Source organism: Desulfitobacterium sp. PCE1 (assembly GCF_000384015.1).
Lineage (GTDB): Bacteria > Bacillota > Desulfitobacteriia > Desulfitobacteriales > Desulfitobacteriaceae > Desulfitobacterium > Desulfitobacterium dehalogenans.
This window is the reverse complement of the sequence record NZ_KB913023.1, coordinates 3,489,145-3,546,815: the sequence shown is the minus strand read 5'-3', so window position 1 is coordinate 3,546,815 and position 57,671 is coordinate 3,489,145. Positions and strand designations below refer to the sequence as shown.

Annotated in this window: 51 protein-coding genes, 1 pseudogene and 1 riboswitch (1 of these 53 running past the window's edge); of the genes and pseudogenes, 42 read left to right on the top strand and 10 right to left on the bottom strand. The window is 45.0% G+C overall.

All coding sequences use genetic code 11. The features are described 5' to 3' along the window. The 3 genes in view from DESPCE1_RS0117735 to DESPCE1_RS0117725 are tightly spaced (at most 33 nt apart) and all read right to left on the bottom strand, a layout consistent with a single transcriptional unit that may run on beyond the window. On the bottom strand, positions 1-737 hold the 5' portion of the coding sequence (locus DESPCE1_RS0117735) for an ABC transporter substrate-binding protein (protein WP_014795377.1). It extends 376 nt beyond the left edge of the window; the window shows 737 of its 1,113 coding nt (coding positions 1-737); its start codon is at positions 735-737; the stop codon falls past the left edge of the window. 33 nt (positions 738-770) lie between these two features. Then, complete coding sequence (locus DESPCE1_RS0117730; protein WP_019851208.1) at positions 771-1,577, bottom strand: ABC transporter ATP-binding protein; 807 nt, start codon at positions 1,575-1,577, stop codon at positions 771-773. Beyond that, positions 1,574-2,587: an iron ABC transporter permease gene (locus DESPCE1_RS0117725; RefSeq protein WP_019851207.1), complete on the bottom strand. Its 1,014-nt coding sequence runs from the start codon at positions 2,585-2,587 to the stop codon at positions 1,574-1,576. The genes DESPCE1_RS0117730 and DESPCE1_RS0117725 overlap by 4 nt, the downstream gene beginning before the upstream one ends. Positions 2,588-2,882: 295 nt before the next feature. Here DESPCE1_RS0117725 and DESPCE1_RS0117720 point away from each other — a divergent pair, with 295 nt between their 5' ends. From DESPCE1_RS0117720 to ppdK, 11 genes are all read left to right on the top strand, one after another. Continuing rightward, positions 2,883-3,572 (top strand): GTP-binding protein, encoded by a 690-nt coding sequence (locus DESPCE1_RS0117720; protein ID WP_019851206.1) that lies wholly within the window; start codon positions 2,883-2,885, stop codon positions 3,570-3,572. Continuing rightward, positions 3,569-4,597 (top strand): ATP-binding cassette domain-containing protein, encoded by a 1,029-nt coding sequence (locus DESPCE1_RS0117715; protein ID WP_014795373.1) that lies wholly within the window; start codon positions 3,569-3,571, stop codon positions 4,595-4,597. Before DESPCE1_RS0117720 ends, DESPCE1_RS0117715 begins: the two co-directional genes overlap by 4 nt. 35 nt (positions 4,598-4,632) lie before the next feature. Next, positions 4,633-5,388: a DUF364 domain-containing protein gene (locus DESPCE1_RS0117710; RefSeq protein WP_019851205.1), complete on the top strand. Its 756-nt coding sequence runs from the start codon at positions 4,633-4,635 to the stop codon at positions 5,386-5,388. 16 nt (positions 5,389-5,404) lie between these two features. After that, positions 5,405-6,103: a class I SAM-dependent methyltransferase gene (locus DESPCE1_RS0117705; protein ID WP_019851204.1), complete on the top strand. Its 699-nt coding sequence runs from the start codon at positions 5,405-5,407 to the stop codon at positions 6,101-6,103. 5 nt (positions 6,104-6,108) lie between these two features. Further along, complete coding sequence (locus DESPCE1_RS0117700; protein WP_019851203.1) at positions 6,109-6,627, top strand: nucleoside-triphosphatase; 519 nt, start codon at positions 6,109-6,111, stop codon at positions 6,625-6,627. A gap of 110 nt (positions 6,628-6,737) precedes the next feature. Beyond that, a riboswitch (molybdenum cofactor riboswitch) is annotated at positions 6,738-6,869 on the top strand. Then, positions 6,865-7,170 (top strand): DUF2325 domain-containing protein, encoded by a 306-nt coding sequence (locus DESPCE1_RS0117695; protein ID WP_014795369.1) that lies wholly within the window; start codon positions 6,865-6,867, stop codon positions 7,168-7,170. (Overlaps the previous riboswitch by 5 nt.) A gap of 374 nt (positions 7,171-7,544) precedes the next feature. Continuing rightward, the gene (glyQ, locus tag DESPCE1_RS0117690; RefSeq protein ID WP_019851202.1) at positions 7,545-8,435 is read left to right on the top strand and encodes a glycine--tRNA ligase subunit alpha; all 891 of its coding nucleotides are present in this window, start codon (positions 7,545-7,547) and stop codon (positions 8,433-8,435) included. A 1-nt stretch (position 8,436) separates the two neighbouring features. Next, on the top strand, positions 8,437-10,509 hold the full coding sequence (glyS, locus tag DESPCE1_RS0117685) for a glycine--tRNA ligase subunit beta (protein ID WP_019851201.1): 2,073 nt from the start codon (positions 8,437-8,439) through the stop codon (positions 10,507-10,509). Positions 10,510-10,706: 197 nt separating this feature from the next. After that, positions 10,707-11,351, top strand: a complete 645-nt coding sequence (locus DESPCE1_RS0117680; protein ID WP_014795366.1) for a helix-turn-helix transcriptional regulator — start codon at positions 10,707-10,709, stop codon at positions 11,349-11,351. 41 nt (positions 11,352-11,392) lie between these two features. Next, on the top strand, positions 11,393-12,214 hold the full coding sequence (locus tag DESPCE1_RS0117675; protein ID WP_014795365.1) for a pyruvate, water dikinase regulatory protein: 822 nt from the start codon (positions 11,393-11,395) through the stop codon (positions 12,212-12,214). Next, positions 12,207-14,852 carry a pyruvate, phosphate dikinase gene (gene ppdK, locus DESPCE1_RS0117670; protein ID WP_019851200.1) on the top strand — a complete coding sequence of 882 codons (2,646 nt, stop codon included), beginning with the start codon at positions 12,207-12,209 and terminating at the stop codon, positions 14,850-14,852. The genes DESPCE1_RS0117675 and ppdK overlap by 8 nt, the downstream gene beginning before the upstream one ends. A gap of 255 nt (positions 14,853-15,107) precedes the next feature. On the opposite strand, the gene DESPCE1_RS0117665 is transcribed toward ppdK, so the two are convergent. Then, complete coding sequence (locus tag DESPCE1_RS0117665) at positions 15,108-16,025, bottom strand: DUF4180 domain-containing protein (protein WP_019851199.1); 918 nt, start codon at positions 16,023-16,025, stop codon at positions 15,108-15,110. Between the two features lie 577 nt (positions 16,026-16,602). Here DESPCE1_RS0117665 and DESPCE1_RS0117660 point away from each other — a divergent pair. The 15 genes from DESPCE1_RS0117660 to DESPCE1_RS0117590 all read left to right on the top strand — a co-directional run bounded on the left by DESPCE1_RS0117660 (position 16,603) and on the right by DESPCE1_RS0117590 (position 32,160). Continuing rightward, positions 16,603-16,929, top strand: coding sequence for a hypothetical protein (locus tag DESPCE1_RS0117660; RefSeq protein WP_242831278.1), 327 nt, complete (start codon positions 16,603-16,605; stop codon positions 16,927-16,929). A 252-nt stretch (positions 16,930-17,181) separates the two neighbouring features. Continuing rightward, positions 17,182-17,667 carry a cytochrome c nitrite reductase small subunit gene (gene nrfH, locus DESPCE1_RS0117655; RefSeq protein WP_014795361.1) on the top strand — a complete coding sequence of 162 codons (486 nt, stop codon included), beginning with the start codon at positions 17,182-17,184 and terminating at the stop codon, positions 17,665-17,667. Between the two features lie 18 nt (positions 17,668-17,685). After that, a complete protein-coding gene (locus tag DESPCE1_RS0117650) occupies positions 17,686-19,029 on the top strand; it encodes an ammonia-forming cytochrome c nitrite reductase subunit c552 (protein ID WP_019851198.1) in 1,344 nt (447 codons plus the stop codon). A gap of 229 nt (positions 19,030-19,258) precedes the next feature. Next, positions 19,259-19,702: a MerR family transcriptional regulator gene (locus DESPCE1_RS0117645; RefSeq protein ID WP_033422392.1), complete on the top strand. Its 444-nt coding sequence runs from the start codon at positions 19,259-19,261 to the stop codon at positions 19,700-19,702. Between the two features lie 247 nt (positions 19,703-19,949). Next, positions 19,950-22,040 carry a sigma-54-dependent Fis family transcriptional regulator gene (locus DESPCE1_RS0117640; protein WP_019851197.1) on the top strand — a complete coding sequence of 697 codons (2,091 nt, stop codon included), beginning with the start codon at positions 19,950-19,952 and terminating at the stop codon, positions 22,038-22,040. A gap of 276 nt (positions 22,041-22,316) precedes the next feature. Further along, positions 22,317-22,838 carry a DUF6125 family protein gene (locus tag DESPCE1_RS0117635; protein WP_019851196.1) on the top strand — a complete coding sequence of 174 codons (522 nt, stop codon included), beginning with the start codon at positions 22,317-22,319 and terminating at the stop codon, positions 22,836-22,838. Between the two features lie 28 nt (positions 22,839-22,866). Next, on the top strand, positions 22,867-23,385 hold the full coding sequence (locus DESPCE1_RS0117630) for a cob(I)yrinic acid a,c-diamide adenosyltransferase (protein WP_019851195.1): 519 nt from the start codon (positions 22,867-22,869) through the stop codon (positions 23,383-23,385). Next, a complete protein-coding gene (meaB, locus tag DESPCE1_RS0117625; protein ID WP_019851194.1) occupies positions 23,382-24,350 on the top strand; it encodes a methylmalonyl Co-A mutase-associated GTPase MeaB in 969 nt (322 codons plus the stop codon). The genes DESPCE1_RS0117630 and meaB overlap by 4 nt, the downstream gene beginning before the upstream one ends. A gap of 62 nt (positions 24,351-24,412) precedes the next feature. Next, complete coding sequence (locus tag DESPCE1_RS0117620) at positions 24,413-26,050, top strand: methylmalonyl-CoA mutase (RefSeq protein ID WP_019851193.1); 1,638 nt, start codon at positions 24,413-24,415, stop codon at positions 26,048-26,050. A 21-nt stretch (positions 26,051-26,071) separates the two neighbouring features. Continuing rightward, positions 26,072-26,482: a cobalamin B12-binding domain-containing protein gene (locus tag DESPCE1_RS0117615; protein ID WP_014795353.1), complete on the top strand. Its 411-nt coding sequence runs from the start codon at positions 26,072-26,074 to the stop codon at positions 26,480-26,482. Between the two features lie 390 nt (positions 26,483-26,872). Further along, the gene (locus DESPCE1_RS0117610; RefSeq protein ID WP_019851192.1) at positions 26,873-27,715 is read left to right on the top strand and encodes a 3-hydroxybutyryl-CoA dehydrogenase; all 843 of its coding nucleotides are present in this window, start codon (positions 26,873-26,875) and stop codon (positions 27,713-27,715) included. Between the two features lie 45 nt (positions 27,716-27,760). Continuing rightward, positions 27,761-29,122 carry a thiolase family protein gene (locus tag DESPCE1_RS0117605; protein ID WP_019851191.1) on the top strand — a complete coding sequence of 454 codons (1,362 nt, stop codon included), beginning with the start codon at positions 27,761-27,763 and terminating at the stop codon, positions 29,120-29,122. A gap of 70 nt (positions 29,123-29,192) precedes the next feature. Next, the gene (locus tag DESPCE1_RS0117600; RefSeq protein WP_019851190.1) at positions 29,193-30,341 is read left to right on the top strand and encodes an acyl-CoA dehydrogenase; all 1,149 of its coding nucleotides are present in this window, start codon (positions 29,193-29,195) and stop codon (positions 30,339-30,341) included. 36 nt (positions 30,342-30,377) lie between these two features. Next, entirely contained in the window at positions 30,378-31,346 is a 969-nt protein-coding gene (locus DESPCE1_RS0117595; protein ID WP_014795349.1) for an acyl CoA--acetate/3-ketoacid CoA transferase subunit alpha, read from the top strand. 4 nt (positions 31,347-31,350) lie between these two features. Then, on the top strand, positions 31,351-32,160 hold the full coding sequence (locus DESPCE1_RS0117590; RefSeq protein WP_014795348.1) for an acyl CoA--acetate/3-ketoacid CoA transferase subunit beta: 810 nt from the start codon (positions 31,351-31,353) through the stop codon (positions 32,158-32,160). A 108-nt stretch (positions 32,161-32,268) separates the two neighbouring features. Here DESPCE1_RS0117590 and DESPCE1_RS0117585 read toward each other — a convergent pair whose 3' ends face one another. Beyond that, the gene (locus tag DESPCE1_RS0117585) at positions 32,269-32,985 is read right to left on the bottom strand and encodes a Crp/Fnr family transcriptional regulator (protein ID WP_014795347.1); all 717 of its coding nucleotides are present in this window, start codon (positions 32,983-32,985) and stop codon (positions 32,269-32,271) included. Positions 32,986-33,222: 237 nt separating this feature from the next. Here DESPCE1_RS0117585 and DESPCE1_RS0117580 point away from each other — a divergent pair, with 237 nt between their 5' ends. The 3 genes from DESPCE1_RS0117580 (at position 33,223) to DESPCE1_RS0117570 (ending at position 37,604) form a co-directional block, all read left to right on the top strand. Next, positions 33,223-34,008 (top strand): 4Fe-4S dicluster domain-containing protein, encoded by a 786-nt coding sequence (locus DESPCE1_RS0117580; protein WP_019851189.1) that lies wholly within the window; start codon positions 33,223-33,225, stop codon positions 34,006-34,008. Beyond that, on the top strand, positions 34,001-36,226 hold the full coding sequence (locus DESPCE1_RS0117575) for a molybdopterin-dependent oxidoreductase (protein WP_019851188.1): 2,226 nt from the start codon (positions 34,001-34,003) through the stop codon (positions 36,224-36,226). Before DESPCE1_RS0117580 ends, DESPCE1_RS0117575 begins: the two co-directional genes overlap by 8 nt. A 199-nt stretch (positions 36,227-36,425) precedes the next feature. Continuing rightward, positions 36,426-37,604, top strand: coding sequence for a M20 family metallopeptidase (locus DESPCE1_RS0117570; RefSeq protein WP_019851187.1), 1,179 nt, complete (start codon positions 36,426-36,428; stop codon positions 37,602-37,604). Between the two features lie 97 nt (positions 37,605-37,701). Here the strand turns inward: DESPCE1_RS0117570 and DESPCE1_RS0117565 are convergent, their stop codons facing one another. Further along, entirely contained in the window at positions 37,702-38,280 is a 579-nt protein-coding gene (locus DESPCE1_RS0117565; protein ID WP_014795343.1) for a Crp/Fnr family transcriptional regulator, read from the bottom strand. A gap of 269 nt (positions 38,281-38,549) precedes the next feature. On the opposite strand from DESPCE1_RS0117565, the gene DESPCE1_RS0117560 reads away from it, so the two are divergent. The 6 genes and pseudogenes from DESPCE1_RS0117560 to DESPCE1_RS23885 form a co-directional block, all read left to right on the top strand. Next, the gene (locus DESPCE1_RS0117560; RefSeq protein ID WP_019851186.1) at positions 38,550-41,006 is read left to right on the top strand and encodes a molybdopterin-dependent oxidoreductase; all 2,457 of its coding nucleotides are present in this window, start codon (positions 38,550-38,552) and stop codon (positions 41,004-41,006) included. 15 nt (positions 41,007-41,021) lie between these two features. Then, entirely contained in the window at positions 41,022-41,642 is a 621-nt protein-coding gene (locus DESPCE1_RS0117555; protein ID WP_014795341.1) for a 4Fe-4S dicluster domain-containing protein, read from the top strand. A gap of 12 nt (positions 41,643-41,654) precedes the next feature. Continuing rightward, the gene (nrfD, locus tag DESPCE1_RS0117550) at positions 41,655-42,800 is read left to right on the top strand and encodes an NrfD/PsrC family molybdoenzyme membrane anchor subunit (RefSeq protein ID WP_019851185.1); all 1,146 of its coding nucleotides are present in this window, start codon (positions 41,655-41,657) and stop codon (positions 42,798-42,800) included. Positions 42,801-42,980: 180 nt separating this feature from the next. Beyond that, a complete protein-coding gene (locus DESPCE1_RS0117545) occupies positions 42,981-44,165 on the top strand; it encodes a MalY/PatB family protein (RefSeq protein WP_019851184.1) in 1,185 nt (394 codons plus the stop codon). A gap of 221 nt (positions 44,166-44,386) precedes the next feature. Further along, positions 44,387-44,623 (top strand): hypothetical protein, encoded by a 237-nt coding sequence (locus DESPCE1_RS23890; RefSeq protein WP_019851183.1) that lies wholly within the window; start codon positions 44,387-44,389, stop codon positions 44,621-44,623. Between the two features lie 24 nt (positions 44,624-44,647). Continuing rightward, positions 44,648-44,881 (top strand): annotated as a pseudogene (locus DESPCE1_RS23885) (GNAT family N-acetyltransferase); the annotation flags it as partial. A gap of 58 nt (positions 44,882-44,939) precedes the next feature. On the opposite strand, the gene DESPCE1_RS0117535 reads toward DESPCE1_RS23885, so the two are convergent. The 3 genes from DESPCE1_RS0117535 to DESPCE1_RS0117525 all read right to left on the bottom strand — a co-directional run bounded on the left by DESPCE1_RS0117535 (position 44,940) and on the right by DESPCE1_RS0117525 (position 47,554). Continuing rightward, positions 44,940-46,190 carry a methyl-accepting chemotaxis protein gene (locus DESPCE1_RS0117535; RefSeq protein WP_019851181.1) on the bottom strand — a complete coding sequence of 417 codons (1,251 nt, stop codon included), beginning with the start codon at positions 46,188-46,190 and terminating at the stop codon, positions 44,940-44,942. Between the two features lie 24 nt (positions 46,191-46,214). After that, the gene (locus DESPCE1_RS0117530; protein WP_019851180.1) at positions 46,215-46,793 is read right to left on the bottom strand and encodes a TetR/AcrR family transcriptional regulator; all 579 of its coding nucleotides are present in this window, start codon (positions 46,791-46,793) and stop codon (positions 46,215-46,217) included. A gap of 179 nt (positions 46,794-46,972) precedes the next feature. Beyond that, entirely contained in the window at positions 46,973-47,554 is a 582-nt protein-coding gene (locus DESPCE1_RS0117525) for a Crp/Fnr family transcriptional regulator (protein ID WP_014795336.1), read from the bottom strand. Between the two features lie 334 nt (positions 47,555-47,888). On the opposite strand from DESPCE1_RS0117525, the gene DESPCE1_RS0117520 reads away from it, so the two are divergent. From DESPCE1_RS0117520 to DESPCE1_RS0117490, 7 genes are all read left to right on the top strand, one after another. Further along, complete coding sequence (locus DESPCE1_RS0117520) at positions 47,889-50,345, top strand: molybdopterin-dependent oxidoreductase (protein WP_019851179.1); 2,457 nt, start codon at positions 47,889-47,891, stop codon at positions 50,343-50,345. A 15-nt stretch (positions 50,346-50,360) separates the two neighbouring features. After that, a complete protein-coding gene (locus tag DESPCE1_RS0117515) occupies positions 50,361-50,981 on the top strand; it encodes a 4Fe-4S dicluster domain-containing protein (RefSeq protein WP_014795334.1) in 621 nt (206 codons plus the stop codon). A 13-nt stretch (positions 50,982-50,994) separates the two neighbouring features. Then, the gene (gene nrfD / locus DESPCE1_RS0117510; RefSeq protein ID WP_019851178.1) at positions 50,995-52,170 is read left to right on the top strand and encodes an NrfD/PsrC family molybdoenzyme membrane anchor subunit; all 1,176 of its coding nucleotides are present in this window, start codon (positions 50,995-50,997) and stop codon (positions 52,168-52,170) included. Positions 52,171-52,507: 337 nt separating this feature from the next. Then, entirely contained in the window at positions 52,508-53,200 is a 693-nt protein-coding gene (locus DESPCE1_RS0117505; RefSeq protein WP_019851177.1) for a molecular chaperone, read from the top strand. Between the two features lie 41 nt (positions 53,201-53,241). Beyond that, the gene (locus DESPCE1_RS0117500) at positions 53,242-54,396 is read left to right on the top strand and encodes a 4Fe-4S dicluster domain-containing protein (RefSeq protein ID WP_019851176.1); all 1,155 of its coding nucleotides are present in this window, start codon (positions 53,242-53,244) and stop codon (positions 54,394-54,396) included. 4 nt (positions 54,397-54,400) lie between these two features. Beyond that, positions 54,401-55,747: a 4Fe-4S binding protein gene (locus DESPCE1_RS0117495; protein ID WP_019851175.1), complete on the top strand. Its 1,347-nt coding sequence runs from the start codon at positions 54,401-54,403 to the stop codon at positions 55,745-55,747. Between the two features lie 114 nt (positions 55,748-55,861). After that, positions 55,862-56,851 carry a deoxyguanosinetriphosphate triphosphohydrolase gene (locus DESPCE1_RS0117490; protein ID WP_019851174.1) on the top strand — a complete coding sequence of 330 codons (990 nt, stop codon included), beginning with the start codon at positions 55,862-55,864 and terminating at the stop codon, positions 56,849-56,851. A gap of 155 nt (positions 56,852-57,006) precedes the next feature. Here the strand turns inward: DESPCE1_RS0117490 and DESPCE1_RS0117485 are convergent, their stop codons facing one another. Continuing rightward, positions 57,007-57,597: a GerMN domain-containing protein gene (locus DESPCE1_RS0117485; RefSeq protein WP_014795328.1), complete on the bottom strand. Its 591-nt coding sequence runs from the start codon at positions 57,595-57,597 to the stop codon at positions 57,007-57,009. Positions 57,598-57,671: the final 74 nt, after the last annotated feature.

Sequence of the window (57,671 nt, the reverse complement as noted above, 5' to 3'; positions counted from 1 at the left end):
GCTACATTATTGCTTACTTGATCGAGGATTTCAGCGTGAAAAGAGCCCTTTGCCAGGACATTCAGGCCATTTTCGCCGACACAATAGACCAAATCGGCCTTTTCTTCTTCCCCAACCTTGGCCATAATATCCTGAGTTTCCTTAAACACTTCTTCACAATACTGGGCAAGAATTTCAGCCTCTGCCTCTTTATTGAGCAGCTTGCCTAAAGTCCTGTAGGCCTCGGGCATCGTTTCTGTTGTGGCTTCGATATGGACCGTGGGAATCCCCACTTGGTTCATTATATTGTCCATATCTTCGACAATGCTTGACTTGGATTCGCCGATGTCGATAATGATCTGAGGATCGGCCTTAGCGATTTCTTCAAGGTTAAGGTCGCCTTTGCCATAAAACTGCCCCAGTACAGGAAGGTTGAAATATTTTGGGTCCAGATATTGCTTGGCCGAAGGATCCCACTTGCCGGCTAAGCCTACAAACTGGTCGGCGGCTAAAGGAAAGAGCACGATTTGAGCCAGGGTGCCTGAGGCCGCAACTCGGGTAATGTTGGCAGGAATTTCGACAGTCCGTCCGGCAGAATCAGTAAAGCTGATCAATTCACCTTTGGGAAGTTCTGCCGGATTTGAGGTTGCAGGAACAGATGGGTTGTTGTTAGGGGTGTTTGCGTTCGTGCCGCAAGCGGTGGTAAACGTTAATAGAAGTGAAATGGCCAAGAGCATTGAGATGAGTTTTTTTCTCATAATGTGAAGTAATGCCTCCTTTTTTTAAATAGTTTAAGAGCAGTGCTCACGGAGATGATCCGTTTTAACGATGCCCTTAGGAATACAGACCCTTACCTGATCTTCATAGAAACTTTGAATCTCTACATCCACCCCGTAAAGGGTTTTGATCAGGTTTTCCGAATATATTTTATTAGGTTGTCCATAGGCGAGAACTTTGCCTTCCTTCATAGCTAATACCTTGTCGGAAAAGAGAAAGGTCTGATCGGGATTGTGGGTCGATTGAACAACAGTGTATCCGTCCTTTGCCAGAGCCTTTATCTGGTTTTGAACCCGGATTTGATTACCAAAATCCAAGTTTGCAGTCGGTTCGTCAAGAATAAGTATTTTAGCTTCCTGGACCAATGCACGGGCAATGAGCACAAGCTGTCTTTCCCCGCCGCTTATCTGGGTATAGCCTCTATGTTTAAGATGGGTGATTTCTAGCCTATCCAGAGCTGCCTCAGCAAGCTGAATTTGTCTTTTTCCAGGTTTGGAAAGGGTGGATATCTGTATGGTAGTTCCCATAAGCACCATGTCAAACACGCTGTAATTAAATGAGGGGTAATGAGATTGAGGGATATAGGCTACATATCTTGCCATTTCCTTTATCCCCATTTTTTTTATATCCAGGTTATTCAGAGAAACCTGCCCCTTGTACCCATGAAGCAAACCGAGTATGCAGCGAAAAAGCGTGCTTTTCCCTACTCCATTTGGGCCTAAAATTGATAACAGCTCATTGTCCTCTGCTGAGAAACTAATATCATTGAGGATGAGCTGTTCATCATAGCCAAAACTAAGGTTGGATACTTCGATACTCAATAGCTCTCCCCCTTTCGGGTGATAAGGTAGATGAAGAAGGGAGCTCCGATAAAAGCGGTAAGAATCCCCAGAGGAATTTCTGTGGTGAGAAGGTTTCGGGAAAAGTTGTCGACGATAAGGAGAAAGATTGCTCCCAAAAGCATAGAGGCAGGCATTAATATAGTATAGTTATTCCCCACAAGTTTTCTGGTAAGATGGGGAATGACCAAACCTACCCAACCGATCATACCGCTTACAGAAACGCTGGCCGCCGTAACAAAAGTAGCACAGATGATGACAAGCAAGCGAATTTGTTTGGCATTGACTCCTATTGTCTTAGCCTCATCATCACCAAGGGTAAGAATGTTTAACCGCCAGCGGAGGAGAAGCAAAGGAGTTAATCCGATGGCCATAGGAATAATAGCAAAAGTAATATCACTCAATTTCGCCCCGGATAAGCTGCCCATAAGCCAATATGTAATTGCCGGAAGTTGATCATTGGGGTCGGCGACTAACTTAATAAAAGATGTACCTGCCGAAAAAAGCGAGCTCACCATAATTCCTGCCAAGATCAGGCCAAGTATGTTTTTTCCTTTGGCGCGCTTACTGATAAAATAAACTATGGCCACCGTAAGGAGGCTGAAAGAAAATGCACTCAGGGCGATTAGGGTGCTGCTTGTATGATTAAGAATAGCTAGGGCAGCACCAAAGGCTGCTCCTGCTGAGGCTCCCAGAATATCCGGAGAGGCCATAGGGTTTTGGAAAACGCCCTGATAGGCAGCGCCGGCAGCAGATAGACAGCACCCCACTAAACAAGCCAAAAGAATCCGGGGTAAACGAATGTTTATTAATACAATCTCCAGACGGTCGGCCCAAAATTGTTCGATAGGAAAGACCTTGGAAAATAGAATCCCAAACAATTCCTTTGGCGGAATGGGGTAACGGCCAAGCTGAAAAGAGATAAGTATAGTAATCAGAAGAATCATACCAAGACCCATGACGATAGAGATGCCTTGTCCTGCTTGCTTCATTTCTTTACCGCCTTTAAATATGCTAAGATTTAGTGTTTAATAATTTGATTTAAATATTGGGGGTTTTCGGCGTTTAGTAAAATTATACAAGTATAAATAATTTAAGTCAATGAATATAAATGGACTTAAACCTGTACAAACAAATTGAAAAAGGTAGAAATTGAATTTAGTTAGTTGTAAAATATAAGCAAGATTCATTTATATATATTTCTCTTTGGTGATATCTAGTTGTGTTTGGTCGTGTTGGTTACAACCTTTTTATTACGGTTATGCCCATGATTGAGGAGGTAATTCTGTGAAACTAATTAATGTGGCAGGGCCCCCGTCTTCGGGAAAGACTTCGGTCATCTTAAGGCTGGTTGAGTCTATGAAAGAAAAAGGGAGAATCGGAGTCGTAAAATTTGACTGTTTAACTTCTTTTGATAACTTGAGCTATGAAGAAGCAGGGATCCCCGTGCAGATCGGTTTTTCGGGAAAAATCTGTCCGGATCATTTCTTTGTCAGCAATATTGAAGATGCTGTTCAATGGGGGATGCAATCGGGTTTCGAGATGCTTATAACGGAAAGTGCAGGGTTATGCAACCGTTGTTCACCATATATAAAGGGTATCCTATCCGTTTGTGTTATCGATAATCTTTCGGGTATCAATACCCCTCGCAAAATAGGGCCTATGCTGAAGTACGCAGATATTGTGGTGGTAACCAAAGGAGATATTGTCTCTCAGGCAGAGCGGGAGGTTTTTGCTTTCAATATTACTCAGGTTAATCCCACGGCGCAGATTGTATTTGTTAATGGAATCACTGGACAAGGGGCGTTTATACTTTCCAAGCATCTGCAACAGGCACGGGACATTGGAACTACACGGGATATGAAATTACGGTTCACGACACCAGCGGCAGTCTGTTCCTATTGCACAGGTGAGACAAGGATCGGGGAATCCTATCAGATGGGAATGATGAAGAAAATGGAGTTTGGAAAACGATGAAAAGTAATGATTTTGTTCAACTGGTCCACAGCAAAAGCCTGGGGGATGTGCTGATGGAGTACCCTATTGGGGCTGACTTTCTGGTCAATCTGCGTTTGGACGGTATTGCCAAAGAACTCCCCTTGCTTGAAGCATTACAGGAGGCAGATGAGGAAATTCTTGTGGAATTCGGGTTGGAATCTTTTGAAGTCGTGCAAAGCTTTTGCCAATTTCTCGAGACCTTTTCACTGAGGGGAAGTGCCCGGGAGGCCATTTCATCATTGACAATTCACGGAGGATACAACAAATTAAAAGAACCTGAAGCAATTAGTCTCACCATTTATCCCGGAGAAATTATCAGTATTGTGGGTCCCACCGGATCGGGAAAAAGCAGGCTGCTCAATGATATTGAATGCCTGGCTCAAGGGGATACCCCTACAGGCAGAATAATTCGGATCAATGGGTCTGAGCTGGATGATTCTCAACGCTTTGAGATGGAGGGGAAACTGGTGGCCCAGCTGTCTCAGAACATGAACTTCGTTATGGATTTAACGGTCCGTGAGTTTTTAGTAATGCATGCGAAGAGCAGGATGACACCCCATGCGGAGGATGTGATTCGGAGATGCTTTCAGTGTGCTAATGATCTGGCGGGGGAGAAGTTTTCAGAGGAAACAAAGGTAACTCAACTCAGTGGGGGTCAGTCAAGGGCGCTGATGATTGCTGATACTGCTTTTATCAGCGAGTCTCCCATTGTACTGATTGACGAAATTGAAAACGCAGGAATCGATAGGAAGCAGGCAATTACCCTTTTGGCTAACCGGGAAAAAGTTATTTTAGTATCCACCCATGATCCCCTCTTAGCCTTGAGTGCGGATAAACGCATTGTCATTAAAGACGGTGGAATCGCTAAAATCATCGATACCACGGAGGAAGAAAGGGAGAGTCTCAAAACCATAGAGAAACTGGATAATGTTTTGGGCGAATTAAGAAACCGCTTGCGTTCAGGAGATTATATTGCTGAGTTGCCGGCTTGGACTGTTAACTGAGAAAAGATGAGACCATTGTGAAAGGAAGGCAGACTATGTGGGAAATCTATGATGCCATGATTAACGGGATTCCGGAGGACTACCTGGTCGATGAGCTGATATGCGGAACGACCCATTCCATGATTCGCAGCGGGGATGGTGGGGGGCTCGGTCCCAATCGTCTCTATGAAACGAGAATGCCTATGCTTACGCAAAACTTATTAGGCCTTCCTCTGCGAGAGATAGCTGCTTGTGTTAAGTCATGGAATTATATTGAAGCTTCTATTGGTTTGGCGGCGATCAACGCTTATTACAATAATCCTCAAGTGGCCAGAGAAAATGGTGTAGTATTCTCGGACGCCAAAAGAGTTGAGGATCGCATGAATGACCCATTTATTATGTCTCAGAATGAAGTGAAGGGCAAAAAGGTAGGAGTGGTGGGGCATTTCCCCCATCTGGAAAGCCTTCTGGAGCCGATCTGCGATCTTTCTATTTTGGAGTGGAGTCCGGAGGAAGGGGATTATCCCATGCCGGCAAGTGAATTTATTCTTCCGGAGTGTGACTATGTCTATATTACTTGTGCTTCTGTAGTGGATAAGACGTTGCCGAGGCTTCTTGAATTGTCAAAAAACGCAAAACGAACCACTTTGGTAGGGCCGGGGACCCCTCTGGCACCGAAACTCTTTGAGTATGGGCTTCAAGAACTTTCGGGATTTATGATTAAAGATAATACCCGGGCTTTTAGAATCGTAGCCGGGGCTGAAAAAGTGAAGATATATACTACGGGACAGAAGGTGACGATAAAAAAATAAGCAGGGAGGGGCATGGATGAATTTCGAATGGAATGAAAATACAGTGAGATGGTATGAAGATGCTGAAAGGCATACCGGCTTTTTCAAGAATATCGCTGAGTTGGTGGGGCCTAAATTGGCAGAGTACTCTACTTTATGTGATATTGGCTGTGGAATAGGGATGGTCGATTTAGAACTAAGCAGATATATTGACCACATTACCTGCATAGACATTCATCCTTATGCTATTGAGACCCTTAAGAAAAGCATTCAGACAAGAAATCTTACCAACATTACCCCTTTAACGATGGATTGCAACTCCATTGAGGAGTGCTGGGATGTTATTTTCATCAGCTTCTTTGGCAGCCGTGAGCTGGAACAATTTTTGTCACACTGCAAAAAGCTCATTGCGGTGGTGGGTAGAAAGAGTCAAGCTGAGCTCTATCCCGAAAAGTATCGGAGATTCCAGAAAAACACGGCTAAAGAGGTTGAGGAAGAATTAATCCGCAAAGGAATACCCTATTCTCTCACCGAAACCGTCTTTGAGTTTGGCCAGCCCTTTCGGTCTGAAGAAGAGGCCCGGAATTTTGTTAGGACCCAATCCCATAATATCAGTCCTCATGATTTGGAGAATTTTATAACAGAGCGCCTTGTTGCAATAGGAAAAGGAGAATTTTCCCTCTATCTTCCGCGCCAAAAGCCCATAGGGGTATTTGAAATTGAAGGGAAACTATAAAGGCTATGCACATCTTTTTGACCGGTGAGATTCAAGTGGGTAAAAGTACGATCATTGATAAAACACTGAGGATTTGCAATGTAGCATACGACGGTTTCAGAACCTACTTTGGCCCCGACAGAGGTTCTCCGAACCAGCGGCTTTATATGACTTCTGCTTCGGGAGAGCAGGTTTATCAGGAAGAGAATGTTATAGTCCGTTTTCGGGAAGAGGGTCTTCCACAAGTCCTTACGGAGCGGTTCGATGGTTATGGTGCTGAGCTTATTCGTTTAGCCAGAATCAAAGCTCAACTCATTGTGATGGATGAATGCGGCAGTCTGGAACGCAATGCTTTTGCCTTTCAAGAGGAAATTTTGGAGGCCATAGTAGGTTCTGTTCCTATACTTGGTGTGATAAAGCAGGCTAGCAACGGTTGGACAGATCAGATAAGGTATCATCAAAACGTAAAGCTGATTTCTGTGAACGAGGAAAACCGAGATGCCTTGCCGGAATACATAGCTTCACATTTGCTTCGGTACTTTTAATTCAATCTATCTCTTCAATAATTTGAAGCCTATTGAGACGTGACTAAAATCAATATATAATAAATCATAATATGGAGTAGTTTGTTCTAGTTAGTTTTGATCGAGAAGAAGTTTATAATTGTCTCCGAGCCGAAGCGACCTAAAGAGTAATCCATGGTTGGTCGGCCAGGGCGATACGCCCTCGGGTATACCCAGAAATGGATATGCCTTCACGTTTGAAAAGGAGGTGGATTCCCAATGAAGATAGCGATTATAGGCGGATATAATTTCGAGAGACATAGCAAATCCATAGGCAAGTTAAATAACATAGAATTGCGCTTCCATGATGGTGTGCCGAGAAGGAACAACAAAAAACTGTTGGAAAACATCATAAAAGGCGCAGATTGTGTGATTATCGTGCAAATGGTTTGCTCCCATCTCAGCATGTGGGATGCAAAAGATGTAGCTAGAAAGTGTAATAAGAAAGTATATTACTCCCAAGCTAAGGGGCTTGCCTCAGTTTTGAGTTTGATTGAAAAAGAAAATGAGATCAATACAGCATAGATTGACAAAACGATTAAGCCGTACTATAATTATTTCCAAATTAAATTTTTTCGTGCGATGATGAGAGGAAGATCCGTGTATCCCTTAAGCGAGTTTGGAAGAGGTGGAAGCCAAACGGGTAAGCGAATCAGGGCACTTGGAGTGCGTGTTAAAGAAGGAGGATCTCTTGGCTTTCCATGAGATCAAACAGGGTGGAACCGCGGGAAGAATACTCTCGTCCCTGTAGCAGAAGTGCTACGGGGGCGAGAGTTTTTTGACATATTAGCTGCCATGTCTCTTTTATGGGGCAGCTTGTCCTTCATCTGCAACCCTCGGGCGCTTCCAATGCGGCTTCAGTTTAATAAATCCAAAAAAATTAAAACAGGAGGTTAATCATGAAATTTCAGGACATGATTCTTTCCCTGAACCAATTTTGGGGGGAGCAAGGATGCATCATTGCCCAGCCTTATGATATGGAAAAAGGTGCCGGAACCTTTAATCCCAACACTTTTTTGCGTGCCTTAGGGCCTGAACCCTGGAAAGTGGCTTATATCGAGCCTTCCCGTCGTCCTACAGATGGACGCTATGGAGAAAATCCCAACCGTTTACAGCATTATTTTCAATACCAAGTCATTATTAAACCTTCACCGGATAATATTCAAGAGCTCTATCTGCAAAGTCTGGAACGCTTGGGAATTAACCCCAAGGAGCATGATATTCGCTTTGTCGAAGATAACTGGGAATCCCCTACTCTTGGGGCTTGGGGGTTAGGTTGGGAAGTCTGGCTGGATGGCATGGAAGTCACTCAGTTCACCTACTTTCAACAATGCGGGGGGATTGACTGCAAACCGGTTTGCGCTGAGATTACCTATGGTCTTGAGCGTTTAGCTATGACTATTCAAAACAAAGAGAGTGTTTATGATATTGAGTATGTGGGAGATATCACCTATGGAGATATCTATCTTCAAAATGAAATCGATTATTCCCATTACAATTTTGAGGCAGCCGATGTGGAAGCCCTTCAAACTTGGTTTGATATGTATGAGAAGGAAGCCGTTCAGATCGTAGAGAAAGGGCTGGTTCTTCCTGCTTACGATTATGTCCTCAAATGCTCCCACACTTTCAACCTCCTGGATGCTCGCGGGGCCATCAGTGTGACGGAGCGGACGGGCTATATTGCCAGGGTGCGGAATTTAGCTCGTCTTTGCGCTCATGCCTACGTCGAGCAACGTGAAAAATTAGGATACCCCTTACTCAAAGGTCAATCTGGAAAGGAGGCCGAATAAGATGGCTAAAGATTTTCTGCTAGAGATCGGTACGGAAGAAATCCCGGCGAAATTCGCCCCCGGTGTGCGGAACCAACTTCGGGAGCAAGTTCAGAAATATTGTCAGGAGCTGCGCCTGGATTATCAAGATCTGAAGGTCTACACTACACCCCGGCGTTTTGCTGTGCTTATTCAAGGCCTGGCCGAAAAACAAACAGACTTTACGGCAGAAGTCAAAGGGCCTGCAGTCAAGGCAGCTTATGATGCCGCAGGAAATCCCACTAAAGCGGCTCAAGGCTTTGCCCGTGGGCAAGGGGTGGAAACCAAGGATCTTTTTGTACTGGAATTAAACGGAGTGCCCTATGTCTATGCCCGGAAATCTGAGATTGGCCGGCCCACCTTTCAATTACTCCCCAAGCTTTGCTCAGATCTGATCACCGGACTTCATTTTCCCAAGCCCATGCGCTGGGCCGACCTGGAGTTCCGTTTTGCCCGTCCGATCCGTTGGATTGTCGCTTTATTTGGGAGTGAGGTCATTCCCTTTGAGTTTGTGGGATTGGAATCCGGAAAAGTCTCCCGGGGGCATCGTACTTTAGGGGGGGCTGTAACCCTGAACACCCCGGCAGAATATGTGGAAAAAATGCAACAAGCCTTTGTTATGGCGGATCCGGAGCAGCGTCGTCAATCCGTATTGGAACAAATCCATGCCCTCGCCGAAAAAGTAGGCGGAGAAGTAGAAAAGGATGAAGATCTTTTAGATGAAGTAACCCATATCATTGAATATCCGACCGCCCTGCTCGGTGAAGTGGCTCAGAACTATATGCATCTTCCGGAGCCTGTTATCACCACTCCTATGAAAGAACATCAACGCTATTTTCCCATCCGGGATAAGGAAGGGAAGTTGCTTCCCTATTTCATTACCGTACGCAATGGGGATGATTATGCCCTGGAGAAAGTAAAGGCCGGGAATGAGAAAGTTCTCAAAGCCCGCTTGGAAGACGCAGCCTTCTATTATCGTGAAGATCAAAAAACACCTCTTGCCGAGTTAGTCGAAAAGCTGGATAAGGTCACCTACCATGAGAAATTAGGCAGTGTCCGCCAGCGGGTCGACCGGGTTCGTGCTCTTTCCAGGGAGATTGCAGCACTATTAGGCATGGAAGAAGAAAAACAAGCTTTGACTGAACGGACCGCTCTTCTGGCCAAAGCGGACCTGGTAACGTTGATGGTCTATGATTTCCCTGAGCTCCAGGGTATCATGGGAGCGGATTATGCTCGCATCAGCGGTGAAAAGCCTGAAATCTGCACAGGGATTCTCGAACATTATCAGCCGCGTTTTGCCGGAGATGAATTGCCGAAATCCTACACCGGGCAAATCGTCAGTGTGGCAGATAAGCTGGATGCTATCGTGGGCGCCTTTGGAATCGGGATTCAGCCTACAGGATCTCAGGACCCCTATGCCTTGAGGCGCCAAGCTCAAGGGGTAGTAGGGATCATTCTGGAAGCAGGTTGGGATATTCCATTGGAACGGCTTATTACTACCTCTTATGTGAGCTTTGTTTATCAAGGAATACATCTTCTCCCTTTGGTCGACCTTCAAAGCGCTCTGCAGGATTTCTTCCAACAACGGCTACGTTTTGTTCTTCAGGAGCAAGGGGTGCGCTACGATACTCTTGATGCTGTCCTTGCTCATGGCAGTAATCATATAACAAGAGCGGCAAAGAAGGTCCAAGTTCTGGCAGAAAAACGGGAAACAGCGGGATTTGTTCCCTACTCCCAAGCCTATATTCGCTGCTTAAACCTCAGCAAAAAGGCTCAAACCCAGCCTTTGGATACTAAGGCTCTTGTCGATCCTACAGAAATTGCCCTGGCTGCAGGTCTCGCCCAGAGAAAGGAAGCCTTCGCCGCTCTGATTGAAAAAGGTGAATATGAACAAGCCTATGCTCTGGCCTCCGAACTCATCCCTATGATTGAAGCACTATTTAACGCCGTCATGATCATGGTGGATGATGAAGCCCTCAAGCAAGCTCGTTTAGCCCTCCTCAGCCAATGCGTCACCATTCTCGGTTGCCTGGGGGATCTCAGCCTCTTAGCTTAATTGAATAAATCATCTTCGGCGTTTTTGCATAATTCCAGCAGAGCGCCGTTATTTTTTTTTCAATTGGATAATATAAGTTGAAGGAAATAGAAAAAATGTGTGGAATATTTATCTGTATTATGTGAATTAGTATGTCACATTCGACCTGTATAACGAATATATGGTTACACGAGTGAGAGATGAAGAGGTGAAAAGGGTTGGAGTTTACGGAACGTCAAGCAAGAATTGTAGAAATCGTAAAGAATTCAAGCCCAATTACCGGGGAACAAATCGCTGCAAAGCTTGATTTGACACGAGCGACCCTGCGTCCTGACCTGACAATTTTAACGATGGCAGGTGTTCTCGAAGCCCGACCGAGGGTGGGATATTTTTATAAAGACAAAAAGAAAACATCGCCCTATATGGAACGACTTCGCCAGCTTCGGGTGGGAGACTTCAAATCCCTTCCTATATCTATCCGGGAAAACATCAGTATTTATGATGCTATAGTGACGATGTTTACACAGAATGTAGGAAGTCTAACCGTTGTTGGGGAAGGCCAAACTTTAAGAGGAATGGTGTCCCGGAAAGATTTGCTTAAGTCTGCCTTAGGTAAAACTGATCTTCAACAGGTTCCCGTGAGTATCATTATGACCCGGATGCCCAATATTATTATGACCACAGCGGATGAACCGGTACTAGAAGCAGCGAGGAAGTTAACTCTGCACCAGATTGACACATTGCCTGTTGTGGAAGCCTTTATAGACGAAAAAGGCGAGGAGCGCTATGAAGTCATCGGCCGTTTTACCAAGACGAACGTCACGAAATTATTTGTACAGATTGGGTCATTAGGTGCTCAATAAAGCTCCTTTTTGACCTAAATAATTGACCTTGGAGGTGTGAAGTGGCTAAGGAAATGCCTGTTATATACATAATCTCAGATGCTTTGGGTGAGACAGCTGAATACGTCAGCCGGGCAGCGGCAGCTCAATTTTCAGGGATTCGAACCAAAATTCGCAAGGTCCCCTATGTGCAGGATGAAGTTCATGTGGACGAAATCCTCGAAGAAGCTATGAAAGAGCAAGCGATTATTGCTTATACCCTTGTAGTAAAAAAACTTCGGAATTATTTAGAAGAAAAAGCCAAAGACTATGGATTGCATACAGTGGACATTCTCGGTCCCTTAATTAAAATCCTTGCTGATCAGACCGGCCTTTTGCCAAGCTATACCCCCAATGTGACTCATATATTGGATGAACAGTATTTCCGTAAAGTCGATGCCATTGAATTTGCGGTGAAATATGATGATGGCAAGGATCCGCGGGGAGTGCTCTTAGCAGATGTGGTACTTATCGGAGTTTCCCGGACATCAAAAACTCCCTTAAGCATGTATCTGGCCCATAAAGGAATCAAGGCAGCTAATATACCTCTGGTTCCTGAAGTTTCTCCTCCGCAGGAGCTTTTTAGAATTCCATCCCAAAAAGTAATCGGTTTGACCTTGAAGCCTGATCTATTGAATCAGATTCGAACGGAACGGCTGAGAACCTTAGGATTAGGATCTGGTGCGGATTATGCGAATTATGAACGTATCGTGGAAGAATTGGAATATGCCCGGGGAATTATGCGTAAAGTAGGTTGCCCGGTCATTGATGCCACCGGCAAGGCTATTGAAGAGACGGCATCAAGAATATTAGAGATATTGTATAAGGGGGAGCGAAATGTCTAAGAAGTTTGTTTATTTATTCCGTGAAGGCCAGGCTTCCATGCGAGATTTATTAGGAGGTAAGGGTGCTAATCTGGCAGAGATGACCAATATTGGGTTGCCCGTACCTCCAGGGTTTACCATTACTACAGAAGCATGCAATGATTACTATGCTGGAGGCCGCAACTTTCCGGAAGGGCTGTGGGAACAGATTGGTCCGGCCTTAGCGGATATCGAAAATGCCACAGGCAAGACATTCGGAGATAAAGACAATCCTCTCTTGGTCTCCGTTCGTTCCGGAGCAAAATTCTCTATGCCCGGTATGATGGATACTATTCTTAACCTCGGACTTAATGATGATACAGTAGAGGGTCTTGCTACTTCCACCCAGAATGAACGCTTTGCTTATGATAGCTATCGGCGTTTTATTCAAATGTTCGGAGATGTTGTTCTTGAAGTGGAGCATCATGAATTTGAGAAAATTTTGGAAGATGCCAAGGAAAAGCAAAGCGTACATTATGACTCGGAGCTTACGGCAGAGAGTCTTAAAGGAGTTGTAGCAGGGTATAAAAAGCTCATACAACGCCGTACAGGAAGTCCTTTTCCTTTAGATCCCATGAAACAGCTGGAACAGGCTATTTTAGCCGTATTCCGTTCCTGGAACAATGATCGTGCCAATGTGTATCGGCGAATCAATGGGATTCCAGATGACATCGGTACCGCAGTCAATGTGCAATCCATGGTCTTCGGAAACATGGGCAATGACTCAGGTACAGGAGTAGCTTTCACCCGCAACCCATCCACGGGAGAGAGAGCCCTTTATGGAGAATATCTTATGAATGCTCAGGGTGAGGATGTGGTAGCAGGTATCCGTACTCCTCAACCTATCAAAAGCCTCGAAGATGAGAACAAAGCGATCTATGCCCAATTTGTAGAGACTTCCAATAGCCTGGAAGCCCATTACCGGGATATGCAGGATATTGAATTTACCATTGAACGGGGACGGCTCTATATCCTCCAGACACGGAATGGGAAACGTACTGCTCCTGCAGCTATCCGCGTTGCTGTGGAGCTTTGTCGGGAAGGGGTTATCTCTAAGGAAGAAGCCATTGCCCGGATTGAGCCTGGTCAATTAGGCCAATTGCTCCATCGCCGCATGGACAGTGAGGCCAAATTAGAGGTTATCGCCAAAGGGCTTCCTGCTTCGCCGGGGGCAGCATCCGGCAAAATCATTTTTGATGCCGATGATGCTGAGCGTCTGGGTCACGCAGGGGAAAAGGTCCTCTTGGTTCGGACAGAGACTACACCGGACGATATCCATGGGATCCTGGCAGCTCAAGGGATTTTGACCAGCCGGGGGGGCATGACTAGCCATGCCGCAGTGGTTGCCCGTCATATGGGTAAACCTGCAGTATGTGGCTGTGAGGCACTAAGGATTGATTATACTCATAATACGGTAACCATTGATGGTGTCACTTACCCGGAAGGAACTTTGTTCTCTATTGATGGGGCAACAGGTCGTGTTATTAAGGGAGAGGTCCCCATGATTGACCCTGAGCTCAGCGAAGAGTTCAAGGAATTATTGGGCTGGGCTGATGAGATTCGCACACTTAAGGTCCTGGCCAACGCGGATAACCCCCGTGATGCACAAAAAGCCCGGGATTTCGGAGCACAGGGCATCGGACTTTGTCGGACTGAGCATATGTTTATGGACCCGGCCCGCATACCCATTGTTCAAGATATGATTCTCGCCCAGACCCTACCGGAAAGAGAGGAAGCTTTAGCTAAACTCCTTCCTATGCAGGAAGAAGATTTCTATGGGATTCTAAAAGTCATGGCAGGATTCCCGGTAACCATCCGTCTTCTTGATCCTCCCCTCCATGAGTTTCTCCCCAATGTAGAAGAGTTGGTGGTGGATATCACCAAGCTGAAAATGAAGGGAGATCATGAAGAAGAGCTTTATGAAAAAGAAGCCCTCTTAAGAAAAGTTCGTGCTCTATCCGAAATGAACCCCATGCTGGGGCATCGGGGCTGCCGTCTGGGAATCACCTTCCCTGAGATCTATGCCATGCAGGCACGGGCGATTTTCCAAGCATCTGCACGTCTTGTCAAAGAAGGCTATGAGATTTATCCTGAGGTTATGATTCCTCTTGTTATCCATGTCAAGGAACTTGCGAAGCTCCGCAAGGTCACCGAGGAGGCGGCCCAAGCCGTCATGGCGGAACAAGGAGTAACCTTCTCTTACACAATTGGCACCATGATTGAAGTGCCCCGGGCTGCCCTAACCGCAGATGAAGTGGCCACAGCTGCCGACTTCTTCTCCTTCGGTACCAATGACCTGACACAGACTACCCTGGGCTTCTCCCGGGATGATGCCGAAGGTAAATTCCTTCCGGCTTATCTGGAGCAGAATATCCTCGAGAACAACCCCTTTGCCGTTCTCGATCGCAATGGAGTAGGCAAGCTCATGAAAATGGGAGTAAAACTTGGCCGGGAGGCCAATCCTGACCTAAAAGTGGGAATCTGCGGTGAGCATGGGGGAGATCCCTCATCCATCGAATTCTGCCATCAAATCGGTCTGAACTATGTGTCTTGTTCTCCCTTCCGGGTGCCCATTGCCCGTTTGGCCGCCGCACAAGCCGTTGTAATCAACAAAGACTAATCGAAGTAGGGCTGAAAATAGGCTGGTCAAAGATAGTAAAGCCTTTTCTACCCAAGATTAAGAGACTTATAATAAAATAAGCAAGGGTATTACTTCTTAATGATCTTAAGAAATAATACCCTGTTTTTGAATCAACTGCATTGTAATTATTCTTTATTTTTCAGGAATTTAGTATCCGATCCGCTTGGTTGACAATGAAGTGACCGTATCGGGCAATAACTCGATCTTAGCTTGCTTTGAAAACGTTTGAAGCCCCTAATTCAAAAACCATTTTTCAGCTTCTTCTTTACTTTCATACATTCTAAAATGATTGCCTTTATTTGTTTCCATGACCATCTCTTTAAATCTGCCTTTTTGAATTGTTTCTTGAGGGATAATAACAGCAGCTTTTATACCATAGTTTATAAATTTTTGAATAATATTACCAGCTATTTTGGTTTTAAGTTTGAAGAAGTCTTCTGATAAGGCTGCATAGTGTATCATAAGCACATGTGTCTCATGCTCCCAGCATAAAGCCACCAGATTAAGTGCATCATTCTCAGTACTTAATGGTTCAGTAGTAGAAATCAGTTCAATATATTTTTTATTCTCTATTTCTCTAATTTGATAGTTCATTTTATCTTTTTCCTCCACAGTTTCATTTTCAAACAACTTCTGACGGGTTCCACGGATCCAATTAAGTTCATTATTATAGGTTGAAATAATGTTCTCTGAAATCATCTCCCATATTAAACTTTCCCTAGTGTTTCTATTAGGAGAATGAATTGAACGTCTGTATTTCTCCTGCTGCATAATCAATTGCGATTTGATTTCATTTTCATATTTTGTGAGAATTTCACTTAATTCCTGATTACTTAACATGTCTGACCAGGCAAGTTGTACCAAGAACGTTTTTTTAATTTCAGGAGCCTCTGGTGATGATATAACCCACTCTTTTAGTTCTTTAAGTCCTTCTTCAGTTATGGTATATATTTTTTTTGAAGGAGAGTTATCCTGATGAATCACTTTACTTGTAACAAGCTCCTCATCTTCCATACTAATAAGAGCTTTGTAAACTTGATTATTATTACCAGACCAGTACATGAAGGAGGAATCCTCAAAGATCTTTTTTAGTTCATATCCTGTTGAAGGCTTCCAACTAAGTATACCTAATATTGCTGATTTAATTGACATTGAGCGCACCTCTTTTAATAATAACATAGGTTAACGATAACATATGTTATTACAGTTGTCAATTTAGGAAATTTATTTGCCATGTTGTTGATATCAATGATTACAAAAGTGCTCAGTGATGTGAAAAAGGAGATTAGTCTATTTAGATAGCTGTGGCCTAGGCCCTCTTGTTATTGTCAAATGGTTATAATAGTTTTGGATAATGGGGATAATGTTCAATTAGTTGAATCGGGAGGGCCTGTTGGTTGTGCAGCAATAGGACATATCAGTTATAATTGATGACAAAGGGGGTGCTGTAATGTCAAAAGAATCTGCTCAAACAGGTTCTTCTTTATACATTTGGGCAATATTCATTCGATGATTAAGACCTTAGGTCGTGGTGGTCTTAAATGGAGAGGAACCTTTTATTCTTTAGAAGAATTGAAAAAACAACCTTTTATAAATGATCAAAAATATAAAGAAACTATATGATGAATTTACAGTAGGCGTGCTCAACCCCAGCTCTGACTGGAAGCACGTGGCATGATTCCGACAAAGTCCCTCCACCCGATACACAGGATGTTGAAAAGGAGAAAGAATGATGAGCGACGGAGCGGTTTTTTGGCTGATTGCTCTTGCTTTGTTTGGATTTCCTGCCATTGTACAGCTGCTGCTGTGCGTACTAGCAAAATCGAGAATAATAAAGATGGCACCTTCTGTTTTCGTCGGCATCACATGGATTGTTTGTGTGTTGGGTTCGTATAATGTCATTGATTTGCCGCAAACTTCAACACTAGCGAACGGTGGCTTTATAGCTTTTTATGACTATACAGTGATTGCGATGATAGGAATTGCCGTACTTCTTGGAATCGGGTTCGCGTGGCTTTCGTATGGCGTAATTATGTGGGCGAAAAAGAAGGCTTAGCTCGATTTAAAGTAATAAGGTATTGGAACTTGTTTTAAATTAAAGTTCCAGTACCTTATTTTTATAACTTATATTGCACACCAGTTTCGCCAAGGACAACTATTTTTCCAAGCGATTCTCTTTGTTAAGAATATGTTAATAAATTGTGATGAATTTGTTAATTGGTTTAATGGTCTATATTTTTTATAATTTTAATGAAGAGGTCCAGGCAGAATAGGACACCACGAGAGACTTTGAGAAAGGAGGTAAGCTATGAATAGCGGAGTGGAGCAAGAAAAAACCGGTGTCCCAAGCGGAAAAACTAAAAGAATATCCAAACTATCTCTAATCGTAGGTCTTTTTATAGGATTGTTCTCAATAGTCATTATTGGAGTTCAAGGAGTGCATGCTGTTACAAAAGATTCAAGTTTTTGTGTCTCTTGTCATGTTATGGAGCCTGTTTATGGGACTTGGAGCCATTCATCCCACCGGGAAATAGCCGGTTGTAACGAGTGTCATACGGATCAAACCAACTATGTGACCAAGACCTATACAAAGGTTACGGCAGGAGTTCAGCACCTTTACCACAATACATTCAGTGACCTGCCGGACAGTATTCGCATCGCAGAAAAGAATACGGAAATGGTACAGAATAACTGCTTAAGATGCCATCAAGACGTGGTAAGGAATGTTAATATGGATTCCAGTCGACGATGTTTTGATTGTCACCGCTATACCCCTCATAGCAACTATCGATAGAGAAAGGAAGGTAAAATTGTGAGAAAAGGTAAAATACTCATAGGATTGCTGGCTGCAATGGCCATCAGCATAGCCGCGGTTGGTTGTTCATCGAAAACCACGCAGCCTGTTGCTTTTCGGGCTGATATCGCTCCTGGAACCTTATCTGTAGACGAGTATGCCAAGTATTATCCTAAACAATATGATACATTCGTCAAAACAAAAGAAATGTCCAATGAAGGCAGTAAGTATGGCGGCTCCGAAGAATTTGACAAGCTGACCCAGTGGCCTTTCTTAAAAGAGATTTTTGCTGGGTATGGGTTTGCTATTGAATACAATGAAGATCGTGGCCATGCCTACACCATTGAAGACGTCACCAAAATCAAACGTATTAATGAAAAAAGTATTGCTTCTTGCTGGACCTGTAAATCTGCCAATGTAGCCGGTATCGTAGAAGAAATGGGTGATGCCTATTATGGAGCCAATTTCCATGATTTGAAGGGTAAAATGACGGAAGGCATTACTTGTGCCAATTGTCATGATCCTCAGACCATGAATTTGGTCATTGTCCAGCCCCCTTTACGGGACGCTCTTACTCGTTTGGGCAAGGATCCTGATAACCTGACTACCCAAGAACTTCGCACCATGGTATGTGCACAATGTCACGTTGAGTATTATTTCGCAGGAGATAAGAAAATTGTCACCTTCCCTTGGGATAAAGGTCTTACCCCCAATGATGTCTTGGCTTATTATGAAGAAATAGGTTTCTCCGACTGGAAACATCCGAAAGCCGGTGTCGGTGAAATCAAGGCCCAGCACCCTGAATACGAAACCTTCATGGGCAGCACTCACGCTGAAGCCGGTTTATCCTGCGCGGATTGCCATATGCCTTACACCATGAACGGCGGAGAGAAAATCTCTTCGCACTGGTGGACCAGCCCTCTTAAGCATATGAACGAGAGCTGCATGACTTGTCATCGAGAAGGCGAAGAAAAACTCAAAGAAAGAGTATTCTATACTCAGGACAAAGTCGCCGATATGATGGGTAAAGTAGGAAATATCAATGTCGAAGCGATTGAAGCCATTGCTGAAGCTGATGCTAAGGGCGCTAATCAGGATGTTCTCAACGAGGCCCGTGCATTGCAACGTAAGGGTCAATTCTTAGTGGATTGGGTCGGAGCAGAGAACTCCATGGGCTTCCATAATCCTCAGTTAACCATGGAAACTCTGAATACATCCATGGACTATGCTTACCAGGCCATCAGCAAGGCTACAGAAGCTGTAACCGGTGTCGCAACTCCTAAGTGGGATGTCAAGGCACCTAAAACCAACACAGAAACAATGAAAATAATGCATGAGAAGGAAAGTGCTCCTAAGTCATAAGCAGAATCACTGGATACCCTTTAGAAAATGCCTTCGCTACCCAAAATGTGGTAGCGAAGGTTTTTGTTTATTTTTACACATTGAATATTTTCGCTATCGTTATTATAATTAAGCGTAGTTATACATCTCGTCTATGAAAACTTAAATAAGAATATTGAGATTCTGAGCCAAAAGGGTTACAATCTATATAGATAAAGATATCGATAATTCAAAATTATTGTGCATCAAAATGTTGAGGCCCTTAAAGGTGGTGATAATTTTGCTTGACGAAGAAAAAGGCCTTTACAGCATTGGTACCGTAGCGGAGCTAATTGAGGAGCATCCTGAAACCTTAAGAGTGTGGGAGAGAAATGGTTTAATTCACCCTAACCGGGATAAGTATCAAAGAAAATATTCAAATAACGATCTCTTGCGTTTAAAATTCATTAAGTTTCTTATGAATGAAAAGGGGTTGAATATTGCTGGAGTAAAGCAGATCACGTCTATGTATTCCTGTTGGTACAATCGAAATTGCAAAGGTGGAGGGATGAGAAGCAGTTCCACACCCATTAATGAATCCAAACCTTGTTGGAAGGTTGAAGGGACTTATTGTTTTATAGCTAGTGATAAAAGTGAGCTTTGCAGTACTTGTGAAATGTTAAAGACTTGCGCCAGCTCTTCAGATGGCAAATAGCTTGAAGAGCAGATTGCTTTTTGCCCGGAATCTCAATAAGAACATTGAATTTATATAAATAATAATAATTAGAAATTGAGCTTGCTCTTTTTTCTTTGAGAACCGCACCAGGGTTCTCTTTTTTTACGTCCGGTATTATCCCTTCAATTCAAGGCAAAATGATGATATAATGTATGCAGAATTTTCAGACTTCTAATGAGGCAGGTCTGTATTTGAATGAAATTTACTTAATAAGGAGTGATAGAATATGCTCCTCGAGGAAGGTACTAATACGCGGTTTGCTTATTTGAAGCTGGGCGATACTATAGCCAAGGCAGTGCGAATTTTTCTTGATTTAAAGATCGCCATAATTCCGGTGCTAGATCAAAACGGAAGACTGCTGAGCATTTTCAGCAGAAGCAGTCTCTACCGTGCTGTCCTAAACGGCGCAACATCCAAGGACGTTGTAGACCCTTATCTCATTACCAATGTGATTAGTATTTCTGACGATCTTTCCGATGAGCAGTTGGCAAGTTTTGTAAAAGTAAGTTCCGTAGGTTCAGTTCCGGTCCTGGATAGAGAAGGAAAGGTTATTGGACTCTTATGTAAGGCCAACATGGTGGTGACTTTATTTAAACATTCCGAACTTCTTAATGTTCAATTAAAAGCTATCTTGGATTCAATGCACAATGGTGTCATTGCCGTAGACGGTAGAGGCTGTATCACCCATATCAGTATAGGTGCGAGGCGGATCCTGGGTATAGATTCCGCTTCTTTGATGGGAAAGCCATTCCACGGTTTATTGCCCAATTTGGATATTACCCCTTCCCTTGTCCATGGTGTCGTTCAAATCGGGAAAAAATATAGATGCCGCAATGTGACTATGGTGGTGAATATGACCCCGCTGAATATTGAAGGAAGTATCGAAGGGGCCATCGTGATCTTCCAGGATCTCACGGATTTAGAGCATACGGCAAAGGAGTTAGAAACCGTTAAAGCTTTGAATAAAACCTTTGATACGGTACTCAACATCATTCGTGACGGCATCGTTGTGATTGACGAAAGAGGAAAAACAACCCTTGTCAATCAAGCTATGGCCAATTTTTTAACCCTTCCTCCGGATAAAATCATAGGAAGGCCTATTACGGAGATTTTGGCGTCAAGTCGTTTGCATCATGTAGCCAGTACCGGATTATCCGAATCCAGTGAAGTTCTGACCATACAAGGAAAGCCAATCATTGTTTCCAGTTCACCCATCATAAAAGAAGGAAATGTGGTCGGCGCTGTAGGGAAAGCCGTATTTCCTCACCTTGCCGAGGCCCAGGAGTTGGCGGAAAAGGTACGCTGTTTAGAACATAAAGTCTCGTTTTTTCAGGAAGAATTGCAAAAGAATATGACCGCTCAAACAATCATGAAAGATATGATAGCTGAAAGTCCGCAAATGAAAAGGCTTAAAGATGAAATATCCATTGTTGCTTCCAGCAGCTCAACGGTTTTAATTACTGGTGAAAGTGGAACTGGCAAAGAAGTTGTAGCCCATGCAGTCCATCTTTGCAGTGAACGTTACCAAGGCCCTTTTATTAAAGTAAATTGCGCAGCTATTCCTGAGAGTCTTATGGAAGCAGAGATGTTTGGTTATGAGGGGGGGGCCTTTACAGGTGCCTCCAGGAGTGGTAAGCCCGGACGTATTGAGCGGGCTGATGGAGGGACCCTTTTCTTGGATGAGATTGGGGAAATGCCCCTGGCTCTGCAAGCTAAGTTATTACGAGTATTGCAGGATCGCGAAGTGGAACGATTAGGAAGTACTGAAAGTATAAAAGTCAATGTACGGATTTTAGCAGCCACGAATAAAAAGCTAATTAATGCTATTGCTAATGCTGAGTTCCGATCGGATCTCTACTATCGGTTAAATGTCATTAATCTACATATACCTCCCCTCAGGGAACGTCTTGAGGATATTAAACCCTTAACTCATTTTTTCATTACCAAATTCAACACTATACTGAAAGCTAATGTAATGGGTATAACCAATAACGCTATGGCTGCATTACTTAACTACTCCTGGCCGGGAAACATTCGTGAATTGGAAAATGTGGTGGAACGGGCAGTCAATTACGCTCCCAGCGGTTTAATTGAGCTGCTGCATCTGCCCCATAATATAATTAGCTGTAATCCGCCTATGATCCATGCTGAGAATGACGGAATACGTCATCAGGATAAAATTGGCCAGATTGAGCGGGAGATGATTATGGCGGCGCTTGAAAAAGCAGGGGGCAATAAGACGAAAGCTGCAAAGCTTCTAAACCTTAGTCGGTCGAGACTTTATGATAAATTAAATAAATATAACCTGAGGCCTTAGATGCGTGTTCAACCTGCAGAAGCGTCCTGAAAGCGGTCAATTTCCCGACAGATATGTCCGCTTTCAGGACGCTTTGTGGTCTGGTGCCCTTGATGCCTTTCATATTACTAACATAATTTTGAACTCTTATTTGAAATAAAGCCTGAGTATTAAACTTCTTAGCCAGCCATTGGCACAGAAATTGCTATAATAATCAGAATATTATAAATACCATTCAAAGGAGGGCAGTGAGGTAGTATGACCCGAAAGGGTTGATTTGAGGGGGAGATATAAAAAATGTTAAGAAGTAAGGAAGACTTAACCCATCAACAAGCGTTGGATTTGCTTGAGGATTTTGCCAAGCGCTGGTTGGCTCATGACGGACTTTGGTTTCAGTCCATAGAACGAGAAAGAGGGATTGGAGAAGCAATCCATCATGACATTGAGGCTTGGCGGCATTTCACAGTAGTCGAAGCAAAGCGTATTCAGGAGTTCTTGAAGCTGCCTCCTCAGGGTGGGCTTGACGCTCTTGAGCGGGCCTTAGCTTTTCGGCTGTACGCATTTCTTAATCAACAGACGATAGAACGGCCGGATGAAAAAACATTGATTTTTAAAATGACGGATTGTCGGGTTCAAAGTGCTCGAAGAAGAAAACAGTTGCCTGATTTTCCGTGTAAGCCAGTGGGTGAGGTAGAGTACTCCTTATTTGCCGCCACCATCGACCCGCGAATCTCAACCCGTTGTTTAGCTTGCCCTCCAGATCAGGATTCTCGGGACTATTACTGTGGTTGGGAATTTACCTTGGTGGAAAATGAATGAGATCATCACAGGAAGAAGGTGAGAGAATATGAAAGGGCTTTTGCTGGCCTATACCGGTAATGGCAAAGGGAAGACCACAGCGGCTTTAGGGCTGAGTCTCAGGGCCTTGGGGCACGATCAGAAGGTGAGCTTTTTACAATTTATGAAAGGAAGCAAAAATTACGGAGAGGTGAAGATCTCTGAGAAGCTCCCCAACTTAACCTTGGTACAGACCGGTAGGGATTGTTTTGTTTCCTATGAAAATCCCGATCCGGTGGATATTGCCATGGCCCATGAAGGGCTGGAGATTTTATCCCAATGGTTTAAAGAGGATCGCTTTGACCTGATTGTTGCGGATGAACTTTTGGTCGCCTTAGACTTTAAATTGGTCACAGTTCAAGAAGTCATGGAACTCTTGGAAAAGCGTCCCCCGCGTTTGCACCTCGTCTTAACCGGACGCTATGCGCCGGATGAAATTCTAGCCATTGCCGATACAGTAACAATCATGCAGGAGCATCGGCATGCATATCAACAAGGGGTTGAGGCAAAGGAAGGGATGGAATTTTGAAAACCCACGATTATGAGCTTTGGTTGGAACGCCTTTGGAAAGGGGAGCGGCGTGCTGCAGCCCGGCTTATTTCTCAAGTCGAGAATAACCGGGGACGAATCGAAATTATGTGTCAAATCCTTCCGAGGACTGGCCAGCGCATGATACTTGGTATAACCGGGCCGCCGGGTGCCGGTAAAAGTTCCTTAGTCGGAGCCATGACCCATCTCTATCGGGATCAAAAGGAGAAAGTCGGCATTGTTGCGGTTGATCCAAGCAGCCCCTATTCGGGAGGAGCCATTCTGGGGGATCGGATTCGTATGCAATCCCATAGCACAGACCCCGGGGTGTTCATACGAAGTATGGGTACCCGGGGACATTTAGGCGGTGTGGCCCGCTCCACGGGGGATGTCTTAAGAATATTGGAAGCTGCCGGATATGAACGCCTTCTTCTGGAGACTGTGGGCGTTGGACAATCAGAATTAGAAATTATGGAACTGGCGGATACGGTCATTGTGGTCTTGAATCCAGGAACGGGAGATGGAATCCAGGCTATCAAAGCCGGGATTATGGAAATTGCAGATGTTTTTGTCGTCAATAAGGCCGATTTACCGGGAGCTGAACACCTTAAAAATGATATTGAAATGGTTCTGGACCTCAATGGGGAAAAACCCTGGCGTCCGCCTGTCATCCTGACCAGTGTCCTTGACCAGCGGGGACTCTCCGAACTTCGCGATCAAATCGCGCTTCACCAGAACTACCTGATCCAATCCGGAAAAAATCTCGTGCGCCGTAAACAGGCCTTTGCACAAGAAGTTTGGTATCATTGGGAAGAACTTGCCAGGCAGTCCTTTGCTATAGCTTGGGAGAATTTACGAAATGCTGAGAAGGACCTGGAACAGGAAAATCCGTATCGGCTGGCCGAGAAAATTTGGGCATCTATAGTTACTGAAGAAATAGTAAAGCATGTTTCCTTTTCAAAATAGGTTGATAGAGATAAGGGTGGAAGGGTTAAGGAGTGATTCTGAAAAAGGTTAGGTGAATCAATATGAACGATGATTTTTTGCGTTGGCAAAAATCCTACCAAGAGCAGAAAGAGCGTAAAGGGCCTTTTATGACCGTATCCAGTGTCCCTATCGATCCTCTTTATACTCCAGATAACACTCCGGAAATTGCTTTTATGAAAGATATTGGTTACCCGGGTGAGTACCCCTATACCCGTGGCGTTCGCACCAATATGTATCGGGGAAGACTTTGGACTATGCGGCAATTCGCCGGTTTTGCCACAGCGGTTGAATCCAATCAGCGTTATAAATTCCTGCTCAGCCAGGGTCAAACGGGTTTAAGTGTTGCTTTTGATATGCCAACGATTATGGGCTACGATTCCGATCATCCCCGGGCTTATGGTGAAGTGGGCAGGGTCGGAGTAGCCATCGACTCCCTTCAGGACATGGAAACCTTATTTAAGGATATTCCCCTGGATAAAGTCAGCACTTCCATGACAACCAATGCTCCGGCATCCATCTTATGGTCCATGTATATTGTGGCCGCAGAAAAACAAGGGGTTCCTGCGCACAAACTTACCGGAACAATCCAGAATGATATCTTAAAAGAATATATCGCACAAAAATCCTGGATTTTTCCACCTGAACCGTCCCTCCGTTTGATCACGGATATTTTTGCCTTTGCCCGTGACTATGTTCCAAAATGGAATACCATTAGTATCAGCGGATACCACATCCGGGAAGCCGGTGCCACAGCTCTCCAGGAACTGGCTTTTACTTTGGCGGATGGCTTCGCTTATGTGGAAGCAGGTATTAAAGCGGGGCTGAATGTTGATGATTTTGCACCCCGACTCTCCTTCTTTTTTAATTCCCACACTGACTTTTTTGAAGAAATAGCGAAGTATCGGGCTGCCCGGCGAATTTGGGCCCGGCATATGAAAGAAAAATATAAAGCTGAAAAAGAGAGAAGCCTTCTTCTTCGTTTTCATACCCAGACTGCAGGGTGCTCCCTCACAGCACAACAACCCGAGAATAATATTATTCGTACAGCTTATCAAGCAATGGCAGCGGTCCTGGGAGGGACCCAGTCCCTGCATACCAACTCTATGGATGAAGTGCTTGCCCTGCCTACGGAAAAAGCCGTGCAGATCGCTTTGCGAACTCAACAGGTTCTGGCTTATGAGACAGGTATCGTCAATACCATTGATCCCTTAGCAGGCTCCTATTTTGTTGAAGCTTTAACCAATCAAATGGAAGAGGGAGCTGAGGAATACTTCCGAAAGATTGAAGAACGGGGAGGAGTGCTCGCAGCCATTGGGCAGAACTTCTTCCAGCAGGAAATAGCAGATGCGGCCTATCGCTATCAAAAAGAAATTGAAAATAAATCTCGGATCATCGTCGGTGTCAACGAGTTCCAAACTCAAGAAAACCATGAGATGGAACTCTTAAAAATTGATCCGGAAATCGAAAGAAGTCAGGCACAGCGGGTTAAGGAATTGAGGGCGGGCCGTGATAATCTACATGTTATGAATACTCTTGATGCCTTAAAAGAATCGGCTCAGGGTTCGGATAATCTTATACCGAAAATCATGGATGCCGTTCGTGCTTATGCTACGGAAGGGGAAATCGTCGCCGTTCTCAAGGAGGTTTTTGGAGAGTACAAAGAGCAGTCTGTATTTTAGGAGAATAAGGGAGGGTCAATCGTGGAACAAGCGCGTATTCGTGTTTTGGTGGGTAAACCAGGTTTAGATGGTCATGACCGGGGCGCGAAAGTCATCGCCCGGGCTTTACGTGATGGGGGGATGGAAGTCATCTATTCTGGGCTCCATCAAACCTCAGAAGAAATCGTGGAGGCGGCGATTCAAGAAGATGTGGATGTCATCGGACTGAGTATACTATCCGGATCCCATATGACAGTCTTTCCAAGAGTTAAAGAGCTTCTCAAAGAACAAAATGCTGAAGATATTATAGTCATGGGTGGAGGGACCCTGCCTGAAGAAGATATTGAAGCTTTAATTAAGGGAGGATATGCCGAAGCCCTTTTCACCCCCGGTACACCGACAACAGATATTATCCAGTGGATAAAAAATAGAGTCTACTCTAAAGGAATATAATATAAATCCCGGTCAACTATGAATTTAGAAACTGTCCCGAAAGCAGACACATTCGAACACATCTGTCTGCTTTCGGGACGTTTTTTTCATGCTGCTCTTACAACTTTTATTAATTCTTATCCTTCTGAAGTATTGTGAATAAATATTTTAGCTGGCTGACCTTTTGGCGCAATCCTTGATCTTATCTTTATCTGCTAAATAGTGTGGTGCATGTCCTTTTAATTAAGAACAAATAAAGATAAGTCTTGGCATGTTATTTGCTAAATATTCAAAATATTTAAACGTATTAATGCTGAAAGACAATAAAGGAGGGATTTGTAAATCAGCACATTTGCTTAACAAATTACCAGGCACACCTTTGCAATAAGTGCGCAAAAATGGAGGGTAAAAATGAAAACGATCATGGTCATTGGTGCTGGACAGATGGGTGGCGGGATAGCCCAGGTGGCTGCCCAGGCCGGCTATTCCCTAATTCTTAATGACATTAAGGAAGAATTCGTAACCCGCGGGTTGAGCATTATTGAGAAAAACCTCAAGCGAAGTGTTGAAAAAGGAAAGCTTGAGGTTACGGAATCCAGGGCAATTTTAGAACGCTTATCAAAATCTACCTCTCTGCAGGATGCTGCTTCCGCTGACCTGGTCATTGAGGCAGCAGTAGAAAATGTGGCGATCAAAAGTCAAATCTTTACCCAGCTCGATGGCATTTGTCCGGAGCATACCATTCTGGCAACGAATACCTCATCTCTCCCGATTACGGAGATTGCCGCTTTTACTCAACGTCCGGATCGAGTCATCGGAATGCATTTTATGAACCCGGTCCCGGTGATGAAGCTGGTTGAAATCATCCGTGGTCTAGCCACAAGTGATGAGGTCTATACAACCATTAAAGACTTAAGCCTGGAAATGGGGAAAACCCCTGTGGAAGTAAACGACGCTCCGGGTTTTGTCGCCAACCGAATCCTGATTCCTATGATCAATGAGGCTGTCTACACACTCTATGAAGGAATAGCTACTGTTGAAGATATTGATCAGGTGATGAAGTTGGGTATGAATCACCCCATGGGCCCCTTGGCCTTAGCCGATTTAATCGGACTGGACACGGTGTTGTCCATCGCGGAGGTTCTTCATGAAGGGTTAGGGGACAAATATCGTCCATGTCCTCTTCTCCGCAAATACGTAAAAGCCGGTTGGTACGGCCGGAAATCGGGTCGCGGTTTTTACACATACCAATAAAAAGAAAAGATTCCGTTTAAGCCGGTGGCAGGGGAGGAGTAAATCATGTCGGCCAAAGTCGTTCAAAGCCTGGAATTGATCAGGAAAAAATATTACAAAGACGCCAAAATCAGTGCTTATGGAGAAAGAAAACCGGATTATTCAACCATGGGAAGGAAAATTGAGAACACCTATGCCAAACAGCGGGAAGTCGTATGTGTAGAAGCGGCAAGAACACCTTACGGCAAATTATCGGGAGCCCTGGAGGAGTATGATGCAGCTCAATTAGGGGCCCTTGCCATCAAGGAGGTTCTCCGCCGGACGGAGGGAAAAGTTGCCCCCGGGGATGTGGATTACGTCATTATGGGGCATGTGGTGCAGGCAGGGAGCGGTCAGGTACCCAGCCGTCAGGCGACACTTTTGGCCGGATTGCCGGAGCATGTCCCTTCGATTACGGTCAATAAGGTATGTTCTTCAGGTGTTAAAACCATCGACCTGGGTGCTCAAATGATTGCCTTAGGAAGGGCGGAGATTGTCATTGCCGGCGGGCAGGAGAGTATGAGCAATATCCCTTTCGCATTGCCAGATATGCGCAAAGGGAAGAAGATGGGTTTGCCCAAGGCGGACTGTGTGGATTTAATGGTCCATGACGGGCTCTGGGATTCCTTTTATGATCGTCATATGGCCATTCACGGCTCCGAAGTGGCCGACGAATTCGGCTACAGCCGTGAAGATCAAGATGAATGGGCACTGCATTCCCAACGAGCGGCCTCGGAGGCGATTGCATCCGGAAAACTGGATGAGGAGATTTTCCCGGTGGCTATTAGAAGAGGTAGGGAAGTCTTGGAAAAGGATGAAGGACCCCGTGCCAATACCACAAGGGAAGGGTTAGCCAAACTTGGCCCTGTCTTTGACCATATTAGTGCCGTAACCGGAAAATCAGGCAGCGTAACCGCCGGCAATGCGCCCGGAACCAATGATGGCGGAGATGTGTGTCTCCTGATGAGCCGGGCTAAGGCGGAGGAACTTGGCCTCAAACCCCTGTTCACCATCGTTGACTATGCTGAAGTATCACAGCCGACAAAAGATATTGCTACGGTACCGGGCCTTTCCATAAAGAAAGTGCTGGAGCAAAATAATCTGACCCTGGATGATATGAAGCTCATAGAGATCAATGAAGCTTTTGCCGCAGTGGCTTTGGTAAGCGCCCGCAGTATTCTTGGTATGACCAAGGAGGAAATGTTTGCCAAGGTTAATGTCAATGGGGGGGCAATTGCCTACGGCCATCCTATTGGTGCCACAGGAGCCCGGATTGTGATGACCTTAGCCTATGAACTGAAGCGCCGGGGCGGGGGCTACGGGGTATGCGGTATCTGTGCGGGCAATGCCCAAGGGGATGCCATGCTTATCCGTGTCGATCCCGATTAAGGTCAAGATGGAGAACACTTGGAGTAAGGGAATAAAGATCAGATAAATTGAGGGATGGAGCCGATGAGAAATGGAATTTGAATTAAGCAGTGAAACCTTGATGCTCAGAGATATGGTCAGGAAATTTGCGCAGAACCAACTGGCGCCACTTGCCCCTGAATTGGATAAATCTCATGAATTTCCGATGGATACATGGAATAAAATGAGGGAATTAGGACTTACGGGCTTTCCAGTTCCGGAGGAGTGGGGCGGCGGCGGGGGTTCTTATTTAGACTTCGCCATTATCGTTGAAGAACTCGCCAAGGCATGTGCTTCAACTGCAGTTATTACAAGTGTTCATACTGGATTGGGCTGTATGAGTATGTACCTTTATGGCAGTCAGACCTTAAAAGAAAAGTATCTATCAAGACTGGCTGCAGGGGAGATTATCGGCGCTTATGCACTGACCGAGGCCAATGCCGGATCCGATGCCGGGGCTTTAAAATGCAGAGCGGAGGATAAGGGCGATCATTTTCTAGTCAATGGCAGCAAAATTTTTATTACCAATGGAAGTGTAGCAACAACTTTTTGTACTTTCGTCAAGACGGATCCGACTCAGCCTAAGGGCAAAGGGATTACCTGTCTGATTATTGAGAGGGATACTCCGGGATTCACCATGAGTAAGCCTGTAGATAAAATGGGGATGCATGGTTCACCGACCGTGGAGTTGAACTTCGATAATGTAAAAGTTCCCAAGGAAAATGTCTTGGGTGAAATTGATAATGGGTTTGCTGTAGCCATGGGACTGCTGGCCGGAGGGCGGATCACCATTGGTGCTCAGGGATTAGGGATCGCTGAAGGCGCTCTTGACTATACCATCAATTACATCAAGGAGAGAGAACAATTTGATAAACCTCTTGCCGCCAATCAAGGAGTCCAGTTTATGATTGCGGATATGGCAACAAAAATTGATGCGGCTAAACTCCTTATCTATAGGGCTGCCTGGCTCAAAGATCAGAAAGAACCTCATAACAAAGAGGCATCTATGGCCAAACTCTTTGCCACAGACGTTGCTATGGAAGTCACGACCAACTGCGTGCAATTGCTTGGCGGATATGGTTACTGTTCCGAATACCCGGTTGAACGCATGATGAGAGATGCCAAGATTACGCAAATTTATGAAGGATCCAATCAGATCCAACGGATGATTATCGGTCGTGAAGTCATCGGCCGTTTTTGAGGAATAGAAAGATAATAATAAGGGGGGTATTCTTCTATGGCAAGGCCAAAAATTGTCAGCCTGGCGGAAGCCATCGGACAAATCAATGATGGGGATATGTTAACCTTTGGAGGCTTTACGGTTTGGCGTCGCCCTATGGCGGCCATCTATGAGCTGATCCGTCAGAAAAAAAGGAACCTTCATCTGATGGAGGTCAACGGCGGAACCCATGATGACATGCTGGTTGGGGCAGGATGCGTCGGTGTATGGGAGTCCAGTTGGTGCGGTCATGAACTCTATGGTAAATTTGGCGGCAATCTGGCCCGGAAAATTGAAAATAAGGAAATATTCTACGAAGACTGGGCCCATATTCATGCTTTATATCGCTTGGCCGCCGGCGCAAAGGGAGTTCCCTTTTTGCCCACCTATTCGGCAATGGGCAGCGATATACTCAATCCTGAGAATGATAATCTCGGGAAAGCCGGTCTCCGGGATGGGTCTAACCGCCATATCGGAAAACACAAAGTTATTACTTATAACGAGCCCTTTAATAACTCGGAAATCCTCCTAATCCCCGCGGCACATCCGGACTGGTGTATTACCCATGTTCAGATGGTGGGGCAGGAAGGAACCGTTCGGGTTGATGGATTGCGATTCAGTGACGAAGAAGCGATCAAGGCGTCGAAGCACAATATTATTATCGCTGAGCAAGTGGTTCCTGAGGAATATTTACGGCGTGAGCCGACCCGCAATATGCTCCCGGGCTATTTCGTGGATTATATCGTCGAATTGCCATGGGGTGCTCATCCCACAGGACTATACGGCGCCTATGAACCCGATGGTCCCTTCATCAGCAATTTCTTTAAATCCACCCGTACCCAGGAAGGGTTCGACCAATGGGCCGAGGAATGGGTCTTCGGGATAAAAGATCACCAGGAATATCTAAGTAAACTGGGGATTACACGTCTCGAAGCCCTACGGGCTAATCCTGCTTTGGGTTATTCCTCAACACTGAAAAGGGGGTAAGATCATGGAGAGCAAGAAAAGTTATTCGAAAATCGGGGAGTTCAAGCCTATGGATCTTTTGGCTTGCGCGGCAGCCCGTGAGGTTAAAGATGGTGAAGTTGTTTTTGCGGGAACAGGGTTGCCTATGTTAGCCATCATGTTAGCTCAAAAAACCCAGGCACCTACTTCGGTCTGTATTTATGAATCCGGTTCCATCGATGGTCGTCCCATCGACTTACCCACTTCGGTCGCCGATGCCCGCTGCAGTTATCAGGCTGCTGTGGCCGATGGCCTGATGGACGCCTTCGGGCAGCTTCAATCGGGAAGAACCGATCTGGCTTACCTGGGGGGAGCGGAGGTTGATATGTACGGCAATGTGAATACCACCTTTATGGGCGGCCCCACGGGGAAACGCCTTACAGGGAGTGGCGGCAACACGGATATTCATTCCTTAGCCAAAAGAAGTGTATTGATTATGCCCCAGATCAATCAGAAGCGCCGCTTTGTGGAAAAGGTGAGTTATATTACTTCTCCTGGATGGCGATTTCCCCATGGGCCCAATCGAGAGTGGGTTCATAAAAAAGAAGTGTATGGATCTGCTTTTCGAGGCGGACCGGCTGCGGTTATCTCCGACATGGGAGTGTATCGTTTTGATGAAGAGGGTGTGATGTATCTGGATACCGTTCACCCTGGTTTTACCCCTGAGGATTGCCGTGATAATTGTTGTTTCGAGCTGAACATCTCCAGGGTTAGTGGGGAGACCCTTACTCCCACTTATGAAGAGCTGGACCTTCTGCACAAGGTAATCGACCCCGAAGGAATTATCATAAAATAACAGCTGAAAAGTGCACCCCAAATGTCAGTATCGCATTTGGCGGTGCACTTTTTTGCATAATTTTTTTGACCATATAGTCATTTTGATAATATAAAATTTTTAATTTAATTAATAGATTATTTTACTTTCATCTAATAGATACTCGTTGATTTTTTTTGAATTATAGACATAGATATGTGTCTTGGTTTTTTTGATAATTTTTTCTTTTTCTAACCCGGTAATAAGCCGATTGCATGTGGTGAGATGGATGAAGAGCAAGTCGGCAATTTGCTGCTGAGTTAAATCGCATTCAATAATGTGATGACCATTCCTATCGGGAGTATTGATACGGCATAATTTGTCCAGCCAAGTAAGGAATCTTTGACTGGAGGATAAACAAGCGGTGTTCATCAGGCGATGGCATAACGTGGCGTAAAACATGTGGACTACATATAAAAGGTCATCCATGATTTGCCGATCTTGCTCCATGAGGTCAAATAGCTGTTTTTTCGTAAAAGAAATAATGACAGAGTTTTCCACAGCGATAAATCTTAGCCTATCTCCCGCTATAGAAGCAAATCCGCGGTATTCCGATTGAAAGACGTTGCCTGCCTCGCGGGTGGCGATGACTAATGAAGAACCATCAGTGCGTAGAAAGCAGATATTGATTTTACCACTTAAAATATAGTAAAGATAGGGATCCTCTTCATTATTGCAGATGCTATTGATGAATTCACCCTGAAATAGCTTATGGCTTTTACCGAGATGAAGGTATTGATTAAAATTCAGCGGTCGTATGGAATAACTCGGCATTAAAATTGAACTATAATCCCTGGGTGTGCCCAATTCGATCGACTTCCTTTCATTCGTCTATGAAAATAATCGGATGCCTAAAGGTTTTTTTAGTATAGGATAAACGCGCTATATAGCCATCTTGTAAATTCCGGATTATTCCGTACCTATATATTAGCACAGAATATATTGTTATAGTTAACTCAATCACAAACTTCCGAGTTATTGAAAGGAGGGCAGAAACATTAAAAAGTAAGAGTAGATAAAAGTGGCTAAAGGGAGGGAAAAATCTTGGCAAACCTTGCAATGCTGTTAGACATGACTCGATGTGCAGGTTGTTATGGATGTGTGGTATCGTGCAAAATGGAAAATGGCTCAAGACCAGGAGTCAACTATAATGGAGTTCAGCCCTTAGAATGGGGCGAATATCCCAATGCGAATCAAAGATTTCTCTTAACTTTGTGTAATCATTGTGAGGATCCGGAATGTGTTTCTGTGTGTCCTGCAGGGGCAACGACCAAGTCAGATAACGGAGCGGTTCTGGTCGACCACGAAAAATGTATCGGATGTGGAATGTGCGTCAGCGCTTGTCCCTATGGACAACGGCAGCTCGTGAAAAAAGACGAGACCAGTTTTCCAGGGGAAATTGCCCCGTATGAAGAGGAAAGTGTAAAACGGTTAAATGTAGTAGAAAAATGTACCTACTGTAACCAGCGGGTATCACAAGGCCTGATGCCCGCTTGTGTGCAAAACTGTCCGGGCAAATGCCGGATTTTCGGTGATGTGGCAGACCCGGAAAGTGAAATATCGAAATACATTACAACCCATAATGCCATCAAAGTTCAGGGGACCAGCACGTATTACGTGATACCGGAGAATATGGATGAAGCTCTGTTGCCAGCGGCTTATATCGCAAGTGCCAATGCACCGGTAGCGCCTCCTGAAGAGGATAAGTCTTCTTCCAGTGGTATTATAACCGGCGTGGCAGTTGCTACTGTAGCAGCGGTGGCCGTCGGAGTCGGAGTTGGTGTTGCGAAGTCAAGATCAGGCAAAGGAGGAGATGATAATAATGGCTAAGAATATTTCGAGACGTACGTTCCTGAAAGGGAGTGCTGCCCTAACCGGTGCAGCTGCTTTGGGAAGTGCTTTTAATATTTATCATCCTGAAGGAGCCTTTGCTGCTGAAGATAGTCCCTTATCCTATGGATACTCTTATTGTGATATGTGTAATCACACCCCCAAATGCGGTATCAAGGCTACGCTAAAGGAAGGTAAGATAATCCGCATAGAGTCCCGGGAAAATTACCCGAATGGGCGGCTTTGCGCCAAAGGGGTCTCAAGCATACAGGAGCTATACGATCCAGAGCGCTTACTCCACCCGGTGATTCGTACCAATCCTAAAGGATCCCCTGATCCCGGCTGGAAGCAGATCAGCTGGGAAGAAGCTTATGAGACCATTGCTAAGAAGTTTAACGGGATCAAGGCCCAGGATGGTGCGGATAAAGTCATGTTTTATTGTGGAGATCCCAAGGAGCCCCGCTCGGCTGTGCAGAGATTAGCCTATACTTTTGGCTCACCCAACTATGGAAATGAAAGCTCCACCTGTTTCAGAGCGGAGGCGATGGCCGGATTCCTCACCATGGGCAAGGTTTCTATGGGAACAGACCCCGGTCCCAAGACCAGGACTTGCTTAATTTGGTCGTTAAACCCTGCCTGGTCTTTGCCCACTCGGTTCGGTAAGCTCTGTGATGCCAAAGCCAATGGAACCCAATTTATCGTTGTGGATCCCCGGGTGACCCCGACGGTCAGCAGCCTTGCGGATATACATTTACAGTTGCGTCCCGGGACCGACGGAGCCCTGGCTCTGGGGATTGCGCATGTGATGCTGAGGGATGGCTATTATGATCAAGGATTTGTAGAAAAATGGACTCACGGCTTTACGGAATTCGCTGAGTATGTCAAAGAATTTACTCCGGAAAAAACCGAAGAAATCACTTGGGTACCCAAAGAAAAGATTGAAGCGGCAGCGAAGATGTTTGGCCAGGAAACCCCAGGTACCTGGATAGGGAGTGCTTCTCCCACGGTTCATAGCACAAACGGAACTCAAAATACCAGAGCCATTCTTTCGGTGGTTGCTCTTTCGGGGAATATCGATGCTGAGGGCGGCCTGGAAATGCCCGATGGACTTCCTTTTGACTTATTTGCAGGCAATCCGGCATTTAATCGGGAAACGGATTTATTCCAACAGATCAAAGAGAAGAGAGCAGACAAGGAAGATTTTCCAGTGTGGGCTCACTTTGTGAATGATATGCAAGTAAATCGTTTCCCGGAATACGTGGACCAAGGTAAAATTAAAGCCATGTTCATGGTCGGAGGTAACGCCATGATGTGGCCGCAGACAAAACTTTACCAGCAGGCCCTGGAAAAGATGGAATTTACCGTAGCAGCAGACTACTATATCCGTCCCATGACCCATAATACTATGGATATGGTTCTGCCGGCGGCCATGTGTTTTGAAAGAATGGCCCCCTTTGCCATCTTCGGCCGTACAATCTATTTCCGGGAGCCCATTGTTAAACCTATGGGAGAATCTCGTTCCGACTGGCAGATCTGTTTTGAATTAGGTACCAAGCTGGGTTATGGGAAAGAGTTCTTTAATGGAAGTGAAGAAGAAGGCCTGGAGGAACTGCTGAGAATTACTAAGTTGGGCATCACCTTGAAGGATTTGCGGGCGAATCCGGAGGGTTTAACCATTCCTCCTAAGGAACCAAATTCCTTTAAAAAATATGAAAGTGGGAAATTCCGGCCCGATGGAAAAACCGGGTTTCCTACGACCAGCGGGAAGTTTGAATTTACTTCAGAAATCCTTAGAAAATATCAATTCGATACCTTACCCACATATAAGGAACCGGTGGACAGTCCGAACAGCAACCCTGAATTGGCAAAAGAATTTCCCCTTATTCTTAACACAGGCTCACGCATTCCCTACTACACCCACTCCAAGTTAAGGCATATGCCTTGGTTGAATCAGTTCATGCCGGAGCCCATCGTGCGTATGAATAAAGTGGACGCAACGGCTCGGGGTCTTAAAGATGGGGATGATGTGAAACTTTCCACCAAGTTTGGTGAGCTGCAATTCAAGCTTGAAGTGACCAATATTATTCTGCCTGGAATGATTGATGTATTCCATGGGTGGGAAAAAGCCGATATCAATCTCTTGATTGCCCGTGATTTTGACCCGATTTCAGGATTCCCTCCCTATAAAGAAGGATTATGTCAGGTTTCCAAAGGATAAAGAGCAATATACTAGAAAAACTGCCGACCAAGTCATTGGGCGGCAGTTTTTTTTAGTCTGTTCTGAATTAAGCTGTTTAACGCCAGAATATTAAGTGATAATTGGCGATAAAAATGATTTTAGCCATATATGTATGGTAATATGACAGAAAGAAAGAGACGCTGGAAGTTTTTATTCTATTGATGAGGGGGAAGGGATCTTGATCGAAACAATGATAAAGGCGGCGCAATCCCTAGAAAATACTCTTATAGCCACACGAAGAGAGCTTCATAGGTATCCGGAATTGGCCTTACAGGAATATAAAACAGCACGATACATTGCGGAAAAACTCCGATCATTTGGTTGTGAAGTGACTGAAAATGTAGCGAAAACCGGAGTTGTGGGACTTCTTAAAGGAGGACAACCAGGAAAGACCTTAGCCATTCGCGCGGATATGGATGCCTTGCCCATAGAAGAGGAAACAGGTCATGAGTTCTGCTCTATGACTAAAGGAGTTATGCATGCCTGCGGTCATGATGCCCATGTAGCCGTTGTTTTGGGAGCCGCAGAGATCCTTTCAAGCATGAGAAACTCGTTTATGGGCAATATCAAGTTGATTTTTCAGCCCAGTGAAGAATCTCCCAACGGAGGAGCAGATGTGATGATCCATGAAGGAGTGATGGAAGCTCCTCAAGTCGATGCGGCAATATCCCTTCATGTGTATCCTGGGCTGACCACGGGTCAGATTGGATACAAAGAAGGGCCCTTCTTTGCCTCGGTGGCCTTCTTTGATATCGAAATTATCGGTAAAGGCGGCCATGGGGCTATGCCTCACCACTCCGTCAATCCTATCCTTATAGCCGCAGAGTGCATACAAGCTCTGCAGACCATTTCCTCAGCAAGAGTGGATCCCATTGAACCTTTTGTGTTAACTATTGGATCCATACATGGGGGTCAGAAGTCCAATATTATCCCTGAGAGAGTACGCATGGAAGGGAGTGTTCGCTGTTTTGGGGATGAATTGATGGACAAGACAGCCAAGACCATGGAAAATATGCTTCGTTCGATTACGACAGCTCATGGAGCCACTTTTACGCTGGAGTTCCGTGCAGAAGTCAAGACGTTGATAAACGATAAAGGAATGATCGAGCTCATCAAGGAAGCCAGTGAAGAAATCGTCGGAAAAGAGAATACGATAGCTGTCCCTCCGGTTTTATTAGGTGATGATTTTGCTTCTTTCAGCCAGCTAGTGCCCTCTGCGTACGTGTATTTGGGTGTTGGCTTTCCAGGGCAGCAGAACTACCCCCTTCACCACCCGAAATTTAATTTAGCTGAGCAGGCTTTGCCTATAGGGGCAGCCTTGCTCAGCTGCACTGCTCTTAAATTTATGAGTAAGTAAGATAAGGGATAAAGTTGATATAAATATAAAGGAAGCAAGCCGAAAATAGAGTGTACTGAAAGCAAAGTGACACAGGACAATGATAATTGTTTCTGTGTCACTTTTTGTAGATATCTTTCATAGCCCGGGCTACAGTAATCCGGCTGACCCCTGTAATGAGTGCCAAATCTTCTTGGGTGATGAGATTCATGTCCACATCTAATTTCTGAAGGGACTTATAGATAAAGGCGACTTTCTCCGGCCCGCTTTTAGAGCGAAGAAATGCCCAGTGGGAAAGATTGTTGGTATGGTCCAAAGTAAGATTCTTCATCAAAGCTTGGGCGAATTCCCGGTTTTCGTTAAAAAGTTTCTCAATGAAATGAATAGGAAAATTGCATCGTATGACATCCGTCAGCGAAAGAGTATGAGTTACTGGAAATTGAAGCCTTTCAAATAAGAGATGAGTACCTAAGATCTCTCCTTTTTTGACTAATTGTATGCCTTCTTGAGAACCGTCTTCCGAAATAGTAAAGGTAAAGAGAACTCCTTTGACAATAATCTCAAGATTGGCATTCTCAGGATTAACCACTTGAATTTGTTTGGCCTTCTGATAGGTGATTGTAGCATGAGCACATAGGCGCTCCCGGGTTTTGAGATCCAAGGATTGACAGAAGGGGTTATTTATGCATTCTTTCATGATGAGCTCCTTGTTAAGGATTAAAGTACATTGACTCAGCTTGAGGAAGTTAGATTCATTTATGTGAAAAAAATTACTTTAAGCTATTATATCATAAGGTATTTGCTCGTTTTGTATCAAATGAGATAGGACATTGTATCATTTGATATGTATCTGGTATCAAATGAGATAGAAGTCAGAAGCACGGACCTGTTACAATCAAAATGCATTCGTGATAAAAAGTTTAAATACAAAGTATTCTGCGCTTTAATAAATAAGGGGGTAAGCACATGGACACAAAGGAAAATTCCAGACTGAATCCGAAACTGTCACGCCGTACTTTTGTTAAGGCTTCTGCAGCTACTGCTGTAACTGTAGGAGCGGTGGCAGGAAGCCCTTGGGGACCCGCTATGACAGCCTTGGCTGAAGGAGAGAAGGTTAGCACCACTGAAAGCAGTGAGGAGAGAATCTTCAGTGGAGCTTGTCGGGGCAACTGTGCCGGGGGCTGCTTTTTAAATATTCACGTACGTAATGGGAAGGTTGTACGGACCTCAATGCGGGAAATGCCCAATCCGGATTACAATCGGATCTGCGTTAAAGGGTTGACCCATCTCCAAAGAATCTATCATAAGGACCGCTTGAAATATCCCATGAAGCGGGTCGGTGAACGAGGTGCCGGTCAATGGGAGCGTATTACATGGGATGAAGCGATCACGACTATAGCGAATAAGTGGAAAGAGTATCAAGAAGAGTATGGTAAAGAAGCTTTTGCGATTTACTGGGGCTCAGGAAATTACGGAGTTTTGAGCGGTCAAGGGATGGGGTGTACCACCAATCGCTTGCTTAATGTTACGGGTGCATCCAATATCTCTATGACTGTCGATGCTGCCCATGGCCATAGTGCGGGTAACGCCCTTGGGTGGGGACCGAACTTCACCCTTAATGAACTGGCCGACCTTAAGAATGCTAAAACCATCCTTTGCTGGGGTGCTAACCCGGTCATTTCACAGCAGCAAAGTGCCCATTTTTTGATGGAAGCCAAGGAAAACGGAACGACGTTCATCGTTATTGATCCGATCTACAATATTACTGCCTCCAAGGCGGATAAGTTCGTCCCGGTGCGCCCTGGCACAGACGGAGCATTGGCTTTGGGTATGATGAATATCGTGATAAGAGAAAACTGGATTGATGTCCCCTTTTTGAAAGCTTCCACTGTAGCTCCTTTCCTGGTTAAAGAAGCTGATGGTCAATATTTGCGCCTTAGCGATTTAGGCCCGCTCGCTGAAGGGCAAACGGACGCTATTGTTGTGCGTAGTGCCGATGGAAAGGTGGGACTTCCTCAAGAGATTACCGATCCGGTTATTGAAGGCTCCTTTGAGATCAATGGTTATAAAGTCGATACGGCCTATACTTTGCTTCTTCAGCGTGTTGCGGAATACCCTCCTGAGAAAGCCGCAGAGATCTGTAATATTTCCGTCAACCAAATTGAAGAAATCACTAAAATTTACGCCACCAACAAGCCTTCAACAATTTATCAATATTTCGGTATTGATCACTATGTCAACGGTCACTATAGCATCTTTGATATTTACGCGCTTGCCATGATTACAGGAAATTTGGGTAAATCCGGAGCTGCCTGCGGCATGGGCGAAACCTTGGGGATTAATTTTACCAATCTGGCAGGTACTCTTTTTCCCGCCGGTGCCACAGGTCCATCCCTGACTATGTCAGCCACGCAAATGGATTTTGTAATGAATGAGCATAAGTATGGTAACAAGGATGTTAATGTGAAAGGCATCTATATTACCAATGCCAATGTAGTTTCTAACAGTGCTGAGAGAAAATACACCTTGGATTGGCTCAATAAAATGGAGTTCATCGCTGTGGCAGATATGAACATGAATGAAACTGCTCAGTATGCAGATATCTTATTGCCTGTGTCCCATTGGTTTGAGCAAGAGGAAGCATTTTGCAACTACAGCACTCACCCTTATGTGATCTTTCAGGAAAAGGCTATTGATCCTTTATATGAATGTAAATCGGATTTCGAAATCAACAAACTTATTGCACAAAAGCTGGGGTATGGAGAGCAGTTTAATATGACTGAGATGGAATACCTGGATTTGTGGCTTAATAACGATGAAGCCAGAAGATTAGGAATTACTCTGAAGAACCTTAAGGAAAAGAAAATTCTTAAGTGCCTGCCTGGTGAAATGTATATTAATGGTGAAAACGGCGTGTTTGGCACTCCCACGGGCCGTGCCCAGTTCTATGTGGAAAGTCCTGCCCCAAATATGAACTATGGCCAGGAATGGGATATAGAAAAAGAACGCTTACCCTATTGGGAGCCGCCTAATGAAGTATGGCATGAGAACCCATTGGTTAAAAAATATCCCTTTACGATGATTTCTGATCATGTCCGTTTCCGCACCCATACCCAATGGTGGGATGTACCCGTATTGCTGGAACTTGATCCTGAGCCTATCCTTAAAATTAATTCGGAAGATGCCGCACACTATGGCATTAGGACCAATGATATAGTTAAGATCTATAATGACCGGGGCTATGTCGTTATGAAAGCGGCAATCAATGATGGGTTGCCCAAAGGGGTCCTGACAGCACCAAAGGGCTGGGAAAAAGATCAATTCATCGAAGGACATTTTGCTGACTTAAGCTCTCGGGTGGTCAATAAAGTCTGTGCCAACAGTGCCTTCTTTGACGTCTTAGTTGCCATTGAAAAGTTATAGAGGAGGAATGAGATAATGCGTTATGCCATGGCAATCGATTTAAAACGCTGCGTAGGCTGTCATACCTGTTCCGTAGCATGTAAAATGGCCAACAATCTGCCCAACGAAATTTGGTGGAACCGGATCCTCACCGTGGGTGGGGAGGCTATGGATACGGCAGCCGGTACCTTTCCCAATAATACCCTGGAATATCTGCCGGTGAATTGCCAGCACTGTGACAACCCGGCCTGTGTGAAAGCCTGCCCAGTTGGTGCTACCTATAAACGGAAAGAAGATGGACTGGTCATTCAAGACTATGATAAATGCATTGGCTGCCGTTACTGTATGGTGGCTTGCCCTTATAGCGGCGTTCGTCAATTTAACTGGAAAAAGCCGGACTATTACGTGGACTTTGCGATAGGGGATGCCAACATCACCCCCCATCAATACAATACCGTATCCAAATGCACCTTCTGTGTTCATCGACTGGCTGAAGGGAAAAGACCGGCCTGCATGGAGCTATGCATCGGTCGAGCCCGCTACTTTGGGGACCTTGATGATCCGGAAAGTGAAGTAAGCAAAGCGCTCCAAGGTCGCAGTTATTTCCACTTGCTCGAAGAAAAGGGTACCAAGCCCAATATTTACTATTTAACTTAAGGGGGTGCGAATATGGCACTTGTAACCAATACCAAGAAATCGACTTCAATAAATCGATGGAATATTATTTTCGCTGCCTTAGCTGCCCTGGGGGGCGTATGCTGGGGACTCCAGCTTACCAAAGGATTGCAGATGACTAACCTGGGCGTAAACACTATGTGGGGTCTTTATATCGTTGGCTTCATGATCTTCACGGGAGTTGCGGCGGGAAGTCTGCTCTTTGCTGCTGTGCCTTATCTGTTTAAACTGGATGAGTTTAAGCCGTATACCCCAATTGCTTCATACCTGGGGGCGGTGTCCAGTATCGTCGCCGCATCCCTCTTTATCGTCGTGGACATCGGAAATCCAGAGCGGGCCTGGCTCTTTGTCACCAGCGGGAACCTCACTTCCCCCATGTTTTGGGACTTTCTCATGCTGGCTTCCTATATGGTGATTTCAATAATCTTCACTCGTCAGCTCATTCAAGTTAAGGAAGGCAAGAAAGAGGAAGCCGGAGTTAAGTTCATCGCTTGGATCGCCTTCGCCGCAGGGATTCTGGTCACGGTAACCTCTTTTGTCTTCTGCTTCCAAATCGCTCGCCCTTTATGGAACACCCCGGTTCAACCCTTATCTTTTCTTGCTGCAGCTTTAGTGGCGGCGCTATCGGTACTGATGATCTTAGCCACTCTCTTAAATAGAAGCGGTTATTTGCAAATGCCGGTGAACTTATTGGGCAAAATGGGTAAAGCAGCTGCAGTGCTTTTGTGTATCGAACTTATCATTGTGGTAGGGGAGGCTCTCATTGGTCTCTACCCTGGCGGTGGAGAAGAGTATGCCGCCTTCAGCTGGCTGGTTTTCGGCAAGGGAGCCATAGGTTTCTGGCTAGAGTTAGTGGCTTTGGCGGCTGCCATCCTGCTTTTGGCCAAGCAAGGTGATGCAGGGAAGGCAGGCGGTATCGTTGCGGGTGCAGTCATTGCCTTAATCGCTATCTATCTGATCAAATCCAACCTGTTACAAGCCCAATTGTTCAATCCTCTGCTAACTTATGCCGGACCGCCGGTTTATGGGGGAACATCAGGACCTTATGTTCCCAGTTTGATCGAAATCGGATTGTCATTAGGTATTGTTTCCTTAGGGGCTCTGCTCATGAATTTGGGATTAAGTAAATTAAAGCTGTAAGCTCTTGAAATTCTTTGGATAAAAGTATAGAATTCATATATAAATACTATTTTTTATTCTTTTGGAATTTAAGAGAAAGCTAAAGGTGCACAGGGGCAACCAAGGACTTCGCCGCTCTGGGATGTATAGGTAAGGATGGGTGGGTCGGGCTTTCTGTATGTAATTAAAGGAGTTATGCATATGGCCTACAACTTTGATGAATACATCAATCGCTCCGGAACTGAAAGCCTCAAATGGGACGGTTTTGAGAATCGTTTTCCTGGCCTGGATGCCAAGGGCTGTATCCCAATGTGGGTTGCTGATACGGATTTTCGAGTTCCTCAAGAAGTGATTGACGCCATCGTAACGAAAGCCCAATTTGGCATCTTTGGTTATCCGAAAGCCAAGGGAGCGTCCTTCGATAATGCCGTAATAAATTGGATTTACAAGCGCCATGGCTGGCAGCTTATGCCGGAGTGGATTGTCCCTACGGCTGGGATCGTTCCGGCAGTTACCTACGCCATTCAAGCTTTGACCGATGAAGGAGAGGGAGTTTTGATCCAACCGCCGGTCTATTATCCCTTCAAGCAAACCATAGAGTTAAATAAACGGAAAACCATAGAAAACCCTTTGCGTTTAAATGAAGAAACCGGCCAATATGAAATTGATTTTGAAGATTTGGAGATGAAGCTTAAAGATCCTAATACCAAGATATTTATCCTCTGTAATCCTCACAATCCCGTGGGCAGAGTTTGGTCTGTAGAGGATCTGACCAAAATAGGCGAACTATGCCTTGAGTACGGAGTTATAATATTCTCCGATGAGATCCACTCTGATCTTGTTTTAAAAGATAACAAGCATATTCCCCTGGGCATGCTGAATCCTCATATTAATCAGAATGTGATTACAGCCTATTCCCCGAGCAAAACATTTAATCTGGCGGGCCTGCAAGCCTCAGCCATCATTCTCCCCAATAAGGAGATACGCAAAAAATACCTCAGGCAATTGGACCTTAATCAAGTGAATGGCTTGAATGCTTTCGCTGGTATTGCCTTAGAAGCTGCCTACAATTATGGGGAAGGGTATCGGAGAGAGTTCCTTGCTCATGTGGAGAGTAATATTGATTATGCTTTGGATTATGTGGATAAGCATCTGAACGGAGTTCGGATCATTAAACCCCAGGGGACCTATCTGGTCTGGTTTGACTTCCGTGGCACAGGCATGTCTGCTGATGAGATCGATGCCTTCATTATTGAAAAAGCTAAGGTTGCTGTGGACTTAGGCCGTTGGTTCGGAGAAGAGGGAGCCGGTTTCCTGCGTTTCAATTTTGCCTGTCACCGTTCCATATTGGCCAAAGCCCTTGAACAGATCAAAGACGCCCTTTAAATCAAAAAGACATGAGCCAGAGGCTTCGGCCTCTGGCTTATATATTAAGAAATAATTGTGCTTTCAATGGGGTGACACTGCTATTTTTAAATACACTGTTATTTATAGGGTATACCAGTGGCCAGAGAAGAACAAAGATTAGGCAGTGAGTTAATTCGGAATATGAAATACTCAACAGATGTTGCATTGATACCTTTTTATATTTAAAGGGGGGCTTAAAAATGTGTGAACAACCATTGTATTTGCGTCCGATAGAAGACGGGGACATTGCTTTACTGGAAAAATGGCTGAATAAACCATATATTCTGCGCTGGTACGAAGATCCGGCAGCATGGATTGATGAGATTGAGCAAAGAAACGGTTCCTTCGCTTTTATCAATCATTTTATTGTGATGGATGGCAGCAGGTCAATTGGCTTCTGCCAATATTATGACTGCTATAAAGCGGGAGAAGAGTGATATTCTGTCAGCAACCCTAATCAAACATACAGCATCGATTATTTGATTGGCGAAGAAGCCTATCTTCGGAAAGGATACGGGAAACGCGTGATCAATTTGCTAATGGAGCATATTCACGCAAATACACAGGCAAAAGAGATCATCGTGAAGCCAGATGAAGATAATCCGGCCTCCTGTAAGGCGCTGACTTCGTGCGGTTTTCAATATGATAAAGCTGCCGCTTACTACAAACAGGGATTTGAGAAAGACTATATTTAAACCCCAAACAGGTCTGTCCCAAATACGAAGGCGCATTCGTATTTGGGACAGGTTCGCACTATAGTTTATATTTCTTCAGTTTAACATCAAGCTCTTGGGTAATTTTATCCAATTTACGGGTAACTTCATTCATCTCCTCCAATATGGATAGCTGGCTGCTGGCTGCGGCAGCTATCTCCTCACTTGAAGCAGCAGCCTCTTTCGTAACGGCGGAAATATTCTCAATAACATTCAGGACTTCATTGCGATGATTCTGAATAGAGATCATTCCTTGATGGATCATTTCAATTTTTGAACTTATTGATTCAGTTGCCTCAGTTATATTTTGAAAAGCATCATTCGTATGTAGGACAGCTTCATTCTGTTCCTGGGAGACGGCCTGAACCCGCTGCATGGAAGCTATAGTCAGTGTTGACTGATTTTGAATGGTGTGTACCAAGCTGCCAATTTCTACAGTGGACACCTTGCTCTGTTCAGCTAATTTCCTGATTTCCTCGGCCACTACGGCAAACCCCCGCCCGGATTCACCGGCTCGGGCTGCTTCAATCGCTGCATTTAAGGCCAGCAAGTTGGTTTGTTCAGCAATACCTTCCACGGACTCCAGAAGCTGTTCAATATTCTTAGTGGAGTTCGTCAGACTCTCGATGGTTTGATAAATCTGTGCCAGCGCCTCATTGGTTTCCAGGGATTTTTTCTGAAGAAGGCTGACAGACCGAAGCCCAATCCCGTTCAGTTCATTGATGTCTTTCGTATCATTGCTTACTCCGCTGAAACGATCCGATAATAATTCGATTTCCTGGGAGAGGTTTTCCATTTTCTCTACTCCATGCTGAACCTCATCCGCCTGCATAGAGGCACCCTTGGCAATTTCTTCAATGGATTCGGAAATCTGTCCGACTGAGCATAAGGCTTCTTCAGCTTTGTCTCTGGTTTCTTTCGAAATTTGAATGATAGAAAGAAAAACCTCTACAAAACTCCGAATCAAATTCCGAATGTCTTCAATAATATCATTAAAAGATGAAGAGATTTTGCCGATAAAGCCAAGATCCTTAAATTCCGCCAGGCTGGAATAATCCCCTTCTTTGAACTGGAGGATTTGTTTTTCAAATTTGACTAACAATTTTTTGTTGGCAAAGCTTGTGAAAATGGAAATGATGCCGTAACCCACTATACCTATCAGCAGAAGCAAAGGGATCATGTACCAAATACCAAGAATTCTCCAAAGGATAAGCCCTAAACTTAGGCTCAATAAGAGGTTGACAATGAATGAGATGAATTTAAAATTTCCTATCAATTTTTTGTAATTCAATTTTAAATCCCCTTTCATATTTCCTTACTTAATAAACACCTGTATCGCAGATAATGAACCTACGGCATCTTTCTGATTTTTTGCCAACATAATATGAATGGAAGTGCCAAATAAAGCACCCAGGGTAATTCTGGATAATATTGACGGCGAATAGTTGTCTCTATCCCTCGTTTGAGAGAGATCCTTCATAATGTATTCTTCAATTAAGGCCGTTGAGTCATCGAAAAGCTGACGAAGGGGTTCCTTAAAGGTATCGGACCAAAGGGCCATGCTGGTCATATCAAAGAGCATCTTGATCAATCCCGGATTCTTTAAAAGCGCGTCCTGAAAATACTCTATCAGGTATGCTGTTTTCTCATCCGCTGATTTGCCCTGCTTTAATTTATCTTCTATTTCCTGCAAATAGTGCTGTGCTAAAACCCTAATAACCCCGATGAATAAGCCCTCTTTATTTTTATAGTAATAATTGACCTGACTTAACACAACACCTGCCTCATCAGCTATATCACGCAGGGAAACACTGGCATATCCCTTTGTGGATATACATTGAATTGCTGCATTGAGTATTTTTTCAGACTGACCAATTTCTTTTTTATCATTCATAGCTTTCGCTCCTCAGATTAAACTTTAGTTCGGACGTTCGTACGAATTTATATTACCATGAAGCTATCAGTGAGTCAATTCGGCAAAAAACGGGTGTCGGGGCTTAAAATTAAGTCCAGACACCCGTTTTTAAATTCAACTTTTTAAGTGTTCCGTCTGTATACAGGCTTAGCGCAAAGTCAATTTTTCTTATAGATATCCTTCATGGCTCTGGCGACAGTGATTCTGCTGACTCCGGCGATGAGGGCCAAATCATCCTGAGTAATCATAGTCATATCGATATCCAAGTCCTGGAGCAATTCATAAACTTGCTGAACCTTTTCCGTGCCATTCTTGGAACGCATACTGACCCAACGAGTGAGATTATTCATCATATCGAGAAGGTTTTCCGTCAGAGCTTGGGCAAAGTCCCTGTTTTCGTGGTAAAGCTTCTCCGCAACCTTAATGGGAATGCTGCATTTATGCACCTCAGTGAGAGTCATTAAATTATATTCGGGAATGGCCAGTCGATCAAAGAAATGGCGAGTGCCCAGAACATCGCCCTTTTTGATAAGATGTATAAATTCCTGGCTCCCGTCTTCCAATAAATTAAAAGTAAAGAGCACTCCCTTATGGATAATCTCTAAACGCGGATTTCCCAAATCCGTAGATTGAATTTGCCGAGGCATTTGCACAATAAAAGTGGAGTTTTCACAGAGGTAAGCTCGGGTACCCGAATCCAAAGCATCACAGAAAGGATTGCCTTCACACTGTTTTTTCATCCCAACACCTGCATTGCTTTAATATTAGGCAGATGAATCTGCTATCGAAGAATAAATAGAGGAACGGTCTGTGGCAAAGCTCTTATGGACTGGAAATAGCTTTGTGAAATCTACGTTTTACATGACGATGTTTAATCTGTAGTATGCACCCAGTTTGAACTTATCATAACATATCCTTAATCCAATTAATCAATCAAATGATACAATTCCGTGTATCATTTGAAATAGTAAGATATAGCAAATGAAAAGTCAGAAACTATCAGATGGTATCGAAGGCTATTTCCTTCCTTGATAAAATATACACAAACAATCATTTTATGTGGGAGGGAGCAAAATGGCTCAAGAAAAGAGTAGACTTAACCCTGATCTGTCCCGCCGTACATTTCTTAAAGCTTCGGCAGCAACTGCGGCAACGGTCAGTGTTGTGGCAGCCAATCCCTGGAGTTCGGCCATGACTGCTTTAGCGGAAGAGGAAAACACCGATAGGGCCACCATCAATGATGAGCAAATCTTTAGCGGTGCCTGCCGCGGCAATTGTGCCGGCGGATGCTTTTTGAACATTCATGTCCGCAACGGTAAAGTGGTAAGAACTTCTGCCAGGGAAATGCCCAATCCGGAGTACAACCGGATCTGTGTTAAAGGCTTAACCCATGTGCAACGAATCTATAGTAAAGACCGCCTCAAATATCCCATGAAACGTGCCGGGGAGCGCGGAGAAGGGAAATGGGAACAGATCACCTGGGATGAAGCGATCAATACCATCACCGAGAAATGGAAAAGGTACCAGGACCAGTATGGCAAATATGCTTTTGGCGTGATGTGGAGCTCAGGAAGCTACGCCACATTAAGCGGTGCAGGGATTGGCAGTGCTATGAATCGTCTGCAAAATGCCAATGGAGCCCTGAATATTACGGCGGCGGTGGACATGGCACGGGGACAAGGGACAAAACCGGCTCTCGGTCAAGGAACCTTTGTTACGGCGAATGAACCGGCAGACCTGAAGAATTCCAAAACCATTTTCTGTTGGGGAGCGAACCCTGTGGGAGCTCAGCAACAAAGCACGCACTTTTTCCTGGAAGCCAAAGAAAAAGGGGCAAAGATTGTAGTCATTGACCCCAATTTCAATGCTTTGGCTGCCAAAGCGGACATCTTTGTCCCCGTACGACCTGGTTCCGATGCCGCTTTAGCGCTGGGTATGATGAATATTGTGGTCAGAGAAAATTGGGTGGATGAGCCCTTTTTGAAGAAATCTTCAGGAGCACCTTTCCTGGTTAAGGAATCCGATGGGAAGTTCCTTCATCAAAGTGATTTAGGCATTACCCTTGCTGAAGGGCAAAAAGATCAGCCCATCGTTTGGGATGCCCTGACCAACACTTATGGGGCAGTCAATGCCGTTGAAGACCCGGCCCTGCGGGGAACCTATACAATCAATGGTATTAAAGTAACCACTGCTTATGAATTGCTTTTGACGCGCATTGCGGAATACCCACCGGAAAAAGCGGCAGAAATCTGCAATATTTCCGTGGAGCAGATCGAGGAAATCACGAAACTCTACGCGACCAATAAACCTTCTGCAATCTATGAATTTTTCGGCATAGACCACTATGTCAATGGCCATTACGGTTATTTTGCCATGGCTGTGTTGGCTATTCTCACAGGGAACCTGGGCAAATCCGGAGCCTTCTGCGGCATGGGCGAAAACCTGGCCACCGACTGGATCAATATGGCGGGCACCATGTTCCCGAACGGGGCAAAGCCTTCCCTTTCCGTACCGGTGAATATGTTAACTGAAGTATTGGAAACCAAGATGTACGGTGAAACTCCCATCGATCTCAAAGGGATATATTTTACCCATGTCAATCAAGTGGGTAATGGTGCTGAGCGTAAAGCCACCCTGGAAGTCATGAAAAAGCTGGAATTCATCGTCGTTGCCGATATGAACATGAACGAAACGGCACAGTACGCGGATATATTATTGCCGGTAGCCCATTGGTTCGAAGTGGATGATGTCTTTGTTAACTATAGCACCCATCCTTATGCCATTTTGCAGGAGAAGGCCATCGACCCCCTCTATGAATGTAAATCTGATTATGAAATCTACAAATTGCTGGCCGATAAGCTGGGCTGCGGTGATGCCTTTGACATGGATGAAGAGGGCTATATGAAGCTCTGGATGGATACTGACGGAGCAAGAAAATTAGGAATAACTTTAGAAAATCTTAAAAAGGAAAAAGTTCTCAGAGCTTTACCTGGAGATCCCTATATTTATGCTGAAGGAGGGGTTTTCGCTACTCCTTCCGGAAGAGCGCAGATTTACAACGAAAGCCCGGCCCCCAATAATAACTATGGTCAGACTTTTGATGTGACTAAAGAACAGCTTCCCTATTTTGAGCCTCCTTACGAAGCATGGCATGAAAACCCTCTCCATGAAAAATATCCTTTCACGATGATTCAGGATAAGGGAAGATGGCGGACTCACTCCCAATGGTGGGATGTCCCCATCTTAAAGGAATTAAGCCCGGAACCTTTTGTCAGAATCAATCCTTCCGATGCTGCCGCCCGGAATATTAAGACCGGCGACATCGTCAAGCTCTATAATGACCGGGGCTATGTCAAAATCAAAGCCGTTGTGGACCGGGGGATTCAACCGGGAGTGTTGAGCCTGCCTAAAGGTCGGGAAAAGCATGAATTCATTGAGGGACATTATCAGGATCTGACATCCAGAGTCATGAATAGTGTCTGTGCCAACAGTGCCTTTTTTGATGTATTGGTTCAAGTGGAGAAAGCTTAAGAGGAGGAATGAAATATGCATTATGCCATGGCAATTGATTTGAAACGCTGCGTAGGCTGTCATACCTGCTCGGTAGCATGTAAAATGGCTAACAACCTGCCCAATGAGATCTGGTGGAACCGCATCCTTACCGTCGGTGGGGAGGCCATGGATACAGCGGCAGGCACTTACCCCAACAATACCTTGGAATACCTGCCGGTAAATTGCCAACACTGTGATAATCCAGCTTGTGTTAAAGCCTGTCCGGTAGGAGCCACCTATAAGCGGGAGGAAGACGGAATCGTCATCCAGGACTATGATAAATGCATCGGTTGCCGGTATTGCATGGTAGCTTGCCCCTATAGCGGAGTGCGTCAGTTCAACTGGAAAAAACCAGAGTACCGTGTGGATTTTGCTGTGGGTGATGTCAATACAACCCCACATCAATATAATACAGTCTCCAAGTGCACTTTTTGCGTCCACCGACTGGCGGAAGGGAAAAAACCGGCCTGTATGGAGTTATGTATTGGCCGTGCCCGCTACTTTGGGGATATCGACGACCCGGAAAGCGATGTCAGCAAGGCGATTAAGGGCCGGAGCTATTTCCACTTGCTCGAAGAAAAAGGCACCAAGCCGAATGTCTATTATTTAACTTAAGGGGGTGTGAAGTATGGCAGTGCAAACAAATACCACCGTAAAAAACACCAAACAGACCTCGTCAAATCTGTGGAACATTATCTTCGCAGCCTTTGCCGTCCTCGGTGCAGTCTGCTGGGGACTGCAACTGACCCAAGGTCTACAAGTGACCAACCTTGGTGTGAACACTATGTGGGGCCTCTATATCGTGGGCTTTATGATCTTCACAGGGGTTGCTGCCGGAAGCCTGCTCTTCGCAGCAGTACCTTATCTCTTTAAACTCAATGAATTCAAACCCTATACCCGGATTGCTTCCTATCTGGGAGCAGTCTCCAGTATCGTAGCCGCCTCCTTGTTCATCATCGTGGACATCGGTAACCCGGAACGGGCCTGGCTGTTCATTACCAGCGGCAACTTGACCTCTCCCATGTTCTGGGACTTCCTCATGCTGGCCTCTTATATGGTCATTTCCATCATCTTTACCCGTCAGCTGATACTGGTCCATGAAGGGAAAAAGGATGAAGCTTCAGTGAAGCCTGTTGCCATAATTGCCTTTATCGCCGGAATTTTGGTCACGGTGACCTCCTTCGTCTTCTGTTTCCAAATTGCCCGTCCTCTCTGGAATACCCCGGTACAGCCCCTATCCTTCCTGATCGCCGCCTTAGTGGCAGCCCTGTCTGTGCAAATGATTCTGGCCACCCTTTTAAAAAGAAGTGGTTACATCCAAATGCCGGTGAAACTACTGGGCAAGATGGGGAAAGTGGCTGCCGTGCTCTTATGTATCGAACTCATCGTAGTGGTGGGGGAAGTCTTCATTGGCCTTTACCCCGGCGGCGGAGAAGAATATGCTGCCTTCCATTGGCTGGTGTTTGGTGAAGGAGCTTTAGGCTTCTGGGTGGAGTTGGTGGCTCTAATCGCAGCCATCGTGCTCCTGTCTAAACCAGGAACATCAGGGAAGGCAGGGAGCATTGTTGCAGGTGCAGTACTGGCCCTGGTTGCCATCTACCTTATTAAGTCGAATCTCCTCCAGGCCCAATTATTTAACCCTCTCATCACTTATGCCGGACCACCGGTATATGGCGGAACAACAGGTCCCTATGTACCCAGTTTGATCGAAATAGGTTTATCTTTGGGCATCGTCGCACTGGGAGCATTGCTTCTGAATTTGGGTTTGAGCAAGTTGAACCTCGGGGTAAATGCCCGGAAGTAGGAATAGGGGAGATGCATTTAACTAAAGCTCGGGAGCAATCCCGAGCTTCAAATATCTAGTTAATCGGAAAGCATAAACCAGCAGGCATAAGGCGACTATGGCTACTGCTTCGCACAAGCCAATCTTCTCTGTAGTGTTTTTTCGGGACAAAACTCCATAAGTATTCCTGACAGCTTTATCGGGAGCCTTATTATAAAATTATTGAGAGCTAGATAAAAATGAATAACACTAAATCAGAAGAGAATGAAATGTGAAACGTATATCAAATGATATAGAAGAATCCATTAGAGCTTTGTTAAAATGAAAATAAGTAGAGGTCAAGAAAAAGGAGAAAAAAATGAGTAATAACGTTCAGGTACAAGATGTTATGACTGCTTTTGCAATTTCAGATTTTTATCAAATGCTCTCTATTTCCCTGCGGCTTCCCAATCATGAACTGGCTGAGGCCATGCTGGATGGGAGCTATGGACAAGATGCGGTAAACATTCTTGAGGAGCTTTCCTGCAGTCAGGAAGATATAGCGAAGATGAGAGAGGCCTTAAACGCCCTTATCTCTGCAGAGGAAGATGCTACAACCCTTTTAATCCGGATGAGGAGAGAGTATACAAGACTGTTTGATGATCCGAAGAAACCTGCACTTAGCATTTATGAAACCCTTTTTCTCCATAATCCCGAAGAAGCCAATGGGGGAGTCATGCTCTTTATGAGTCCGGCAGCTCTTGACGCGGAACGCTGTTACCGGGAAGCCGGAGTCAGAGTGGTAAAGCAGTCTGCAGAACCGGCAGATCATATGGCCACAGAGCTGGAATTTATGATGTATCTCTATGCCAGGAAGGGTAAGGCCCTCCAAGAGCAAAACGCTGAAGAAATAACCCGAATTGAAAAGCAGATCAAAGGGTTTGAAGAGCTCCATCTTAAAAAGTGGGGCCAGGAATTTTTTGAGATGTTGCGAACTGAGACAAATGAGGCAACTTATCTCGCAGTGGCTCAATTGGCTTTGCTGGGGTTAACAAAAATTATACAGGTGTAAAGAAGAAGTTGTTCCGAATTTTGTGATGAGGAGTGGGAGGCATGCTTTTTAATCACGGTGCTCATGTGCAAGTTGACACAAAGCGATGTTTGAATCAGCGGCACAATGGTGTGGAATGCAACCATTGTGTTTCCCATTGTCCAGGACAAGCATTAATTTTATCTGATCACCAAATTTATCTCATTCAAGATCAATGCCTGGGTTGCGGGCTGTGCTTCTCGGATTGCCCTACTCAGGTCTTTAGTTCCACGCAATGGGATGAGACGACGATAAGCTCAGACGTGGAAGAGCAAGGGGCAAAATCCACCCAGATTTTCTGCGGTTATCATCCCGCCCCCTATCTTAGTAAAGAGGAAAAGGACAAAGGGGCGGTGCAGGTTCACACCTGCTTAAGTGCAATTTCCAAAGGAATGTGGTATGAATTGGGGTTACTCACCGGGGTGGAGCTGCGCCTGGATGAATGCCAGAATTGCCCCATGAAAGATTGCCTGGAGCGCATGAAGTTTGCTGTAGAAACGGCTATGGAATGGTTGTCAGCTTCCGGGCATACCCCCGACTTCTCCCTGATTTACACGGCAGAGAAGGCGAAGAAGAAAAAGAAACTCCAAGCTGTATCCTCAGGCTTGAAAGTAACTTCCCGCCGTGATCTTTTTCTAACCTTGATGGGCCGGAAACCTGGGAGCGAGCTCATGGCCAAAGAGAAAAAAGCACCCCCCGGCAGTGATGAAAGGGCGAAAAGGGCCAGAATCAATGTCCTGCCTGATTGGCAGAAGCGTCTGGAAGATAGTTACTCCAGTCACTTTCAAGAGGGGGGAAGCCCAGCCTATTGGCCATCTATCCAAATGAGTATGGAATGTGTTAACTGTGGGATGTGTGCCCGGTATTGTCCTACGCAAGCCTTGAAGATTCGAGTGGAAGTGAAGGAATGTATTCATGACTTTACCAGTGGGCACTGCTTAGATTGCCGCATATGCATGCTGTCTTGTCCTACGCGCTCTATTCTCCGGGATCGACAACCCAATGCTCAGCCTTACAAGGAGCAGTCCATATTTAAAGCTCCGGTCGGAAAATGTAGGATTTGTGAAGCGGAAACCATCACTAGTCAGGATGATCTGTGTTACTGGTGTAAGGAAGAGCCTTCTGAAGAGGATATACTCTCAGATGTTCGCAAAAAACTATTCGGAAAGTTAGTGTAAAACAATGTTTAATACTCAATTCAATAAAGCAAAAGGGAAGACAGGCGTCATTGTTTTCGCCTGCCTTCTCTTGCTCATGACATTTATTTATCAACAGGGTACCAATAAGCAGGATCTCTTGGGTCTTTTGCAGCAAGGAGAACCGTCGGCAAGCCAGTTTAAAGAGGTGGAGGGCGCCTATAAGAGCTATGCCTTATATAACCAGGAGGGGACATTTTTAAGTTATGGGGTGATTTCCAGCGCTTCCGGTTATGGCGGGCCGATCACTATGCTAACCATAGTGAGTGAGGAAGGAAAGATTGCCAATGCGGTACTATTGGATGATTCCGAAACTCCTCTTTATCTAAAGAAGGTCCTGGTAGCCGGTTATCCGGAAAATTTTCTGGGGAAAACGGTCTCCGAACCCTTAGAAGCCCATGAAGATATCGATATTGTCAGTGGAGCCACACGAACTGCTAAAGGGATGATGCTGGCCGTTGAAAAAGGGATGTACCAAGTGGGAGAAAATCACCTGGGATTAAAGGTTCCCCCGTTAAAAACCTTCCATTTTCAATGGCAGGATGGTCTCGTCGTTCTTATGCTGGCTCTTGCCATTCTCGCTTCCTCCCGCAATATGAAGAAGCTTAGACCCTGGATATTGGTAGCAGCGGTCTTTGTTTTAGGGTTCATGGAGAACGTTTCCTTGACCATCGGCAATTATATGAGTATTATCGCTCTCAAGATGCCGACTTTTTCAGAACGTCCCATCTGGTATGTAATGGTCATCGGGGTGTTCCTGATTACGTTGTTTTGGGGCAGAAATTTTTACTGTTCCTGGCTCTGCCCCTTCGGAGCTGTTCAAGAAGGAATCTATAGGGCCTTGAACTTAGCCAACTATCATCCGCATCCCAGGCTCGTTACGATAGCCCGAAAAAGCCGCTGGTTCTTTCTCTGGCTGGCTGCATTATTGGCTTTATTGTTAAACAACCCGGGGATAGCCAGCTATGAACCGTTTTCAGTGTTCTTTGATGCTGACGGCAACACTTCTCAGTGGATTATTATGGGGATCATCTTGCTCTTCTCCATTTTTATCCTCCGCTTTTGGTGTCGTTGCTTTTGTCCTGTAGGCGCATTTTTGGATTTCACAGCCCTGTGCAAACGAAAGGCCAGCGCTATTTTAGGACGGAAATCTATCCCCTCCAAATCAGATAAAAGGGAAGAGGGGTGCCCAGGACAGTGTGCCGGCTGCCTAAAAGAAGAAGCGCAGCAAACGTCTCTGTTGATTTCATCGGATAAGATCCTGGCCGCCGGAATTGGCGTCTTATGGATACTGATTATTGGAGCTTTGTTGCAAAACATCGGATTATTTTAAAAGATAGATGTTTCCTTGCGTAATAAATTACACGGATTTTTTATAGGTTATATTTATGTCCAGACCTCATGCTATAATATAAGAGATTGACCCAGCCTCAAAGGAGGAGTGAGTATGGCGGAAAATATTCGGATCCGTACAGAAAGAGAAGAATGGGAGCGACTTTCACCTCATGCTGCTAAAAGCAGTGAGGCTAAACGATCGCGGGAAGAAGCGGAGTGTGACATTCGGACCAAGTTCCAAAGGGATCGGGATCGTATTTTGCACAGTAAGCCTTTTCGCCGGCTTAAGCATAAGACGCAAGTTTATATTGCACCTGCGGGGGATCATTACCGGACGCGGATGACCCACAGCCTGGAAGTCTCACAGATTTCCCGCACCATTGGCAGAGGTTTGCGCTTAAATGAAGACCTCATCGAAGCCATTTCCCTCGGGCATGATGTGGGGCATACTCCCTTTGGCCATGTGGGAGAGGAGGCCATCGTCAAACTTATCGGAGGTTTTGAACATAATGAGCAATCCGTTCGCATCCTCACAGTTCTCTCTGGGGAGGGAAAAGGGCTGAATCTGACCCAGGAAGTTCTGGATGGGGTGCTTCATCATACAGGAAAAGGAATCCCCTATACCCTCGAGGGGCAGATCGTCAAGACAGGGGATCGTATTGCCTATCTTTGTCACGATTATGATGATGCCTTACGGGCAGAGCTCATTCACAAAGGAGAGCTCCCCGAGAAGGTGGTGTCTACTTTGGGGGATAATCCCAGCCGCATGATCACCACTATGGTGGTGGACATGATCGAAAGTTCACAGAATCAAACCTCTATCCAACAATCTCGCCCTGTTACAGAGGCTATGCAGGAGTTTCGACTGTTTATGTTTGAACGAGTCTATAACAGCGAGGCCCTCCGTGAAGAGCGGCGTAAAGGTGAATACGTTGTCCAGGCTTTATTCCATTATTATATGAAAAACCTACAGTTTCTCCCTCAGGAATACCTTGTTTGGGCTGATGGAGATGCGGTCAAAGCCGTGGTGGACTATATCTCCGGGCTAACCGATAATTATGCCATTGATCTCTTTCAAAACTTCCTAGTTCCCAGACATTAAGAATTTATGCAAAAATAATCAAGGGTCTGTCGCCGTAAGACAGACCTTTTTTATGGAAAAAGAGCATCGCCAACTACTTTAAAAAAGTAGTTTATGCGACACTCCCTTAAACATTCTTTAATATGTCTTTGTTGATGGATAATAGTAAGAACCTTTTATTTTAGGATTAAACTCTCATTGGCCGTTACAGGGGTTGAAGTATCCAAACCGCCGAGAATAGCAGCCTTCAGTTCCCCTTCTAAAAGGAATTCTACAGAGTCCACATCCTTAAGGGTGGTTAAGGAGTTGACGATGCTGTAAAGGACCATCTGTTCTCCTGTGGCGCCCCCCTCAAAATTTTCTCTGAAGGAATTGGACAGATTAATGGTGGCGACACCGTCTTTAATCTTAACATCCAGAAGTTTTGTTTCTTTGGGGAGGGGAGCCACCAAACCCGAAGGGGGATTCGCGAACTCTTTGAACATCTCAGCAATGACTTCCTCGCTCGATTTTTTTGCAACGTTTACCGTCCGGTCAGTTGGGACCAGCCCTGTCGCATCCGATGTAGGGAAATACATCGTAACCTCCACAGTCTCCGTAGGAGCCGGTTCAACTGGGTCAGGGTTTTGGGGATCTGTTACATTGGCAGGAGGGGGAGAGGGAGGAGTATTCTTCGTGGTGTCATCGGATCCACAGCCTACTAAGCCAAAGGTTAAAAAGAATATGGAAAATGCGATAATCAAAGAGCGGAATTTAGCGTTACACATAGGATCGTCCACCTTTCTGAGTCATTTTTTAGTTTAGCATAATGTTGTGACTTGACTCATCTATGTATAAAAAT

Excerpts from the sequence above, each read along its gene's own strand:
- DESPCE1_RS0117725 (WP_019851207.1), bottom strand. The coding sequence starts at position 2,587 with ATGAAGCAAGCAGGACAAGGCATCTCTATCGTCATGGGTCTTGGTATG.
- DESPCE1_RS0117715 (WP_014795373.1), top strand. The coding sequence starts at position 3,569 with ATGAAAAGTAATGATTTTGTTCAACTGGTCCACAGCAAAAGCCTGGGG.
- DESPCE1_RS0117710 (WP_019851205.1), top strand. The coding sequence starts at position 4,633 with ATGTGGGAAATCTATGATGCCATGATTAACGGGATTCCGGAGGACTAC.
- DESPCE1_RS0117705 (WP_019851204.1), top strand. The coding sequence starts at position 5,405 with ATGAATTTCGAATGGAATGAAAATACAGTGAGATGGTATGAAGATGCT.
- DESPCE1_RS0117700 (WP_019851203.1), top strand. The coding sequence starts at position 6,109 with ATGCACATCTTTTTGACCGGTGAGATTCAAGTGGGTAAAAGTACGATC.
- DESPCE1_RS0117695 (WP_014795369.1), top strand. The coding sequence starts at position 6,865 with ATGAAGATAGCGATTATAGGCGGATATAATTTCGAGAGACATAGCAAA.
- glyQ (WP_019851202.1), top strand. The coding sequence starts at position 7,545 with ATGAAATTTCAGGACATGATTCTTTCCCTGAACCAATTTTGGGGGGAG.
- glyS (WP_019851201.1), top strand. The coding sequence starts at position 8,437 with ATGGCTAAAGATTTTCTGCTAGAGATCGGTACGGAAGAAATCCCGGCG.
- ppdK (WP_019851200.1), top strand. The coding sequence starts at position 12,207 with ATGTCTAAGAAGTTTGTTTATTTATTCCGTGAAGGCCAGGCTTCCATG.
- DESPCE1_RS0117665 (WP_019851199.1), bottom strand. The coding sequence starts at position 16,025 with ATGTCAATTAAATCAGCAATATTAGGTATACTTAGTTGGAAGCCTTCA.
- DESPCE1_RS0117660 (WP_242831278.1), top strand. The coding sequence starts at position 16,603 with ATGATGAGCGACGGAGCGGTTTTTTGGCTGATTGCTCTTGCTTTGTTT.
- nrfH (WP_014795361.1), top strand. The coding sequence starts at position 17,182 with ATGAATAGCGGAGTGGAGCAAGAAAAAACCGGTGTCCCAAGCGGAAAA.
- DESPCE1_RS0117645 (WP_033422392.1), top strand. The coding sequence starts at position 19,259 with ATGTTGAGGCCCTTAAAGGTGGTGATAATTTTGCTTGACGAAGAAAAA.
- DESPCE1_RS0117640 (WP_019851197.1), top strand. The coding sequence starts at position 19,950 with ATGCTCCTCGAGGAAGGTACTAATACGCGGTTTGCTTATTTGAAGCTG.
- DESPCE1_RS0117635 (WP_019851196.1), top strand. The coding sequence starts at position 22,317 with ATGTTAAGAAGTAAGGAAGACTTAACCCATCAACAAGCGTTGGATTTG.
- DESPCE1_RS0117630 (WP_019851195.1), top strand. The coding sequence starts at position 22,867 with ATGAAAGGGCTTTTGCTGGCCTATACCGGTAATGGCAAAGGGAAGACC.
- DESPCE1_RS0117620 (WP_019851193.1), top strand. The coding sequence starts at position 24,413 with ATGAACGATGATTTTTTGCGTTGGCAAAAATCCTACCAAGAGCAGAAA.
- DESPCE1_RS0117610 (WP_019851192.1), top strand. The coding sequence starts at position 26,873 with ATGAAAACGATCATGGTCATTGGTGCTGGACAGATGGGTGGCGGGATA.
- DESPCE1_RS0117605 (WP_019851191.1), top strand. The coding sequence starts at position 27,761 with ATGTCGGCCAAAGTCGTTCAAAGCCTGGAATTGATCAGGAAAAAATAT.
- DESPCE1_RS0117600 (WP_019851190.1), top strand. The coding sequence starts at position 29,193 with ATGGAATTTGAATTAAGCAGTGAAACCTTGATGCTCAGAGATATGGTC.
- DESPCE1_RS0117595 (WP_014795349.1), top strand. The coding sequence starts at position 30,378 with ATGGCAAGGCCAAAAATTGTCAGCCTGGCGGAAGCCATCGGACAAATC.
- DESPCE1_RS0117590 (WP_014795348.1), top strand. The coding sequence starts at position 31,351 with ATGGAGAGCAAGAAAAGTTATTCGAAAATCGGGGAGTTCAAGCCTATG.
- DESPCE1_RS0117575 (WP_019851188.1), top strand. The coding sequence starts at position 34,001 with ATGGCTAAGAATATTTCGAGACGTACGTTCCTGAAAGGGAGTGCTGCC.
- DESPCE1_RS0117565 (WP_014795343.1), bottom strand. The coding sequence starts at position 38,280 with ATGAAAGAATGCATAAATAACCCCTTCTGTCAATCCTTGGATCTCAAA.
- DESPCE1_RS0117560 (WP_019851186.1), top strand. The coding sequence starts at position 38,550 with ATGGACACAAAGGAAAATTCCAGACTGAATCCGAAACTGTCACGCCGT.
- DESPCE1_RS0117555 (WP_014795341.1), top strand. The coding sequence starts at position 41,022 with ATGCGTTATGCCATGGCAATCGATTTAAAACGCTGCGTAGGCTGTCAT.
- nrfD (WP_019851185.1), top strand. The coding sequence starts at position 41,655 with ATGGCACTTGTAACCAATACCAAGAAATCGACTTCAATAAATCGATGG.
- DESPCE1_RS0117545 (WP_019851184.1), top strand. The coding sequence starts at position 42,981 with ATGGCCTACAACTTTGATGAATACATCAATCGCTCCGGAACTGAAAGC.
- DESPCE1_RS23890 (WP_019851183.1), top strand. The coding sequence starts at position 44,387 with ATGTGTGAACAACCATTGTATTTGCGTCCGATAGAAGACGGGGACATT.
- DESPCE1_RS0117530 (WP_019851180.1), bottom strand. The coding sequence starts at position 46,793 with ATGAATGATAAAAAAGAAATTGGTCAGTCTGAAAAAATACTCAATGCA.
- DESPCE1_RS0117525 (WP_014795336.1), bottom strand. The coding sequence starts at position 47,554 with ATGAAAAAACAGTGTGAAGGCAATCCTTTCTGTGATGCTTTGGATTCG.
- DESPCE1_RS0117520 (WP_019851179.1), top strand. The coding sequence starts at position 47,889 with ATGGCTCAAGAAAAGAGTAGACTTAACCCTGATCTGTCCCGCCGTACA.
- DESPCE1_RS0117515 (WP_014795334.1), top strand. The coding sequence starts at position 50,361 with ATGCATTATGCCATGGCAATTGATTTGAAACGCTGCGTAGGCTGTCAT.
- nrfD (WP_019851178.1), top strand. The coding sequence starts at position 50,995 with ATGGCAGTGCAAACAAATACCACCGTAAAAAACACCAAACAGACCTCG.
- DESPCE1_RS0117505 (WP_019851177.1), top strand. The coding sequence starts at position 52,508 with ATGAGTAATAACGTTCAGGTACAAGATGTTATGACTGCTTTTGCAATT.
- DESPCE1_RS0117500 (WP_019851176.1), top strand. The coding sequence starts at position 53,242 with ATGCTTTTTAATCACGGTGCTCATGTGCAAGTTGACACAAAGCGATGT.
- DESPCE1_RS0117495 (WP_019851175.1), top strand. The coding sequence starts at position 54,401 with ATGTTTAATACTCAATTCAATAAAGCAAAAGGGAAGACAGGCGTCATT.
- DESPCE1_RS0117490 (WP_019851174.1), top strand. The coding sequence starts at position 55,862 with ATGGCGGAAAATATTCGGATCCGTACAGAAAGAGAAGAATGGGAGCGA.
- DESPCE1_RS0117485 (WP_014795328.1), bottom strand. The coding sequence starts at position 57,597 with ATGTGTAACGCTAAATTCCGCTCTTTGATTATCGCATTTTCCATATTC.